General features: G+C 54.1%; 53 protein-coding genes and 1 tRNA gene (1 of these 54 running past the window's edge). 24 read left to right on the forward strand and 30 right to left on the reverse strand.

Annotated elements, in window-relative coordinates:
* Positions 1-208 precede the first annotated feature (208 nt).
* From mglC to IAE30_RS24720, 7 genes are all read right to left on the reverse strand, one after another.
* On the reverse strand, positions 209-1,219 hold the full coding sequence (gene mglC / locus IAE30_RS24690) for a galactose/methyl galactoside ABC transporter permease MglC (RefSeq protein ID WP_038645867.1): 1,011 nt from the start codon (positions 1,217-1,219) through the stop codon (positions 209-211).
* Positions 1,220-1,237: 18 nt separating this feature from the next.
* Complete coding sequence (gene mglA / locus IAE30_RS24695) at positions 1,238-2,758, reverse strand: galactose/methyl galactoside ABC transporter ATP-binding protein MglA (RefSeq protein ID WP_034824907.1); 1,521 nt, start codon at positions 2,756-2,758, stop codon at positions 1,238-1,240.
* 70 nt (positions 2,759-2,828) lie between these two features.
* The gene (gene mglB, locus IAE30_RS24700) at positions 2,829-3,824 is read right to left on the reverse strand and encodes a galactose/glucose ABC transporter substrate-binding protein MglB (RefSeq protein WP_045813605.1); all 996 of its coding nucleotides are present in this window, start codon (positions 3,822-3,824) and stop codon (positions 2,829-2,831) included.
* Positions 3,825-4,128: 304 nt separating this feature from the next.
* Positions 4,129-5,169 carry an HTH-type transcriptional regulator GalS gene (galS, locus tag IAE30_RS24705; RefSeq protein WP_038645861.1) on the reverse strand — a complete coding sequence of 347 codons (1,041 nt, stop codon included), beginning with the start codon at positions 5,167-5,169 and terminating at the stop codon, positions 4,129-4,131.
* A gap of 141 nt (positions 5,170-5,310) precedes the next feature.
* The gene (gene yeiB, locus IAE30_RS24710; RefSeq protein WP_038645858.1) at positions 5,311-6,471 is read right to left on the reverse strand and encodes a DUF418 domain-containing protein YeiB; all 1,161 of its coding nucleotides are present in this window, start codon (positions 6,469-6,471) and stop codon (positions 5,311-5,313) included.
* A gap of 49 nt (positions 6,472-6,520) precedes the next feature.
* The gene (gene folE, locus IAE30_RS24715) at positions 6,521-7,186 is read right to left on the reverse strand and encodes a GTP cyclohydrolase I FolE (protein WP_038645856.1); all 666 of its coding nucleotides are present in this window, start codon (positions 7,184-7,186) and stop codon (positions 6,521-6,523) included.
* 125 nt (positions 7,187-7,311) lie between these two features.
* Positions 7,312-8,442, reverse strand: coding sequence for a YbfB/YjiJ family MFS transporter (locus tag IAE30_RS24720; RefSeq protein WP_038645853.1), 1,131 nt, complete (start codon positions 8,440-8,442; stop codon positions 7,312-7,314).
* Between the two features lie 104 nt (positions 8,443-8,546).
* Here IAE30_RS24720 and IAE30_RS24725 point away from each other — a divergent pair, with 104 nt between their 5' ends.
* From IAE30_RS24725 to fghA, 3 genes are read left to right on the forward strand one after another with little or no spacing between them, the layout of a single operon-like run.
* Positions 8,547-9,458, forward strand: coding sequence for a LysR family transcriptional regulator (locus IAE30_RS24725; protein WP_038645851.1), 912 nt, complete (start codon positions 8,547-8,549; stop codon positions 9,456-9,458).
* Positions 9,459-9,504: 46 nt separating this feature from the next.
* Entirely contained in the window at positions 9,505-10,629 is a 1,125-nt protein-coding gene (locus IAE30_RS24730; RefSeq protein ID WP_038645848.1) for an S-(hydroxymethyl)glutathione dehydrogenase/class III alcohol dehydrogenase, read from the forward strand.
* A gap of 12 nt (positions 10,630-10,641) precedes the next feature.
* Entirely contained in the window at positions 10,642-11,484 is an 843-nt protein-coding gene (gene fghA, locus IAE30_RS24735) for an S-formylglutathione hydrolase (protein WP_045832827.1), read from the forward strand.
* A gap of 141 nt (positions 11,485-11,625) precedes the next feature.
* Here the strand turns inward: fghA and IAE30_RS24740 are convergent, their stop codons facing one another.
* The 6 genes from IAE30_RS24740 to IAE30_RS24765 form a co-directional block, all read right to left on the reverse strand.
* A complete protein-coding gene (locus tag IAE30_RS24740; protein WP_045813610.1) occupies positions 11,626-12,414 on the reverse strand; it encodes an ABC transporter ATP-binding protein in 789 nt (262 codons plus the stop codon).
* Positions 12,414-13,493: an iron ABC transporter permease gene (locus IAE30_RS24745; protein ID WP_038645841.1), complete on the reverse strand. Its 1,080-nt coding sequence runs from the start codon at positions 13,491-13,493 to the stop codon at positions 12,414-12,416. The genes IAE30_RS24740 and IAE30_RS24745 overlap by 1 nt, the downstream gene beginning before the upstream one ends.
* Before the next feature lie 173 nt (positions 13,494-13,666).
* On the reverse strand, positions 13,667-15,133 hold the full coding sequence (locus IAE30_RS24750) for an amino acid permease (protein WP_200681157.1): 1,467 nt from the start codon (positions 15,131-15,133) through the stop codon (positions 13,667-13,669).
* A 137-nt stretch (positions 15,134-15,270) separates the two neighbouring features.
* Positions 15,271-16,137, reverse strand: coding sequence for a DNA-binding transcriptional regulator YeiE (yieE, locus tag IAE30_RS24755; RefSeq protein WP_200681158.1), 867 nt, complete (start codon positions 16,135-16,137; stop codon positions 15,271-15,273).
* A gap of 9 nt (positions 16,138-16,146) precedes the next feature.
* Positions 16,147-16,524: a YkvA family protein gene (locus IAE30_RS24760; RefSeq protein WP_200681159.1), complete on the reverse strand. Its 378-nt coding sequence runs from the start codon at positions 16,522-16,524 to the stop codon at positions 16,147-16,149.
* Positions 16,525-16,644: 120 nt separating this feature from the next.
* Positions 16,645-16,962, reverse strand: a complete 318-nt coding sequence (locus IAE30_RS24765) for a hypothetical protein (protein ID WP_038645835.1) — start codon at positions 16,960-16,962, stop codon at positions 16,645-16,647.
* 230 nt (positions 16,963-17,192) lie between these two features.
* Here IAE30_RS24765 and nfo point away from each other — a divergent pair, with 230 nt between their 5' ends.
* Positions 17,193-18,038, forward strand: coding sequence for a deoxyribonuclease IV (gene nfo / locus IAE30_RS24770; RefSeq protein ID WP_038649994.1), 846 nt, complete (start codon positions 17,193-17,195; stop codon positions 18,036-18,038).
* A gap of 51 nt (positions 18,039-18,089) precedes the next feature.
* Here the strand turns inward: nfo and fruA are convergent, their stop codons facing one another.
* From fruA to IAE30_RS24790, 4 genes are all read right to left on the reverse strand, one after another.
* Positions 18,090-19,784 carry a PTS fructose transporter subunit IIBC gene (gene fruA, locus IAE30_RS24775; RefSeq protein ID WP_200681160.1) on the reverse strand — a complete coding sequence of 565 codons (1,695 nt, stop codon included), beginning with the start codon at positions 19,782-19,784 and terminating at the stop codon, positions 18,090-18,092.
* Between the two features lie 16 nt (positions 19,785-19,800).
* Positions 19,801-20,739, reverse strand: a complete 939-nt coding sequence (gene fruK / locus IAE30_RS24780; RefSeq protein WP_038645831.1) for a 1-phosphofructokinase — start codon at positions 20,737-20,739, stop codon at positions 19,801-19,803.
* Entirely contained in the window at positions 20,736-21,866 is a 1,131-nt protein-coding gene (gene fruB / locus IAE30_RS24785; protein ID WP_200681161.1) for a fused PTS fructose transporter subunit IIA/HPr protein, read from the reverse strand. Before fruB ends, fruK begins: the two co-directional genes overlap by 4 nt.
* A gap of 276 nt (positions 21,867-22,142) precedes the next feature.
* The gene (locus tag IAE30_RS24790; RefSeq protein WP_038645825.1) at positions 22,143-22,397 is read right to left on the reverse strand and encodes a YkgJ family cysteine cluster protein; all 255 of its coding nucleotides are present in this window, start codon (positions 22,395-22,397) and stop codon (positions 22,143-22,145) included.
* 149 nt (positions 22,398-22,546) lie between these two features.
* Between IAE30_RS24790 and yeiP the strand changes: the two genes are divergently transcribed.
* The 9 genes from yeiP (at position 22,547) to yejF (ending at position 33,480) form a co-directional block, all read left to right on the forward strand.
* Positions 22,547-23,119: an elongation factor P-like protein YeiP gene (gene yeiP, locus IAE30_RS24795; protein ID WP_034824964.1), complete on the forward strand. Its 573-nt coding sequence runs from the start codon at positions 22,547-22,549 to the stop codon at positions 23,117-23,119.
* Between the two features lie 95 nt (positions 23,120-23,214).
* Positions 23,215-24,189: a GTP-binding protein gene (locus IAE30_RS24800; RefSeq protein ID WP_200681162.1), complete on the forward strand. Its 975-nt coding sequence runs from the start codon at positions 23,215-23,217 to the stop codon at positions 24,187-24,189.
* Positions 24,190-24,232: 43 nt separating this feature from the next.
* On the forward strand, positions 24,233-24,940 hold the full coding sequence (locus tag IAE30_RS24805) for a phosphatase PAP2 family protein (RefSeq protein ID WP_200681163.1): 708 nt from the start codon (positions 24,233-24,235) through the stop codon (positions 24,938-24,940).
* Positions 24,941-25,456: 516 nt separating this feature from the next.
* On the forward strand, positions 25,457-26,032 hold the full coding sequence (gene mepS, locus IAE30_RS24810) for a bifunctional murein DD-endopeptidase/murein LD-carboxypeptidase (RefSeq protein ID WP_034824970.1): 576 nt from the start codon (positions 25,457-25,459) through the stop codon (positions 26,030-26,032).
* 298 nt (positions 26,033-26,330) lie between these two features.
* Entirely contained in the window at positions 26,331-27,896 is a 1,566-nt protein-coding gene (locus tag IAE30_RS24815) for a cyclic di-GMP phosphodiesterase (protein WP_038645819.1), read from the forward strand.
* Positions 27,897-27,961: 65 nt separating this feature from the next.
* The gene (locus IAE30_RS24820; protein ID WP_200538160.1) at positions 27,962-29,770 is read left to right on the forward strand and encodes an extracellular solute-binding protein; all 1,809 of its coding nucleotides are present in this window, start codon (positions 27,962-27,964) and stop codon (positions 29,768-29,770) included.
* A 10-nt stretch (positions 29,771-29,780) separates the two neighbouring features.
* Positions 29,781-30,872 carry a microcin C ABC transporter permease YejB gene (locus IAE30_RS24825; RefSeq protein WP_034824974.1) on the forward strand — a complete coding sequence of 364 codons (1,092 nt, stop codon included), beginning with the start codon at positions 29,781-29,783 and terminating at the stop codon, positions 30,870-30,872.
* On the forward strand, positions 30,872-31,897 hold the full coding sequence (locus IAE30_RS24830) for an ABC transporter permease (RefSeq protein ID WP_038645813.1): 1,026 nt from the start codon (positions 30,872-30,874) through the stop codon (positions 31,895-31,897). Before IAE30_RS24825 ends, IAE30_RS24830 begins: the two co-directional genes overlap by 1 nt.
* The gene (gene yejF / locus IAE30_RS24835; protein WP_200681164.1) at positions 31,894-33,480 is read left to right on the forward strand and encodes a microcin C ABC transporter ATP-binding protein YejF; all 1,587 of its coding nucleotides are present in this window, start codon (positions 31,894-31,896) and stop codon (positions 33,478-33,480) included. The genes IAE30_RS24830 and yejF overlap by 4 nt, the downstream gene beginning before the upstream one ends.
* Here yejF and IAE30_RS24840 read toward each other — a convergent pair.
* The 3 genes from IAE30_RS24840 to rsuA all read right to left on the reverse strand — a co-directional run bounded on the left by IAE30_RS24840 (position 33,477) and on the right by rsuA (position 36,143).
* Entirely contained in the window at positions 33,477-33,803 is a 327-nt protein-coding gene (locus IAE30_RS24840) for a hypothetical protein (protein ID WP_034824977.1), read from the reverse strand. The two genes, yejF and IAE30_RS24840, sit on opposite strands and share 4 nt — an antisense overlap.
* A gap of 414 nt (positions 33,804-34,217) precedes the next feature.
* Complete coding sequence (locus tag IAE30_RS24845) at positions 34,218-35,408, reverse strand: Bcr/CflA family multidrug efflux MFS transporter (RefSeq protein ID WP_038645809.1); 1,191 nt, start codon at positions 35,406-35,408, stop codon at positions 34,218-34,220.
* A gap of 12 nt (positions 35,409-35,420) precedes the next feature.
* On the reverse strand, positions 35,421-36,143 hold the full coding sequence (gene rsuA / locus IAE30_RS24850; RefSeq protein ID WP_045813619.1) for a 16S rRNA pseudouridine(516) synthase RsuA: 723 nt from the start codon (positions 36,141-36,143) through the stop codon (positions 35,421-35,423).
* A 169-nt stretch (positions 36,144-36,312) separates the two neighbouring features.
* On the opposite strand from rsuA, the gene IAE30_RS24855 reads away from it, so the two are divergent.
* Entirely contained in the window at positions 36,313-38,067 is a 1,755-nt protein-coding gene (locus IAE30_RS24855; RefSeq protein ID WP_097116598.1) for a DEAD/DEAH box helicase, read from the forward strand.
* A 128-nt stretch (positions 38,068-38,195) separates the two neighbouring features.
* The gene (gene rplY, locus IAE30_RS24860; protein WP_034824983.1) at positions 38,196-38,480 is read left to right on the forward strand and encodes a 50S ribosomal protein L25; all 285 of its coding nucleotides are present in this window, start codon (positions 38,196-38,198) and stop codon (positions 38,478-38,480) included.
* A 57-nt stretch (positions 38,481-38,537) separates the two neighbouring features.
* Here rplY and yejK read toward each other — a convergent pair whose 3' ends face one another.
* Positions 38,538-39,542: a nucleoid-associated protein YejK gene (gene yejK / locus IAE30_RS24865; protein WP_200681165.1), complete on the reverse strand. Its 1,005-nt coding sequence runs from the start codon at positions 39,540-39,542 to the stop codon at positions 38,538-38,540.
* A 158-nt stretch (positions 39,543-39,700) separates the two neighbouring features.
* Between yejK and IAE30_RS24870 the strand changes: the two genes are divergently transcribed.
* The 3 genes from IAE30_RS24870 (at position 39,701) to IAE30_RS24880 (ending at position 41,852) form a co-directional block, all read left to right on the forward strand.
* On the forward strand, positions 39,701-39,928 hold the full coding sequence (locus IAE30_RS24870; RefSeq protein WP_034824987.1) for a YejL family protein: 228 nt from the start codon (positions 39,701-39,703) through the stop codon (positions 39,926-39,928).
* 23 nt (positions 39,929-39,951) lie between these two features.
* Positions 39,952-41,703, forward strand: coding sequence for an LPS biosynthesis-modulating metalloenzyme YejM (gene yejM, locus IAE30_RS24875; protein WP_038645804.1), 1,752 nt, complete (start codon positions 39,952-39,954; stop codon positions 41,701-41,703).
* Between the two features lie 72 nt (positions 41,704-41,775).
* A tRNA-Pro gene (locus tag IAE30_RS24880) sits at positions 41,776-41,852 on the forward strand.
* 53 nt (positions 41,853-41,905) lie between these two features.
* On the opposite strand, the gene IAE30_RS24885 is transcribed toward IAE30_RS24880, so the two are convergent.
* Complete coding sequence (locus tag IAE30_RS24885) at positions 41,906-42,457, reverse strand: GNAT family N-acetyltransferase (RefSeq protein WP_200681166.1); 552 nt, start codon at positions 42,455-42,457, stop codon at positions 41,906-41,908.
* A 210-nt stretch (positions 42,458-42,667) separates the two neighbouring features.
* On the opposite strand from IAE30_RS24885, the gene IAE30_RS24890 reads away from it, so the two are divergent.
* Together IAE30_RS24890 and IAE30_RS24895 are read left to right on the forward strand one after the other, a co-directional pair.
* Positions 42,668-42,871, forward strand: a complete 204-nt coding sequence (locus IAE30_RS24890; protein ID WP_034824993.1) for a hypothetical protein — start codon at positions 42,668-42,670, stop codon at positions 42,869-42,871.
* Positions 42,872-42,951: 80 nt separating this feature from the next.
* Positions 42,952-43,677, forward strand: coding sequence for a 4'-phosphopantetheinyl transferase (locus IAE30_RS24895; protein WP_200681167.1), 726 nt, complete (start codon positions 42,952-42,954; stop codon positions 43,675-43,677).
* A 155-nt stretch (positions 43,678-43,832) separates the two neighbouring features.
* Here IAE30_RS24895 and IAE30_RS24900 read toward each other — a convergent pair whose 3' ends face one another.
* From IAE30_RS24900 to apbE, 3 genes are all read right to left on the reverse strand, one after another.
* Positions 43,833-45,485, reverse strand: a complete 1,653-nt coding sequence (locus tag IAE30_RS24900) for a multidrug ABC transporter permease/ATP-binding protein (protein ID WP_038645798.1) — start codon at positions 45,483-45,485, stop codon at positions 43,833-43,835.
* Between the two features lie 85 nt (positions 45,486-45,570).
* Positions 45,571-46,212, reverse strand: coding sequence for a DNA oxidative demethylase AlkB (gene alkB, locus IAE30_RS24905; protein ID WP_200681168.1), 642 nt, complete (start codon positions 46,210-46,212; stop codon positions 45,571-45,573).
* A 15-nt stretch (positions 46,213-46,227) separates the two neighbouring features.
* Positions 46,228-47,265 (reverse strand): FAD:protein FMN transferase ApbE, encoded by a 1,038-nt coding sequence (gene apbE, locus IAE30_RS24910; RefSeq protein WP_200681169.1) that lies wholly within the window; start codon positions 47,263-47,265, stop codon positions 46,228-46,230.
* A 399-nt stretch (positions 47,266-47,664) separates the two neighbouring features.
* Between apbE and IAE30_RS24920 the strand changes: the two genes are divergently transcribed.
* The gene (locus tag IAE30_RS24920; protein WP_200539281.1) at positions 47,665-47,817 is read left to right on the forward strand and encodes a hypothetical protein; all 153 of its coding nucleotides are present in this window, start codon (positions 47,665-47,667) and stop codon (positions 47,815-47,817) included.
* 2 nt (positions 47,818-47,819) lie between these two features.
* Here the strand turns inward: IAE30_RS24920 and IAE30_RS24925 are convergent, their stop codons facing one another.
* Positions 47,820-48,275, reverse strand: coding sequence for a nuclear transport factor 2 family protein (locus tag IAE30_RS24925; RefSeq protein WP_200681170.1), 456 nt, complete (start codon positions 48,273-48,275; stop codon positions 47,820-47,822).
* 95 nt (positions 48,276-48,370) lie between these two features.
* Here IAE30_RS24925 and IAE30_RS24930 point away from each other — a divergent pair, with 95 nt between their 5' ends.
* Positions 48,371-48,925 (forward strand): TetR/AcrR family transcriptional regulator, encoded by a 555-nt coding sequence (locus tag IAE30_RS24930; RefSeq protein ID WP_200681171.1) that lies wholly within the window; start codon positions 48,371-48,373, stop codon positions 48,923-48,925.
* Positions 48,926-48,981: 56 nt separating this feature from the next.
* Here IAE30_RS24930 and ompC read toward each other — a convergent pair whose 3' ends face one another.
* The 4 genes from ompC to IAE30_RS24950 form a co-directional block, all read right to left on the reverse strand.
* Positions 48,982-50,082, reverse strand: a complete 1,101-nt coding sequence (gene ompC, locus IAE30_RS24935) for a porin OmpC (protein ID WP_200681172.1) — start codon at positions 50,080-50,082, stop codon at positions 48,982-48,984.
* Between the two features lie 598 nt (positions 50,083-50,680).
* A complete protein-coding gene (locus IAE30_RS24940; RefSeq protein WP_200681173.1) occupies positions 50,681-51,850 on the reverse strand; it encodes an HlyD family efflux transporter periplasmic adaptor subunit in 1,170 nt (389 codons plus the stop codon).
* Complete coding sequence (locus IAE30_RS24945) at positions 51,847-53,979, reverse strand: type I secretion system permease/ATPase (protein WP_200681174.1); 2,133 nt, start codon at positions 53,977-53,979, stop codon at positions 51,847-51,849. The genes IAE30_RS24940 and IAE30_RS24945 overlap by 4 nt, the downstream gene beginning before the upstream one ends.
* A gap of 62 nt (positions 53,980-54,041) precedes the next feature.
* Positions 54,042-55,847, reverse strand: coding sequence for an Ig-like domain-containing protein (locus IAE30_RS24950; RefSeq protein WP_200681175.1), 1,806 nt, complete (start codon positions 55,845-55,847; stop codon positions 54,042-54,044).
* A 563-nt stretch (positions 55,848-56,410) separates the two neighbouring features.
* Here IAE30_RS24950 and IAE30_RS24955 point away from each other — a divergent pair.
* On the forward strand, positions 56,411-57,565 hold the full coding sequence (locus IAE30_RS24955; RefSeq protein WP_200681176.1) for an MFS transporter: 1,155 nt from the start codon (positions 56,411-56,413) through the stop codon (positions 57,563-57,565).
* 23 nt (positions 57,566-57,588) lie between these two features.
* Positions 57,589-57,671, forward strand: the 5' portion of a protein-coding gene (gene rcsD / locus IAE30_RS24960) for a phosphotransferase RcsD (protein ID WP_038649987.1). It continues 2,575 nt past the right edge of the window; only the first 83 of its 2,658 coding nucleotides appear in the window; its start codon is at positions 57,589-57,591; the stop codon falls past the right edge of the window.

The following is a 57,671-nucleotide window of genomic DNA, read 5'->3' on the forward strand; positions in this document are numbered from 1 at the left end:
CCACCCCGCACCCGCCCTTCACACACCACACCAAGGCCTCAATACTCAGCCACTCAGCCACTCAGCCACTCAGCCACTCAGCCATGCTGACATAAACAAAAAAGGCTGCCTTATCTGAAATGGCAGCCTTAACTGTACTTAGCCCTAATTGACATTCATCCCGCTATCAATAAGGCCCTTTGCTGTGATGTGTTGCTGTGTGTCAGTCTTATTTTTTACGTGCGTACTTCAGTGAATCCAATGCGACGGCGAAGATGATGATGCCGCCCTTGATGATGTATTGCCAGTAAGGGTTCACGCCGATATAAGTCAGACCGTAGTTGATAACGGTGAAGATAATCACACCGGTCACCACGCCTGCCACGGTACCCACGCCACCTGCAAATGACACGCCGCCAACCACGCAAGCCGCAATCGCATCCAGCTCATACATAAAGCCGAGGTTGTTAGTGGCACTGCCGATACGGCCCGCTTCCAGCATACCGCCGAAGGCGTAAAACACACCTGACAGCGCATAGACCAGAATCAGGTTCAGCGGCACGTTAACACCTGAAACACGTGCAGCCTCAGGGTTGCCACCGATAGCGAAAATGTTCTTACCGAAGCGCGTCTTATTCCACAGAATCCAGACGAAGATAATGGCGATAAACGCGTAGAAGGTGATGAATGACAGCTTAAAATCACCGAAACGCAAGAAGCCCTGGGCAAAGGTGGAGAAGCCAGAGTCAAAACCAGCAACCGGTGAAGCACCAACGAAGTCGTAATACAGCGAGTTGATGCCGTACACGATAATCATGGTGCCCAACGTGGTGATAAACGGTGTCACCTTCAGATAGGCAATGATCACGCCGTTCACCAGGCCAATCACTCCACCGATGATGCACACGGTCAGAATCACCAACGGAATCGGAACCGTGTCCAGATGTGGGAACACCTTGTTGGCATTATCCATCGATTGCAGCAAGGTAGCCGCCACCACCGCGGCCAGACCGACCTGGCGTCCGGCTGACAGGTCAGTACCCTGCGTCACGATCAATCCGGCCACGCCCAGTGCAATAATAATACGCACCGAAGATTGGGTCAGAATGTTACTCAGGTTCATCAAACTTAAAAACGTCGGATCCTGGAAAATAATAATTGCCAGCAGTACCAACAGGACAACGTAAATGCCGCCCTCTTTTAACCAGGTTAGCGCATTCTTTTTAGTAGTCGCTTTCATGTTAATGCCCTTGCTTCATTAAAGGTGTAATGACGCTAAACGCAGGATTTCATTCTGCGAGGTCGTTTTGGTCTCGACAATGCCCGCTACCAGGCCATTACTCATCACTAAAATACGATCGGTAATTCCCAGCAATTCTGGCATTTCAGAAGAGATAATAATGATCCCCTTCTCTTTCTTCGCCAACTCAGAAATCAACTGATAAATTTCGAACTTAGCACCGACGTCAATACCGCGTGTCGGTTCATCCAGCATCAGAATTTCCGGCTGAGTTAATAACCAACGACCAATAATAACTTTCTGCTGGTTACCACCGGAAAGCGAACCAATTTGCGTATGATGACCCGGCGTTTTCACGCGCATTGAATCAATCACCCACTGGGTATCACTCTTCATGCGCTTATTATCAAGCAAACCCATGCTGGATTTATATTTCTTAATATTGGAAATAAGCGAGTTAAAACCAATATCCAGATAGGCATAAATCCCGGTTGAACGACGCTCTTCCGTCACCAGCGCAAAACCGTGGTTAATGGCTTCATTCGCGCTGTGGTTATTGATCGCTTTACCGTGCAATTTGATGGTACCGCCCGACTTCTCACGAATCCCAAACAGGGTTTCAACGATGTCAGTACGCTTCGCACCCACCAGGCCGGCAATGCCCAGAATCTCCCCTTTGCGCAGGTCAAAAGAGATATCGCGGATCGACGGTTGACGCAGCGAAGTTAAATGGCGCACCTCAAGAATGGTCTCACCCGGCACGTTGGTTTTGTCCGGGAAGCGCTGATTCAATGAACGACCGACCATCATGGCGATGATCTTATCCATATCCAGCCCTTCCAGCGGCTGGGTGGCAATCCATTGTCCATCACGTAAAATCGTAATCTCATCACACAGCTGGAAAATCTCTTCCATTTTGTGCGAGATATACACAATACCGCAGCCACGATCTTTCAGCTTACGGATAATAGTGAACAAGTGATTCACTTCTTTTTCGGTCAACGATGACGTCGGCTCATCCATAATGACGATTTTCGCGTCATAGGAAAATGCCTTGGCAATTTCAATCATCTGCATCTGCGAAACAGAAAGATTGGCCACTTTATCACGTGGATCGATATCAATATCTAATTCATCAAAGATCGCTTTGGTATCGCGATACATTTTATCCTGATCAACAAACACACCTTTGCGTGGATAGCGGCCAAGCCACATGTTATCCATCACGTTGCGCTGTAATACCAGGTTTAATTCCTGATGCACCATTGAAACGCCATTCTCTAGCGCTTCCTTGGAACTTTTATAATCAATCTCTTCACCCTGAAACAGGATGCTCCCCGTATCCTTTTTATAAATACCAAACAGGCATTTTAATAATGTGGATTTTCCGGCGCCGTTTTCGCCCATTAAGGCATGGACTGAGTGCGGCCGCACTTTCAAATTCACATTATCTAAGGCTTTCACCCCTGGAAATGATTTCGAGACATTCGTCATCTCCAGCAGATATTCACGCTGTGCGGTCGGATTCTCACTGGCCATAATTTACCTGGCTAAATAAAACGTGGGTCAGATGCAATAAGGCGCGGCGTTATGCCGCGCCCGGTACGTATTACTTCACAAACTGAGACAGGTTTTCTTTATCGACTGGTACGTAAGGAACACGTACGATTTTGTTTTCCATCTTGAAGGTCGTACCCGCAGTTGGCTCTTTGCCATCGGCCAGGTTCTTCGCGATATCAATGGTGGCTTTCGCCTGGTTTTCCGCATCGTTCAGCACGGTACCGGCCATCGCACCGGATTTCACCAGCGCCAGCGCTTCTGGCAGCGCATCCACACCAAACACCGGAATGCTGGTTTTGTTGTGTGCTTTCAGGGCTTCGACTGCGCCCATTGCCATCGCATCGTTGTTAGCAATGATCACTTCAATTTTGTTGCCGTTCGGGCCAGACAGCCAGGCATCAACTTTATCTTTTGCCTGCGCGGTATCCCACATCGCGGTATCCATCGCCAGCTGCTGAGTTTTGAAACCGTCGGTGTTCAGGGTTTCGATCACGTATTTGGTACGCGCTTCAGCATCCGGGTGGCCTGGCTCGCCTTTCAGCAGAGCAAACTGAATCTGACCATCTTTGTTCAGATCCCAGGCTGGAGTCGCTTTCCAGTGCTTCTCAATCAGTTTGGCCTGGATGATGCCTGACTCTTTAGAGTCGGTACCCACGTAGTAGGCTTTTGGGTAGCTGGCCAGCACTTTGGCATTCGGCTCTTTGTTGAAGAACACGACTGGCACATCATTCGCTTTCGCTTTGTCGATCACCACTGCCGCAGCAGCAGGGTCAACGAGGTTGATTGCCAGCGCTTTCACGCCTTTGGCCATCAGTACGTCAATCTGGTCGTTCTGGGTAGACTGGCTGTTCTGCGAGTCATTCATCAGCAACTGGATGCCGCCCAGTTTTTTGGCTTCGCTATCTATGTCTTTGCGAACCATAGACATAAAGTTGTCGTCGTATTTATAAATTGTCACGCCAATGCGGGTATCGGCGGCGTGCGCAGTTGCACCAAACATCATGCTGGCAACCAGTGCTGTGAGCGTGAAAACCTTCTTATTCATGGTATCTCCGGTTTTTTATGTAGGGCATATCATCGCGCTGTGCTGCCTGCGGGCAACCAGCGCAGTCGGTTCAAACTCATTTATGGGGCGGACGCGTAACGCAAAGCCGGGCCACCATCGCTATCCTGACTTCCCTGTACGTAAACGCTTCCTGAAGAGTGTTGTGAACTATTTCAATCGGCTACTGAAACCTGACCGGGGAAGGAGAACCCGGCGTTACATGATGTTTCAGTCCGGTAAGACGCTGCCATCATAGTGAGCGCCATGTTAATTAACTGTGAATGTAATCACAGATTGGAAACGGTTACACAGCGCTATCGCCCGAATTAGTGACCGACTCCACAATTTGCCGCTGAGCGACCGAATGGCGGCGTACCAGGGTCGGCATAAAGCAGTGGGTGGCATCAGGATCGAGTTCTCCGGCTGCGCCCTTCAGCGCCAGCTCCGTGGCCAGTTTTGCCATGGAAACAATAGGATAGCGTACGGTTGTCAGCTGTGGATCGGTGTAACGTGAGATGGGAATATCATCAAAGCCGATGACGGAGAAGTGCTGTGGCACCTGAATACCATTGTCTTTCAATGCGGTTAGGGCACCGGCGGCCATGCCGTCACAGTAGGAGAAGATGGCGGTTAAATGCAGGTTACGACCCAATAACTCCACCATCGCTGCTTCACCGCCCTGCATATCCGGTTCACCATGGGCAATCCAGGACTCCTGCGGGCGAATCCCCTGCTCTGACAGGGCCTGCAGCCAGCCTTCGCGGCGTTGTGTGACATCTTCAATCGGGTGGCTGGAGCTAAGATAGCCAATGCGTTGATGACCCTGTTGTAACAACATGCGCGTAGCCATCAGAGATCCCGTTACATTATCGAGGCAGACACAGCGATGCTCATAACCCGGAATAGTGCGGTTTATCAACACCATACCTGGAACCTGGTCCATAAAATGAGTCAGTTCAGCGTCTGAAAGCGTTTTCGCGTGGACCACTAAAGCGTTACATCGTTGGCGGATCAGCACCTCAATGGCATGGCGCTCTTTCTCTTCCTGGTGCCAGGAGTTGCTGATCAATACGTGTTTGTGAACACGCTGTGCCACGGTATCTACCGCTTTCACTAATGCGCCAAAGAAGGGATCGGATACGTCCATCACCACCACGCCGATGGTGTCACTGACCTGGGTGGCCAGTGCCTGCGCATTGGCGTTAGGGCGATAACCCAACGCTTCCACCGCCTGTAGCACGGCTTCGCGGGTATCAGGGGTAACTGCACTGCTGTTATTGAGCACACGCGACACGGTGGCTACTGATACACCGGCCTGACGGGCGACATCTCGAATCGTTATCATGCAGCTGTTCCACAGAGGAGAAAATGCGCGACAAGCGCGTAACGGCGCTATTTTGTCAGGGCATTTTGTTCAGCTGCGTGAATCACGTCACACGGATGAAAACGGTTACATACAAATCTGCAACCTTTGTGATGAACATCATTATCTGATGCGGGAGGAAGGCTCCGTCTTACCAGCGGCGAGACGCGTGAGTTTGCGCCAAATCCACTCCATCGGCCCCTGCGGGAAAAAGCGCAGCCAGAGCACTGAAAACAGGATATTAACCAACCAGATAACCGGGACCAGTGCCAGCAAATGCAGGCGATCAAACTTGAGGAACAGATTGAAACGGTAGAACAGCGTGGTACAGATCAAGGTCTGCAGCAGATAGTTACTGAGCGCCATGCGGCCAACGCATTGCAGCGCATAGCTGAAACGCGTGACACCAATTTGCGGCCAGAAGCCAAAGCAGAGCGCCGCATAACCGAGGCTGATAAACGGGCTGGCAAGATCGCGCGGCACCTGCAACAAAAAGCCGCTCCAGCGGAATTCCCAGCCCAGCAACCACTGCGCCACAATGCCGGGGATGGCAATCAGCCAGCCGATCGTCAGCAGCAGCGCGGCCGAGCGGCGATAGTGCTGCACGCTGAACTCCCCTTTCAGCCAGCCGCTGCGCATCAACGCCGCGCCAATCAGCATCAGTCCCGCCAGCTGCCAGCCGTACTGCGCGGCGAGTGCCATCAGGCTGGAGGAAAGATGATCAAGACGGTTCTGAATCGCCTCCCAGCCGCCGACCAGTTTCCAGTAGCTTTCATACTCGATATCGGCGGCACCCGGCAGCCACGATCGCCCCGGTTCAGGACTGGAAATGCTCCAGAACACCAACAGCACGCCGCAACCAATCAGGTAGAGCAACACGCCAGTTTGCAGCAAAGCTTTGTCGGAGGGCACTTCACGCAGCATCCGCCAGATAATCAGCCCGGTCAGACCATAATCCAGCAGGATATCCCCTTCCCAGAAGAAGATGCTGTGAATGAAACCCAGCAGCACCAGTAACGTCAGGCGCGCCGACATCCAGCGACTGCCGCGTGGGATTTGCAAATACAGCCCGCCGCCGAACAGCAGCGCAAACAGCGTGAGGAATTTCAGCTGCGCCAGGCCATCCATCATCGCCCAGGTCCAGGCATCGGAAAATGAAACAGCGCCCTGCCACGCCGGGTTGAGATAGGCTGCCGAAGGCAAGCCAAACCCTACGATATTGAGCAACAGAATGCCGAGAATGGCGCAACCACGAATGAAATCCAGCGCAAGATAGCGTTGCATCGAGTGACCTGAAGGAGAGAAAACGGGCGGCAATAAGCCGCCCAAAGGATTAGCTGTGACGCACCGCGCGTAAGAACTCCTGGCGCGTATTCTGGCTGGACTTGAACAACCCACCCAGCGATGTGGTGGTGGTGGCACTGGTGGCATCTTGCACGCCACGCGCTTTCACACAGTAGTGCACCGCATCAATCGACACCGCCACGTTGTTGGTGCCAAGCAACGTTTGCAGCGCCACCAGCACTTGCTGGGTCAGACGCTCTTGCACCTGTGGCCGCTGGGCAAAGAACTGCACAATGCGGTTGATCTTCGACAGACCAATCACTTTCTCTTTCGGGATGTAAGCGACGGTGGCTTTTCCGTCGATAATCACGAAATGGTGCTCACAGGTGCTGGTCAGGGTGATATCACGCACGGTGACCATCTCATCGACCTTCATCTTGTTCTCGATGACGGTGATTTTCGGGAAGTTGGCGTAATCAAGGCCAGAGAAGATCTCGTCCACGTACATCTTGGCGATGCGATGTGGCGTCTCCATCAGGCTGTCATCTTCCAGATCCAGATTCAGCAGCTGCATGATTTGGGTCATATGACCGGCGATTTCACGCTTGCGGGTTTCGTCATCCATTTCGCGCACCGGGGCGCGTAACGGCGTTTCCAGGCCACGCGCCAGCAGCGCTTCGTGAACCAGGGCGGCTTCCTGACTTAAGGTGCTCATCGTACTCTTTCTCCGGCAGGTGATGCGCCCGCAGATCGTCGCCTGCGGGGGAAATTCTGAGCGCGTATTGTGAAACACAACGCGCGCGTAATCCAGCAATCAATCCAATCGGAGATGAAAGCTTTTCATGGTGCCGAACGGCGCAGCACCAGTAAGCCTGCCAGAATCAGCGCGCCACCGGCGACCCACAAGGCCGGATCGAGGCGGTGCCACAGCAAGCTGGAGATCCATGACAGCAGCGGCCCGCCTAATTGCCCAACCGCGTAGCCGGTAGTCAGCAGCCCGGCCAGATAGCGCGCGTGATGCGGCGCCAGCTCACGGCCGTATTGCAGCGTCAGTTGCACCACGCATAAGAACCCGCCGCCGACTAACAGCGCGCTAATTAACAGTCCATCCAACCCTGGCAGGACAATCGCGGAGATGACGCCCAAAGCCTGCGCCCAGAGCACCACTGCCAGTCGCAGATGGCTGCTGCCCCAGCGCCGCGTCAAAATGCCGAGCACGATGCCAATCACCGCCGCGCCGCCAAACACCGGCCAGACAAACTGCGCCAGCGCACTGTCCGGGAAACGCGCGGCGGTCATCTGCGACAAGAAGGTTGCGGGCAGAATGTAGCCGAAGCCCGCCAGGCTGTAGCTCAGCACCAGGCGTTTCAGATTACCATTGAGCACCAGCGGCGCAGGTGCCTGATCGGGTCGATGTAACTGCCCGCTGCGCGGTAAAAAGCGCGCAATGGCAGCGATAAACAGCAACGCCAGCAGGCCATAAGCCGCCCAGCCTAATGCCGCGCTGGCACCACTGGCATGCAGCGCCACCGCCAGCATACCGCTGAGGAATATGCCGGTGCCCGGTCCGGCAAACACCGCCGCCGACAAGCCCGGTCGCCCATGATGCAGCAGCTGCTCGTTGCTCCACGCGGCGATCAGTACCATCGCCCAGCCGCTGGCACCGCCAATCACGAAGCGGATCAAGCCGTGCAGCCACGGCCCGCTGACGCAGGCAGACAGCAGCGTCAGGATCACCGCGCCCCAGACACCCAGTTGCAAACGCCACTCCACACGCTGGTGAGCACGCATGGCATCGAAGGAGCCACACAGGTAACCAAGATAGTTGAGCGCCGCCACCAGACTGGCGCTGGTCAGGGTAAGCTGATGGTCCTGAATCATCAGCGGCACCTGCGGGGTGAAAGCAAATCGCCCAATCCCCATGGCAACCACTAAACTTAAAAACGCGCTCAGCGCGACACGAAACGCCATTCCCACTCCCGTTCAGATTCTTTTAGCACTTGTTATTAGCATGCATGACGATTACACTCACGAAAAGTGAATAATATTAACCAAGTTGTTTACGGAAAGAGAATATGGATTTAGTACAACTCCGCATGTTCTGTTCTGTGGCCGAAACCGGTTCGCTGGCGCGCGCCGCGGAGCTATTGCATCGCGTGCCCTCCAATCTCACCACCCGTTTGCGCCAGCTGGAAGAAGAGATTGGCGTCGACCTGTTTATCCGTGAGAAGCAGCGTATTCGACTGTCGCCAATGGGCCACAATTTCCTGAATTATGCTCAGCGCATCCTCAGCCTGAGCGATGAGGCGCTGAATATGGCCCGTGCCGGGGAACCGGGCGGGAACTTTGCCTTCGGTTCGATGGAGAGCACCGCCGCGACCCGTCTGCCCGGCCTGCTGGCGGCTTATCATCAACGATTTCCCAACGTGGCGCTATCGCTGGTCACCGGCACCTCGGGCGACATCATCGATAAAGTGCGCGCCGGTACGCTGGCGGCCGCGCTGGTGGATGGCCCTGCCACCCATGACGATCTCAATGGCTGCATCGCCTTTCGTGAGGAAATGGTGCTGATCACCAGTCTCGATCACGACCCGATTACCAGCGCCCGCGACACGCAGCATGACACTTTGTTTGCCTTTGGTAACAGCTGTTCGTATCGCACCAAACTGGAGTCCTGGTATCGCGAAAGCCAGACCTCACCGAAAAGCGTGATGGAGATTCAGTCTTATCACGCCATGGTGGCGTGTGTGGCAGGCGGCGCGGGTGTGGCGATGATTCCGGCGTCGGTGCTGACGCAAATGCCCGGCCGCGCCCGCGTGCAGGAACATGCTCTGCCACCCGCTTATCGCGATACCGCCACCTGGCTGATGTGGCGACGCGACGCCTTCACGCCCAACGTGGAAGCGCTGAAATATTTGATTATTGAAATGTTTGACGACCGCCCACTTAACGATGAGTTGCTGCACCCGCTGCAAACCGCTGAGTGAGTTTTTAATTTTAAGTAAATCACGACATCTGAAGAAGAGGGATTGCATGAACATGATTAAAACCCGCGCTGCCGTTGCCTGGGCAGCGGGCGAACCGCTGAAAATCGAAGAAGTGGATCTGATGCCACCGCAGAAAGGTGAAGTGTTAGTGCGCATCGTCGCCACCGGCGTATGCCACACCGATGCTTATACCCTGTCAGGTAAAGATCCTGAAGGCGTGTTCCCGGCAATCCTCGGTCACGAAGGCGGTGGCGTGGTGGAAGCCGTGGGCGAAGGCGTGACCAGTGTGGCGGTGGGCGATCACGTGATCCCGCTTTACACCCCAGAGTGCGGCAAATGTAAGTTCTGTCTGTCAGGTAAAACCAACCTGTGTCAGGCCATCCGCTCCACTCAGGGTAAAGGTTTAATGCCAGACGGCACCACCCGTTTCTTCAAAGACGGTCAGCCGATCTTCCACTACATGGGCACCTCAACCTTCTCTGAGTACACCGTGGTACCGGAAATCTCACTGGCAGTGATCAGCAAAGAAGCGCCTCTGGAAGAAGTGTGCCTGCTGGGCTGCGGCGTGACCACCGGTATGGGCGCTGTGATGAATACCGCCAAGGTGAAAGAAGGCGATACCGTGGCGATCTTCGGCCTCGGCGGCATTGGTTTGTCGGCGATCATTGGCGCGAAGATGGCAAAAGCCGGTCGCATCATCGGTATCGATCTCAACACCAGCAAGTTCGACCTGGCGCGCAAACTGGGTGCAACCGATCTGATCAACCCGAAAGATTACGACAAGCCGATTCAGGATGTGATTGTTGAACTGACCGACGGCGGCGTGGACTTCTCCTTTGAATGCATCGGTAACGTCAACGTGATGCGTTCCGCGCTTGAGTGCTGCCATAAAGGCTGGGGCGAGTCTGTGATTATCGGCGTGGCCGGTGCGGGTGAAGAGATCGCCACGCGTCCGTTCCAGCTGGTGACCGGACGCGTTTGGCGCGGTTCAGCGTTTGGTGGCGTGAAAGGTCGCACCCAGCTGCCGGGCATCGTGCAGGATTATCTGGACGGCAAGTTCGCGCTGAACGATTTCATCACCCACACCATGCCGCTGGAAGAGATTAACGACGCCTTTGATCTGATGCACGAAGGGAAATCTATTCGTTCGGTTGTGCATTTTAACAAGTAAAAAGGAGGCGTTATGGCATCCACTCTGGAACTGCTGGAAGAACATCGTATCTTCGGCGGCTGGCAGCAGCGCTGGCGTCATCAGTCGGCGGTGCTGAACTGCCCGATGACCTTCAGCATTTTCCTGCCGCCACCGCAGGATGACACGCCGCCGCCGGTGGTGTGGTTTCTGGCCGGACTGACCTGTAGCGACGAGAATTTCACCACCAAAGCCGGTGCACAGCGTGTTGCCGCTGAGCTGGGTCTGGTGCTGATAATGCCGGACACCAGTCCGCGCGGTGACGAAGTGGCCAATGACAGTGGTTACGATCTCGGTCAGGGCGCAGGTTTCTACCTCAACGCCACGCAGCAACCCTGGGCGGCGCACTATCGTATGTTCGATTATCTCAGTGAAGAGTTGCCAGCCCTGGTGGCGGGCAACTTCAAGGTGAGCGATCGTCAGTCGGTAATGGGCCATTCGATGGGCGGCCATGGCGCGCTGGTGCTGGCGTTGCGTCAGGGTGGCCGTTTTGCTTCGGCTTCCGCGTTCGCACCGATTGTGAATCCAACTGAAGTACCGTGGGGACAAAAAGCGTTCAGCGCCTATCTGGGTGAAGATCGCCAGACGTGGCGCGAATGGGACAGTTGTTTGCTGATGCGCGAAGTGGAACAGCGTTTGCCGATTCTGATCGATCAGGGGGATAGCGATCAGTTCCTCGCCGATCAGTTACGTCCGGAGCGCCTTGAAGCAGTAGCGCGTGAGCAGGGTTTCCCGCTGGAGCTGCGTGTACAGCCGGGTTACGACCACAGCTACTTCTTTATCGCCAGCTTTGTCGAGGACCATCTGCGGTTCCACGCGAAGCATCTGTTGGTATAAATCACGCCAGTTGATGTAGATAACAGTAAGGGCGCACCCGGTGCGCCCTTTTTGGCTATGGCTGACGGCGATTGGCTAAAGCCGCACCGACATTTATCTTCAGCCTTTCCTGATGTTGAGCTTTAGCGTCTTTTGCGAGGTTTAAGCCAGCGATTCCGCCACTAAACCATCGATCATCACCTGCGGCATGCCCTGCGAGCAGTGTTCAATACGCCCACGCACGCCATACACCTGCGCCAGCGTGTCCGGCGTGATCACCTGCGACGGCTCGCCGTCAGCCAGCAGAGTGCCCTCTTTCAGCATCAACGCATGATCGGCATGACGCAGCGCGATGTTGATATCATGCACCACCACTACCGTGACGATATTGCGCAGGCGGGTTTCGCGGCGCACCAAATCCATTACATGGAACTGGTAATTAAGATCGAGCGCACTCAGCGGCTCATCCAGCAGCAGCAATTCAGGACGGCGAATCAGCGATTGCGCCAGGCCCACCAGCTGTTTCTGACCACCGGATAGCTGATCGAGATAACGCATCGCCAGATGAGCAATACCCAACTGCTCCAGCAAGTGCATGATCTCGGCTTCACTCGACGCGCTGTGCAAGCCACCGGACGCACGCTGCGCCACGATAATCGATTCCAGCACATGCAGATGCACGCCCGCCGGTAAGCTTTGCGGCAGATACACCACGCGCTGCGCACGGCGTGCAAACGGCTGGGTCATTAACTCTTCGCCGTTCAGCCACAGCTCGCCCTGCCCTTTGTTCAGGCCTGCCAGCGCACGCAACAGCGTCGATTTACCGCAGCCGTTCGGGCCCAGCAGCACGGTGATTTTGCCGCGCGGCAGTGCCGGGACGTTGAGATCTTCAATGACTTTACGCTTCGGATAACCGGCGTAGAAATGGCTGAGACGTAAACCCTGTTCCATTACACCGTCCCCCGATGACGCAGAATGATACTCAGGAAGAACGGTACACCGACCAGCGAGGTCACAATCCCGACGGGGATGATCACCCCTGGAATCAGGTTCTTCGACGCCACCGAGGCCAGTGACAGCACCAGCGCACCGACCAGCGCACTGGCTGGCAGATAGTAGCGATGATCTTCACCAAACATCATGCGGGCGATATGCGGTGCCACCAGGCCAATAAAGCCAATCGGGCCGACAAAGGCCACCGCCAGTGCAGAGAGAATACTGATGCGCAGCAGCGTGGCCAGACGCAAGCGACGCACATCGATGCCGAAACTCACGGCACGATCTTCGCCGAGGCGCAGCGCGGTCAGTTTCCAGCTGCTGAGCATCGAGAACGGGATCAGGATGGCGAAAGCCGCCGTGAGCACGCCGAGTTTTTCCCACGAGGCGCGCGCCAGGCTGCCCATGGTCCAGAACACCAGACCCTGCAAGGTATCTTCACTGGCGATGAACTGCATCATCGAGACCAGGGCGTTAAAGGTGAACACCAGTGCGATGCCGAACAGCACCACGCCCGACGTCGACACTTTGGTCCAGCGCGTCACGCCATCCAGCATTAACGCCGCAAACAGCGCAAACACAAAAGCGTTCGCCGAGATAAACCATTGGTCCGGCACGCCGGGAATACCGATGCCGAGAATAATCGCCAGCGCCGCGCCAAAAGCGGCCGCAGAAGAGACGCCAAGCGTAAACGGACTCGCCAATGGGTTATTGAGGATGGTTTGCATCTCAGCCCCGGCCAGACCGAGCGAGAAGCCGACCACCACCGCCATCAGCGCATACGGCAGACGAATATCCCAGACGATCACACGCGTGCCCGCATCCACCGCATCAGGATGAGTGAGCGTTTGCCACAGGGTGTCGAGGGAGAGCCCCGCCGGGCCGAGGGTGAAATCAAGAATCACTGACGCCAGAATCGCCAGTACCAGTACGCCAATCAGCATCAGTCGCTGACGTAATACCTGACGATAGCGCGTCATGGTATCGGCTTCGCGGTGATTTTCCGCCAGCAGCGCGGAATCCGTGGTCTGCATTGTTCTACCTGTTTCTTATCGAAATCATAACGGCAGCCACAATAGTGCAGGTGATAATAATTATCAATTATATCTGTATGACAAAGCCCAAAACGTTGTAACGCGGTTCATCTTTGGCAAAAAAAACGCCGCTAGCCAAAGGCTGCGGCGTGATGTCATACGCGTTTGACGCATTACTCTTTAAAGGTCGGGAATTCCATCTCGCTGTACTTCACGAAGCGCGAGCCACGTGTCAGCTTGTAACCCAGCCAAATCAGCAGGAACAGCGGAATGCCGATGTAGGTCGCCGCCACGCCATACCAGTCAATACGATCTGCCAGAAATGCCTGATAGTTTTGCCCCAGCGTAATGATCAAACAGAGTACGAAGGCGAAAATCGGACCGAGCGGGAAGAAGCCGGAACGGTAAGGAAGCGCCGCTAAATCATGCCCCTGCGCCACGTAACCGCGACGGAAGCGGTAGTGGCTAATCGCAATACCGAGCCAGGCGATAAAGCCGGTCATGCCTGAGGTGTTGAGCAGCCACAGATAGACTTCCTGGTTGCCGAACTTAGAACTCAGGAAACAGAGGCCTGCCACCACGGTGGTCGCAATCAGTGCATTACGCGGCACACCGCCTTTCGACAGTTTGGCAAAAATACGCGGTGCTTTACCTTCCTGCGCCAGGTTGAACAGCATGCGCGTTGAAGCGTACATGCCGGAGTTACCCGCTGACAGCACAGCCGTCAGGATCACCGCATTCATGACCGCCGCAGCTGACAGTAATCCGGCATTCTGGAACACCAGCGTGAACGGGCTGATGGCGATATCGGTAACATCGTTATGCAGCAGTTTCGGATCGGTATACGGCAGAATCAGGCTGATAATCAGAATCGCAAAGATATAGAACAGCAGGATACGCCAGAACACCTGACGCACTGCGCGTGGAATATTTTTCGCAGGGTCCTGTGATTCACCGGCCGCAATGCCGATCAATTCCGTGCCCTGGAACGAGAAGCCGACAATCATCGCCACACCAATCATCGCGGCAAAACCGCCGGCAAAAGGTGCGTCGCCCACGGTCCAGTTATGCCAGCCGGCATTTTCTGCGCCGCGCATAATACCCGCGATCATCAGCACGCCCACCACGATAAAGATGATGACGGTGGCAACTTTGATCAGCGAGAACCAGTATTCGGCTTCGCCGAAGCCTTTGACGGAGATGTAGTTAAGCAGGAACATCAGACCGAGGAACAGCGCGCTCCAGATCCAACCCGGCGTATCCGGGAACCAGTAGTTCATCACAAGCTGTGAAGCCACCAGATCAACGGCGATGGTGACCGCCCAGTTGTACCAGTAGTTCCAGCCCAGCGCGAAGCCGAAACCTTCTTCAACGTATTTAGAGCCGTAGGTGGCGAAGGAGCCGGAGACCGGCATAAAGGCCGCCAGTTCGCCGAGGCTGGTCATCAGGAAGTAAACCATCAGGCCAATTAGCGCGTATGAGAGTAATGCGCCGCCGGGACCTGCCTGAGAAATGGTGGCACCCGAGGCGACAAACAGGCCGGTGCCGATGGAACCGCCAATGGCGATCATGGTGAGATGGCGCGCTTTTAATTCACGGCGCAGCCCAGGTTGTTGTGTTGTTTTTGAGTCATTATGCATGTGTAAACGCTATGCTGGATAAAAATAAGGCGCGATTGTAGCAGCTAACCCCTGGCTGTATAGCATTCACGTCGGGTTATTAGTTACCTTCATAATCAGCGCGAAATTATTAGCCGCTCACGTCTTCACAGCCGCGATTACTCGCGGCAATAGGAGAGGAATCGGCTTAGCGCTTTCGACAAATTCTTCTGCCGATGATGGATGCGATACAGCGTGCGCGTCAGGCGTGGTAACGGCACAGCCACTTCCACCAGCGTGCCCGCCTCCAGCAGATCGCTGATCACTCGGCGCGATAAACAGCTTATGCCCATGCCGTGGCGCACCGCATGTTTGATTGCCTCAGAATTGCCCAGCTCCATGCCGAGTTGAAACTGCGGCAGATGAGACAACAGCAGGTAATCGACAATTTCACGCGTGCCCGAACCGCGCTCTCGCAATATCCAGGGCGCGGCCGCCAGTGATGTTAGCGTGATCGGCTGTTTCAGGATGTCGGCATCGGGTGCAGCAAACACCACCAGCTCATCCTCCAGCCACGCTTCGCTGACGATGTCCGGTTCATGGCAAGGCCCTTCAATCAAACCGATATCCACGCGAAAATCGGCCACCGCGTTAATCGCATCCTGGCTGTTGCCAACGCTGAGTTCGAGCGGCAGCGAGGGGAAATCGCGACGATAGGCGGCGATCATCCCCGGCAGCAGATAGTTGCCGATGGTGCTGCTGGCAAACAAACGAATGGCACCATTATCCTCTTTAAACAGCTGTTCGATCTCGCCTGCCTGTTCCAGCAATCCGACCGCGCGTGGATAGAGCAAACGACCATGCTCGTTCAGGGCCAGTCGTTTGCCGACACGATCAAACAATTGCACCCCGAGCTGGTTTTCCAGATCGGCCAGCGCCGCACTGACGGCAGACTGCGACAGTGCCAGTACCTGCGAGGCCAGAGTGGTTGAACCACTTTTCAGCACTTCGGTAAAGACTTCAATCTGACGCAGCGTGATATGCATGCGCCCTCCTCACATTGCGTAACGCTTCACAAGATAAGCCACCACTGCTAACCAGACGATCACCGTCAGGAAGAATCCTGCCCAGCTGACAATCTTCTTGCCGCGTGCCCGCTGGACATCAGCCCGTTCTGCGCTGCTGATCCGAATTTCACGCGGGAGCAAACGCAGCAGGATGATCACACCCAGAGGGACGATAATGGCGTCGTCGAGCAAGCCGATAATGGGAATGAAATCAGGAATGAGATCGATGGGGCTGAGTGCATAGGCAACAATGCCAAATGCCAGCAGCTTAAACCACAAGGGGGTACGCGGATCGCGGCAAGCAAACCACAGCGTGAGCACATCACGTTTAATTAAGCGTGCCCAGCGGCGCAAGCGCTTCAACATCCCGACTCTTCCTTATTAGTTATACTGGTCAATGTACAATATATTACCAATTTAACTTTTAAACCAGTCAGGTGTCTGCGCAGGCAAGATGCCGCCCTGTGAATGGCGGCCCACTCAGGGTCAGGCTTTCATGCCAATCAGTTCTTCCAACTCGGTGTCACAGGCCGTGAACTCATCAGTAATCGTGCGAATCAGCCAGTCCTGATAACCAAAGTTTTCCCGGCGGGAATAGAGGCATTCAGAGCGGTACAACTTTTTCGGGTCGCTGTTATTGACCCCATAACGATAGAAATGGACCAGCGAGTTGTCGGTATCGGGCACGGCGAGCGTGAAACCGACTGCGCCATGACCATTATAAAAAAGGGTCACTGCGTTGGTTTTACCTAAAGTTAATTTATGGATTACGTTGAATTTTTCATGCTGAAAAGCGGTATCCAAAGTACTTCTATAAGCTGTTTTCATGGTTATAGTTAAAAGTTTCTAATTTGTTAAACTATAGTTAACCAGAAAAAAAGCGCACCTGCCAACTTTGGTAGGTGTCCTGTCGTGCTGGATAAGTGTCTGACCGTGCCCTTTTTCTCCCCGCAGGCAATGCGACATTTCATGGGCGTAGCGCATCCGCTATGATGTGCGCTTTGCAGCAGCAATCGCCCAATCAGGAGAGCGGCATGAAATATATCGGCGCACACGTCAGTGCATCAGGCGGCGTAGACCAGGCAGTTATCCGTGCTCACGAACTCGAAGCCACAGCCTTTGCGCTGTTCACTAAAAATCAGCGCCAGTGGAAAGCCGCCCCGCTTTCAGGTGAAGTGATTGATGCCTTCAAAACCGCCTGTGAGAAATACAACTTCACTTCCGCGCAGATTTTGCCGCATGACAGCTACCTGATTAACCTTGGCCATCCGGTGATGGATGCGCTGGAAAAATCCCGTGAGGCGTTTCTTGATGAGATGCAGCGTGCTGAACAGCTTGGGCTGACACTGCTGAATTTCCACCCTGGCAGCCACCTGAAGCAGATTGAAGAAGAGGCATGCCTGAAGCGCATCGCCGAGTCGATTAATATCGCGCTGGATCAGACCCACAACGTCGTGGCAGTGATTGAGAACACCGCGGGTCAGGGTAGCAATCTCGGTTTTCGTTTCGAACACCTCGCCACGATTATTGAGCACGTCGAAGATAAATCACGCGTCGGCGTGTGTATCGATACCTGCCATGCCTTTGCCGGCGGTTACGATCTGCGTACTGAAGAAGCCTGCGTGGAGACCTTTGCGGAATTTGAACGCATTGTCGGTTTCCAGTTCCTGCGCGGCATGCACCTGAATGACGCCAAAAGCACGCTCGGCAGCCGTGTGGATCGCCACCATAGCTTAGGTGAAGGCAACATTGGCAAGACGGTGTTTAGCTGGCTGATGAAGGATAAGCGCTTCGATGGCATCCCGATGATTCTGGAAACCATCAATCCGGATATCTGGAAAGATGAGATTGCGTGGTTGAAGTCGGAACAACAGGCTTAAAGCAGACAGCAAAAAGGGAGCCGCAGCTCCCTTTTTCTTACCCCGTGAAGATTACGCGGCTTTCGCCAGCTCTTCTTCCGGACGTTTCAGAATCGCGTAACCGAGACCAGCCACTGCGGTACCAATCACAATCGCCATCAGGTAACCCAGCACCGGAGTGATTGCGCCTGGAATCAGCAGCACAAACAGACCACCGTGCGGTGCCATCAGTTTCGCGCCAACCAACATTGAGACCGCACCCGTTATCGCACCGCCGACGATGCAGCAAGGCAGCACACGCATTGGGTCACGCGCTGCAAACGGAATCGCACCTTCAGAGATAAAGCACAAACCGAGCACCAGTGCCGCTTTGCCACCTTCCTGCTGACCTTTGTTGAACTTACGACGCGCAACAATCGTCGCCAGACCCATTGCTAGCGGCGGTACCATACCCGCTGCCATAATGGCCGCCATCGGCGCATAGGTTTGTGAGCTCAGCAGACCGACACCGAAGGCGTAGGCCACTTTGTTCACCGGACCACCCATGTCGGTACACATCATGCCACCGAGGATTGCGCCCAGCAGTACCGCATTGGCGGTGCCCATGTTCGCCAGCCAGTGCGTCAGACCGCTCATGATGCCCGCAACAGGTTTACCCACCACGTAAATCATCAGCAGGCCGGTAATCAAACTCGCCACCAGCGGAATAATCAGGATCGGTTTTAGCGCTTCCATACTTTGCGGCAGTTTGACTTTGCTGCTCAGCAGCTTCGCTGCGTAACCGGCAATGAAACCGGCGATGATACCGCCAAGGAAACCGGCGTTAATGCTGGTGGCGATCATACCGCCAATCAGACCCGGGGTCAGACCCGGACGGTCCGCAATCGAGAAGGCAATAAAGCCCGCCAGCACCGGTACCATCAGCGCAAAGGCACTGCCGCCACCAATCTGCATCAGCGCCGCCGCCAGGGTGCCCTGCTCTTTAAATGCGGTGATACCAAAGGCGAAGGAGAGCGCGATGCTCAAACCACCCGCGACGACCATCGGCAGCATGTAGGACACACCGGTCAGCAGGTGACGATAAGCACCGGCTTTCTCTTTGCTGTCACTTTGCGTGCTGGCCGTCTGGCTGCCGCTCGGCTGATAGGTTTTGGCTTCCGCCTGCGCTTTATCCAGTTCCTGAGCTGTTTTCTTCAGCGCCAGGCTGGTTGAGGTGCGGTACATCGGCTTACCGGCGAACTTCGCCAGGTCCACATCGATATCCGCCGCCACGATCACCAGATCGGCCGCCGCCACTTCTTCTGGCGTGATGGCATTGCCAGCACCCACAGAACCGCGGGTTTCCACTTTCACCCACCAGCCACGTTTGGTCGCTTCTGCCTGAATCGCCTCTGCCGCCATGAAGGTGTGCGCTACGCCAGTTGGGCAAGCGGTGACCGCGACAATGCGTTTCTGACCGGTGCTCTGTGCAGCAACCGGTGCGGCAACCGCCGTAGCGGCCTGCCAGACTTTGGCACTGGCTTTACCCTGATTAATGGCCGCCAGCGGATCGCGCAGCGTCTGCTGCACATCGACCAGTGCCACAGATTTACCTGCCAGCTGTGCATCGTTCGGCACGGCATGGCCAGCTACCAGCACCAGCTCCGCATCGGCCGCGTTGTCGGTCAGCGTCAGGCCAGCCTGTGCGGCAGTCGCGCGCAGACGATCTAAAGCCAGATGTCCTGATGCCAGTCCCAGTGAAGAATCTTTTATCAGCAGCGTTTTCATTATCGCTCTCCTGCTGTTAGTTAACGGGTTGTAAGTCGACACGCGCCATCATCGCGGCCAACTGGGTACGATCGGTCACACCAACGTTGCTCTGGCTCACCGCCATAGCAGCCACTGCCGTTGCCAGACGCAGGGTATGCTCGCTGGATTCACGCATCAGCAGCCCGTAAATCAGGCCTCCGACCATCGAATCTCCCGCGCCTACGGTGCTGACGACTTCACAGGCGGGTGGTTTGGCGATCCATTCGCCAGAGGCGTTGACCCACAGTGCGCCTTCCGCACCAAGGGAAATCACCACATGGGCAATGCCCTGCTCACGCAGTTCATGCGCGGCTTCGATCACATCCTGCAAGGTTGGCAGTTTGCGGTCGGCCCAGATTTCCAGTTCACGACGGTTCGGCTTCACCAGCCACGGCGCTGCTTTTAAACCAGCCACCAGCGCTTCACGACTGCTGTCAAAAATGATGCACGGGCACAGGGTGCGCAGATCGCTCATCCATTTGGTGAACGCTTCGGGTGCCACGCCCGCTGGCAAGCTGCCGCTGACGCACACCATGTCAAATTGTCCCAGCCAGGTCAGTGAATCGGCAGTGAAGCGATCCCAGTCCTGCGCGGTGACGTTAAAGCCAGAGAAATTCAGGTCGGTAACTTCACCGTCCTTTTCTGTCAGCTTTACGTTAATGCGGGTACGGCCCTGCACCACCTGAAAACGGTTGGCGATGCCCAGTTCGCTGAACAGCTGCTGGAAACCGTCCTGATTTTCTTTCCCGAGGAATCCGCCTACGGTGACGTCAATACCGAGATCTTTCAGTACTTTGGCGACGTTAATGCCTTTACCCGCTGCGTGCAGACCGGTGGTTTTCACCAGGTTAACTTCGCCACGTTCGATTTCTGGCGTATAGCCCACCAGATCGTAAGCGGGATTCAGAGTGATTGTGGCAACGCGGCGGCTCATGCGACCCCCTCGCCCAGGCCAGAATTGATGGCCTCTTCGATGGCATTCAGCGCCTGCTGTGCATCTTCACCACTGGCGGTAAAGCGCAGGCGATGGCCTTTTTTCACGCCCAGCGCGACGACTTTCATCAGGCTGCGTCCGTTGGCCGGTTTGCCGCTACCGTCAAGGTTGGTGACGGTGATGTCACTGTTAAACTGTTTAATGACCGTCACCAGCGCGGTGCCCGGACGTGCGTGCAGTCCGTGCTCGTTGCGGATAGTAAATTCAGCCACCAGTTGATCCGCGCTTTCGTCCACTTCACTGGTCAGCAACGCGAGGATGCCTGCTGCATCGGCTTTCAGCAGACGTTCAGCTTTGTTGCTCAGCAGCAGATTGCTCAGGTAGCCCAGCACTTCCAGCGGACGATCGTCGGTGGCTGCCACGGTCAACAACAGCGCCACATTTTCGCCCTGGTGCACAAATGGCGTGGCGGTACGGCTGACGGCGATGGCGCTGTTGAGGTTGCCGTTGGCGCTGTCGCTCAGCCAGATGCTCTGACCGAGGCTCAGTGGGGTACGCGATACGGCATCCGCCACAAACGTCGCTTCAACAGCCCCCGCAGCCTGTAAACGGCCAGCATTCAGCGCCTGTAAGGTGATGAGATCGCTGGCGGCAACATCAATCGCAATCAGCGAGGTATCGAATTTGAATTCCGCGGCCTGCTTTTCACCCATCAGGATGGCACGAAGATCTTCGGCTGAGGCGGTTTTCAACTGCTCTGCGATGCTGTCATCGCTCAATACGTGAGTCAGCTGGCGCAGCAGCGCAAGATGTTCATCTGATTTCGCCGCGATACCGATGGCGACATAAGCCGTTTGCCCATCACCCCACTCCACGCCCTGTGGGAACTGATAAACCTGTACGCCGGTTTTCAGCACCATATCGCGCGTATCGGTGGTGCCATGCGGAATGGCAATACCATTACCCAGGAAAGTGGTGGTCTGCTGTTCGCGCGCCAGCATGCCGTTAACATAGCCTTCCGACACATTACCGGCTGCGGTTAACGCAGCGGCAACCTGACGGATAGCCTCTTCTTTATTTTGTGCACTGGCACCGGTATGGATGGCCTGAACGTCGAGCTGGAACATATTTCTCCTCGCTTGCTGAAATTGAATCGTTTCAGCTTAATGGCGAAAAATTACGCTGCACTTCTCGGGGGTTGCCGAGAGGACAACGCTGAAACGTTTCAGGGAATATGGTACAGCATGAGAAAGCAGGCAAGAAAATGCGCGATCGGCGTAGCAGATTTTTGACGTTCCGCACACTTCAGATCGGATTTAAGATTTTTCAGGCCTGCACGGCTGACGTTTTTGCTGTAACGCAGGGATCATAGAAAGCAAATATTTCAGCACCGCGTCAGCAAGTTAAGGCGCGGTGTCCGCTTCCAGTTGCAGCAGGAAGATCATCGCCGCTTCGCGACTGCTGCCGCACATCTCTGCGCTGGGCTGTAAACCCGCACAGACTGCGGGACGCAGCGGAGAACCAAAGATTTTGCAGCGCTGATTATCGTCAAGCTGAACGCAGCGGGTATTCGCCGGTTTGCCCTGGGGCATGCCGGGAATCGGGGAAGAGATTGAGGGGGCTGTGCAACAGGCACCGCACTGGTCACGACAATACATCATGCGCTCCTGAGGATTTCGTCGCGACAATAGCAGGCTGATGACGGTAATGCCATGCGCGGGCAACAATTTTACGCCGCCTCCCTTGCCTGTTTTTCACGGCGCGAGTAACGTGGCGCGCATTAACCTTTTCACAGCGAGTAATCCCCATGCCAAAGGCAAATGAAATCAAAAAAGGAATGGCTGTTACCTGGAACGGCAAACTGTTGCTGGTAAAGGACATTGATGTCCAGAGCCCAAGCGCACGCGGTGCTGCCACCCTCTATAAGATGCGTTTTACCGACGTGCGCACTGGCCTGAAAGTGGAAGAGCGCTTTAAGGGTGACGATATTATCGATGCCATTCAGCTTAGCCGTCGCGCCGTGACCTTCTCTTATATAGACGGTGACGAGTACGTGTTTATGGATGATGAAGATTACACGCCCTATAGCTTCAAGAAAGATCAGATTGAAGAAGAGCTGCTGTTCATCCCTGAAGGCGGCATTCCTGGGATCCAGGTGTTGACGATGGAAGGCCAGGTGCTGGCGCTGGAACTGCCGCAGACCGTGGATATGGAAATTGTCGATACTTCACCGGGCATTAAAGGCGCTTCCGCCAGCGCACGCACCAAACCCGCGGGCATGAGCACCGGCTTGTCGATCCAGGTACCGGAATACCTGAGCAATGGCGATCGCATTCGCATTCACGTAGCTGAACGTCGCTATATGAGTCGCGCGGACTAACCGCACGATTTTATCCGGCCGCCGAAGGTTGTTATAGTATAACAATGTCGTGCGCGCCGGGTATGTTGTCCGCGCGCCTGAAAATGGAGCCTGTAATGACGCGCGTTAATGTAATCACCGGATTTCTCGGCAGCGGTAAAACCACCACCCTGCTGCATCTGTTAGCCCATAAATCCGCCAATGAGAATTGGGCGATTCTGGTTAACGAGTTTGGCGAAGTGGGTATTGACGGCGCACTGCTTGCCGATCGCGGTGCCACGCTGAAGGAAATTCCTGGCGGTTGCATGTGTTGCGTTAACGGCCTGCCGCTGCAAGTCGGGCTCAATATGCTGCTTAAGCAAAATAAGCCCGATCGTCTGATCATTGAACCCACCGGTCTTGGCCACCCTAAACAACTGCTGGATATGTTGCGCGCCGCCGTGTATCAACCCTGGATCCAGGTTGATGCCACCCTCACGCTGCTCGATCCCCGTCAGTTAGCCGATGCGCGCGTTGTCGAGAATGAAAACTTCCGCGATCAGCTCACCGCCGCCGATATTATCGTCGCCAATAAAAGCGATCGCTGGAGCGAGGAAGATCGTCAGCGTTTGCAGCAATGGCAGCAGCATAATCTGGGCGATCGCCAACTGGTCGAATCTGCATGGGGTAAAGTTGATCCCGCGTTACTGTGCCAATCCGCATTGGCGGATCGTGCGGTTCCTGAAGCGGCACATCATCATCATACTTCACGGCCAAAAGGGTTGGCGGCACTCAAACTTGAGGGCTCAGCTCGCTGGCGCCGTGCATTAAATGAAGGCCAGGGCTACGCATCCTGTGGCTGGATTTTTGATGGTGATACGGTGTTCGATACCATCCCGGCGCTTGAGTGGGCGCGGCTTGCACCGGTGGATCGCGTCAAAGGCGTACTTCGCACGCCAGACGGTCTGGTGAACATCAATCGCCAGGGTGATGACTTCTTTATGGAAACGCGCACCACTACGCCGCCGGACAGTCGTATCGAGTTAATCCACCATCAATCCGTTGACTGGAACGTTTTGCAAACAACCTTGTTGAGGATTCGTTTAGATTAGCTGCGTTAGGTTGCCCCGTTATTTTACTTTTTGAGTCTTTTTTATGCGCGCGTCTCGTTTAATCACCATCCTGCTGCTCAATGCACTGGGGATCATGCTGTTTTTTTCGTGGTACCTGCCGCCGGATCATGGCTTCTGGTTTGGTATCGACAAAGCCATCTTCTATAGCTTCAACGACCGGATGGTGGATCATCACGGCTTCGCCTTACTGGTGGCGATCACCAATTTCCGTGGTTTTGACGCGGTATCGCTGCTGGCGATGGGTCTGCTGTATCTGTGGTTCTGGCGTCGTGAAACACCGCAGGGCCGCCGCCGCATGCTGGCCATTGGCATCACCATGTTGCTCACCGCCGTGGTGCTGAATCAACTCGGTCATTTGATCCCTGTGCAACACGCCAGCCCTACGCTGTTCTTTGACAACGTGCATCGCGTGAGTGAACTGACCGGGATTCCGGCGAAAGATGCTTCCAGTAATAGCTTCCCTGGCGATCACGGCATGATGCTGATTATTTTCGCCTGCTTTATGTGGCGTTATTTCGGCTTCCGCGCCTTCCTGGTCGGTTTGGTGATTGTGGTGGTGTTTGCTCTGCCGCGTGTGATGGCCGGTGCGCACTGGTTTACCGATATAGCCGTGGGATCGATGTCGGTGATTCTGGTGGGTTTAAGCTGGTGCTTATTAACACCGCTCAGTGACACATTGGTTAATTGGCTCAATCGCGCCCTGCCAGGGAAATATAAGCCACGCACATAATTGTTAAGCGCGGATGACAATACGCAGAAAAGTCGATCATCCGCGCTTATCGAATCCAGAAATACATTATTAGCAGACTAACGTTTTTCTATTAAAAGAAAACATTATGATGCAAAACGCGTAACAATAGCCTTTTTCCTGGCTTGTCCAGCCAGAAGCCTCTCAAAATCGGCCTTAGCGCCGGAATTAGCCCCTGAAAACCCGCCTTATTGGCTATTAAATCGCTACCAATCGTTGATAAAGTAACCATTGTGTTACGGATTGATTTCACATCAATAAAAGCGATAAAAATTTATATAAAAGCACTCGCCACGCGGTCTGTAATCGGTTAACCTCAAACGCGATTACTTAGAGTGCAGCATAAAATTCGGTGCCTTATGCAACAAAAATGTGTTCATTAACACATTTTAGTAATTAAGGAATTGTCTTAAGCGTTTGCTCTTATTAATCTCAAACCCGTTTTGTCATCTGGCTGGCGACATTGTGTCGTAAGGACTTCAAAGGAACACACGTATAATGGTCAAGTCTCAACCAATACTGAGATACCTCAGGCGGATCCTTCCCGCAGTAGCATTAGCAACACTCTTATCGGCATGTAGCAGTACGCATAACGGTCAGAACGCGAATAACGAGAATCATGAAGTTAACAACCAGAATGGTTTTTTACTTCAAGCGTCTCAGGACGAATTTGAACAGATGGTGCAGAATGTGGACGTTAAGTCCCGCATCATGGAACAGTACAGTGACTGGAAAGGTGTCCGTTATCGCTTAGGCGGTGACACCAAACGCGGCATTGATTGTTCTGCTTTTGTTCAGCGCACCTTTCGCGAGCAGTTCGGTTTAGATTTGCCACGTTCAACGTCAGAACAGCAGGATACAGGCAAAGAGATTTCTCGCGGCAAACTGCGCCCGGGTGATTTAGTGCTGTTCCGTGCCGGTTCTACCGGACGACACGTTGGCATCTATCTCGGTAACGATAACTTCGTGCATGCATCCACCAGCAGTGGTGTGATGATCTCCAGTTTAAACGACAGTTACTGGAAAACACGTTACCGTGAAGCCCGCAGGGTTTTAGCTAAAAATCCTAGCTAACGTATCCTTTTGAAGATCCTCTCAGCCAGAGAATCAGAAAACGCTGCCCAGGCAGCGTTTTTTTTCGCCTGCTATTTCTTAACGCAAATCCGATAGATAAAAAGTAATTGAGAATCAGAAATATAACGAGACTTTTCGCGCGTCCTCGTTATATTCTCGTTTGCTTACTGGCAGCAAATTGTTGTGTCTCCGGCGGTTAAAAAAACCCACCCTGATGCAATATTTCACGCCAGACACCAGCGAGCAGTAGTGCACGATTTACATAATAATAATGGCGCCATAAAGGGGAATGCACTCCATGCCACTGTCGGGGACGTTAAAACGTCATGCAACTTATTCGCGCCGTATCGCCTGGAGTAGTGCGATCATCGGCGGTGTGTTCTTTCTGTTGTTTGTCATCGTACTGCTGACGCTAACCTGGCAAAAACGAGTACAACAACATGAACAGTTGCTGATCCATAGCCGCGACGATCTTCAACAGGTGATGTCGACCCTGGTGGATACCCTTTATCCATTGCAACAATACACCCAGCTTGAATGCAGTAGCGTAAGCCGCGAACTCACTTCACGTGCCGCCTTTGCCGGCAATATCCGCGCGATTTTGCTGGTACGTAACAGTAATGCCTATTGTTCGTCCGCCACCGGCGCCTTTCTGCTGCCTGCGAATGATATTTCGCCACAATCGGAGCTGGAGCGCGATCGCGATTTACGCTTACTGGAAGGTACGCCCCTGTTGCCGACCAAACCGGCGCTGGCGTTGTGGATGAAGAATCCAGGCTCAGCTGAGACCGGCATTCTCGCCACCATGAATATCAGCCTGACGCCTTATCAGCTGCTGGCTTCTTATCATCCCGAAATCACCGGTATGGCGTTGGTGATTGGCGATAAAGCCCTGCTGAGTGGCAAGAATCAGGTGGTGAACATCCACGATTTACCACCAGCCTTGAAAGAAATGAGTTTTAAAGATAATGACATGCGCTTCGTGCTGTACGGTACGACACTGGCGCAACGCGATTATCATCTGATCCTGCTGACCGGCCTCCTCTCAGCCCTGTTTATGAGTGCGGCCAGTTGGCTGCTGCTGACGCTGTATCAGCGTCCTGGCAAAGAGATTATGCAGGGCATTAAACGTGGTCAGTTTCATGTTGAGTATCAGCCCCTGGTCACCGCTCACGATGGGCAACCGTACGGCGTTGAAGCACTACTGCGCTGGACACATCCCACCGAGGGAATGATTCCCCCCGATGCCTTTATTAGCAACGCTGAAGCGCAAAATCTGATTATTCCCCTGACTCAGCATTTGTTTAAGCTGGTGGCGCGCGATGCGAAGTTCCTCTGCCAGCAACTGCCGCGCGGCACGCGTATGAGTCTGAACCTTTCCCCACTGCATCTCGCATCAGAAAGTTTTCGTCAGCATGTGCAGGAGTGGATTGCTGACATGCCAAAAGACCACTTCAACTATGTTTTCGAAATCACCGAACGCACCATGGTGGGCGAAAGAAATGCTGGCGAGATTTTTGCCTGGCTGCATGAGCAGGATATTAAAATTGCCATCGATGATTTCGGCACTGGCCACAGTGCATTAATCTATCTTGAACGCTATCCATTTGATTACCTCAAAATTGATCGCGGCTTTGTACAGAGTATTGGTACCGAAACGGTGACCTCACCGGTACTGGACGCAGTATTGCTACTGGCGAAGAAGCTCAATCTCAAAACCGTTGCAGAAGGCGTTGAAACCGGTGACCAGGCTGCGTGGCTGGTGAACCGTGGGGTGACGCATCTGCAGGGATATTTATTCAGTCGCCCGCTGCGTCCGGAAAACCTGATCAGTTATTACCAACGTCAGGCAGCGCTCGGTTAACGTCACGCTATCGTCACGAAACTGCTACCATTCAGTGCGGATTATTTAAGGAGAGCGCCCCACTTATGCTGCTGCGTCTTGTCACCGCGTTGTTGGTTAGTAGCGCCATCGCGCCACTGCATGCGGAAACCATCAATGAGAGTTATGCCTTTGCCAAGCTGGGCGAACCGAAGTATGTGGTGAATTTCACCCATTACGATTACGCGAATCCCGCTGCGCCTAAAGGCGGCAAGATGACCATCGCGGTGGTGGGCACTTACGATAACTTCAATCGCTTTGCTTCACGCGGTAATCCTGGCGTCGGCACCGATACGCTGTATGACGGACTGTTCACCACCTCCGATGATGAGCCTGGCAGCTACTATCCCTTGATTGCTGAATCCGCCCGCTATCCATCCGACTATCACTGGATGGAAGTGTCCATCAATCCCCATGCGCGCTTCCAGGATGGCAGCCCGATAACCGCGAAAGATGTTGCCTTCACCTTCCAGAAATTTATGACCGAAGGGGTGCCACAATTTCGCGTGGCGTTTCGTAGTGTTGAAGTGAAAGCGCTCAACAATCTCACCGTCCGCATCGACATGCCGAAACCAGACAAGGACATGATCCTGAGCTGGTTAACGCTGCCAGTTTTGCCGCAAGCCTTCTGGCAGAATAAAAAATTTAATGAGCCTATCGGTTATCCTCCGCTCTCCAGCGGCCCCTATCGCGTCACGTCTTATAAGCCAGGCCAGTTCATTCAATACAGTCGGGTGAAAAATTACTGGGCGGCAAATCTGCCGGTTAATCGGGGACGCTTCAACTTCGATACGCTGCGCTACGATTACTACCTTGACGATAACGTCGCCTTCGAGGCCTTCAAAGCCGGTGCGTCCGATCTGCGCGAAGAGGGATCGGCCAAGAAGTGGGCCACACAATACCGTGGGCGCAACTTTGATAGCCACGCCATCGTGAAATCGACCACGCCAAATACCGTCTCTACCGATACTCGCTGGCTGGCCTTTAACAATGAAAAACCGCTGTTTGCAGACCGTAGAGTGCGTGAGGCACTGACGCTGGCATTTGATTTCGAGTGGATGAACAAGGCGCTGTTTTACGGGGCCTACAAACGCACTGACAGCTATTTCCAGAACACGGCTTACGCTGCCAGGGGCTATCCGAAAGCCGACCAGCTCATTCTGCTGGCACCGTACAAAGCGCAGTTGCCTGCGGAAGTGTTCAACAACGAATACGCACCGCCGCGTTCAGAGGGTAGCGGCTTCGATCGCGGTAATCTGCTAAAAGCCATGACGCTGCTGAAAGAAGCGGGCTGGCAGATTAAAAATCAGCAACTGGTGAACGATAAAACCGGGCAGCCCTTCCGCTTTGAACTGCTGATGCGCAGTGGCACGCAGAACGATTGGGCGCTGCCGTTCCAGCACAGCCTGCAGCGTCTGGGGATTCAGGTAGCGTTGCGGCAAATTGATAGCTCGCAGTATCTGCGCCGTTTGCGTGAAGGCGATTACGATATGATCCCCTCGCTTTACTACGCGATGCCCTCGCCTTCCACCAGCCTGCGCACCATTTGGCAATCGCCATACATTGATTCCTCGTGGAACACCCCTCGGGTGAAAGATCCCATCGTGGACCACTTCGTGCAGGAGATCGTCGACCATCAGGGGGATGAAAAAGCGCTGTTACCGCTGGGTCAGGCGCTGGATCGTATCCTGTTATGGAATGCCTATATGATCCCGATGTGGTACAACGCCGAACAGAGGCTGGCATACTGGGATAAATTTTCCCGCCCTGAAATCAAACCCGCGTACGCAACCGGGTTAGAGAACTGGTGGTATGACGTGAACAAAGCCGCACAATTGCCGGCCGATAGACGCTGAGGAGAGCGGTTTGGGTTCCTATTTCCTGCGCAGGTTGCTGCTGATTATTCCCACGCTGTGGGCGATCATCACCCTGAACTTTTTTATCGTGCAGATTGCGCCCGGTGGACCGGTGGATCAGGCGCTGGCGAATGCGCAATTTGGTCATAGCTCCGGTTTTTCCTCGGGCAGTGCTGGAGATGTCGGCGGGCGCGGTGCGCTGGCGCATGATAATCCGGGCGACAGCCAATATCGCGGCGCGCGTGGCCTTGATCCTGAGGTGATTGCAGAGATCAAACACCGCTACGGCTTTGATAAACCGCTGCTGCAGCGCTATGGCGAAATGCTGTGGAACTATATCCGTTTTGATTTTGGCGACAGCCTGTTCCGCAGCGCCTCGGTGCTTCAGCTCATCAAAGAGAGCTTGCCGGTTTCCATCAGCCTGGGCTTGTGGAGTACGTTGATCATTTATCTGGTCTCGATTCCGTTAGGGATTAAAAAGGCGGTGCGCAATGGCAGCGCTTTCGATATCTGGAGCAGTACCTTTATCATCATTGGATACTCCATCCCGGCATTTCTGTTCGGCATCATGCTGATTGTGTTGTTTGCCGGTGGCAGCTATTTCGACTGGTTCCCGCTACGCGGTCTCACCTCGCCGCAGTTTGATACGCTGCCGTGGTACAGCAAGATAGGCGATTATCTCTGGCACATTACGCTACCGGTGCTGGCCACCGTCATTGGCGGGTTTGCCACCCTCACCATGTTGACCAAAAACTCATTCCTCGATGAGATCCGCAAACAATACGTGGTGACGGCTCGCGCCAAAGGACTGGATGAAAAACGTATTTTGTATGGCCACGTGTTTCGCAACGCCATGCTGCTGGTGATCGCCGGTTTCCCTGCCACCTTTATCAGCATGTTCTTTACCAGTTCGGTCTTAATTGAGGTGATGTTCTCCCTCAACGGACTCGGCTTGCTGGGTTACGATGCCACCATTCAGCGCGACTATCCGGTGATGTTTGGCACGCTCTATATCTTCACGCTGATTGGCTTGCTGATGAATATTCTCAGCGATCTGACCTATACGCTGGTCGATCCGCGCATCGATTTTGAGGGGCGCTAATGGGTTTATCGCTAATTAACCAGCAGCGCTGGCAACGCTTTCGCCATAACCGCCGTGGTTTTTGGTCGCTGTGGATTTTTTTGCTTATTTTTGTGCTTTCACTCGGTGCGGAGTTACTGGCCAATGACAAGCCACTGCTGGTGCACTACCAGCAGCGCTGGTACATGCCGCTGCTGTTCAATTACAGCGAGAGTGATTTTGGCGGCGACTTTGCCACCCCGGCCGATTACCAGGACCCCTGGCTAAAACAGAGGATCGATCAGCAGGGCTGGGCGCTGTGGGCACCTATTCGTTTCAGTGACAGCACCATCAATTTCGCCACCGATGTGCCCTTCCCTTCTCCGCCCTCGAAGCAGAACTGGCTGGGTACTGACGCCAATGGTGGCGATGTGCTGGCGCGTTTGCTGTACGGCACACGCATCTCGCTGCTGTTCGGCATCTTGCTGACGCTATTTTCCAGCGTGATCGGCATCGTGATCGGTGCCGTGCAGGGCTATTTTGGCGGCCGTGTCGATCTGGTTGGCCAGCGTCTGATTGAAGTGTGGTCTGGTATGCCGTCGCTGTTTTTATTGATTTTGCTCTCCAGTGTGATTCAACCCGGCTTCTGGTGGCTATTGCTGGTCACCGTGGTGTTTGGCTGGATGAGCCTGGTGAGCGTTGTGCGAGCCGAGTTTCTGCGCACGCGTAACTTTGATTATGTGCGTGCGGCGCGCGCGCTCGGCGTGAGTGACGGGCGCATTATGCTGCGTCACATGCTGCCGAACGCCATGGTGGCCACGCTGACCTTCCTGCCCTTTATTTTATGCGGTTCGATTACCACCCTGACCTCACTGGATTTCCTTGGCTTCGGCTTGCCGGTGGGATCTCCTTCTCTGGGTGAACTGCTGTTGCAGGGCAAGAACAACTTACAGGCGCCGTGGCTGGGACTTTCCGGCTTCTTCGCCCTCGCGCTGCTACTCTCGCTGTTGATCTTTATCGGTGAAGCGGTACGTGATGCCTTTGATCCAAGCCGGGGGGTGAAATGAGCCTGTTAAGCGTCAATCATCTCGCCGTGGCCTTCAATCAGCGCCGCGTGGTGGAAGATATCTCTCTGCAGATTGAGGCAGGTGAAACTCTGGCGCTGGTCGGTGAATCCGGTTCAGGCAAAAGTGTCACCGCGCTCTCCATTATGCGCCTGCTGCCGCAACCGCCTGTGACGTATCCGCAAGGTGAGATCCTGTTCAATGGCCAAAATATCTTGCAGGCCAGTGAGCGTGAAATGCGCGGCCTGCGTGGCAACCAGATGGCGATGATTTTCCAGGAACCGATGGTGTCGCTCAACCCGCTGCATAACGTTGAAAAGCAGCTGTATGAGGTGCTGTCTCTGCATCGCGGGATGCGCAAAGAAGCGGCGCGCGGCGAAATTCTCAGCTGTCTCGATCGCGTTGGCATCCGCAATGCAGCATCACGCCTCGGCGATTTCCCGCATCAGCTTTCCGGCGGAGAGCGTCAGCGCGTGATGATTGCCATGGCGTTACTGACACAACCAAAACTGCTGATTGCCGATGAGCCCACCACCGCGCTGGATGTCACGGTTCAGGCACAGATTCTGCGCTTGCTGCGTGAACTGCAGCGTGAACTGAATATGGGCATGCTGTTCATTACCCACAACCTCAATATCGTCCGCCAGCTGGCGCATCGCGTAACGGTGATGCGCAATGGCCGGGAAGTGGAGCACAATCTTTGCAAGCCGCTGTTCAGCCAGCCACAGCATCCCTATACACGTGAATTACTCGCCGCAGAGCCGGATGGCCAACCGGTGCCGCTTATCAATACCCAACCGCTGCTGCAGGTCAAAAACCTGCACGTGGGCTTTCCGATTAAACGCGGATTGTTCAAGCGCAGCGTGGCGGAAAAAACCGTACTCAGCGATCTCAACTTCACACTGCGCCGGGGTGAGAGCCTTGGGTTGGTGGGGGAATCCGGTTCAGGTAAAAGCACCACTGGATTGGCACTGCTGCGTTTGATTGCCGCGCGCGGTGAGATTTGGTTTGACGGTCAGCCGCTGCATAACCTATCGCGTAAACAGCTTTTGCCGCTGCGTCCGCATATTCAGGTGGTGTTTCAGGATCCCAATTCATCACTCAATCCGCGCATGACGGTACAGCAGGTGATTGCGGAAGGACTGGCAGTGCATCGTCCTGAATTAAGTGCTGCCGAGCAGGAAGCGAAAGTGATTGCCGTGATGCAGGAAGTAGGACTGGATGCAGAGAGCCGTTCACGCTATCCCGCCGAGTTTTCCGGTGGACAGCGCCAGCGTATCGCCATTGCCAGGGCGCTGATTCTGGAGCCGCAATTAATCGTGCTGGATGAACCGACCTCTTCGCTGGATCGCTCAGTGCAGAAGCAAATTCTCACCCTGCTGCGCCGTTTACAGCAGGAGCACCAGTTAGCGTATCTGTTTATTAGCCATGATTTGCAGGTGGTGCGCGCACTCTGCCATCAGCTGATTGTGCTACGCCAGGGTGAAGTGGTGGAACAGGGAGAATGCGAAGCGTTGTTTAATGCACCAGCCAGCGATTATACGCGTCAGCTTTTGGCCTCCGCGCAGGGTGAATCGTTAACTTAATGACCTTCAAAGGTTTCTGCGATGGCAACGCCCTGATTTTTCAGGCAACAATTGGTCGTGCTTTCATCACCGCGCTGAATCAGTAAACAGGGTTGCCCTTCGCACAGCGCAATTTTGCATTCGACCTGAATCTGCGCCAGCGTCTCTTGCAGCTGGTGCAAAATTTCCAGTGCGGGATGCCCATCGTGGCTTAACAGACGCAATGCGACGAGATCTTCATCGTGCACACCATTTACCGCTTCCTGACGCTCAATTTCACCAACATGATCGGCTGACCAGCGATAATGTTGCGGTAAGCGATGCATAACCGAAAGTTGCAGCATAGTTACAGTCCCCAGAGACGTTAACGCTTATTCACGACGACGGCGATTACGCAGTGAATCCCTACCTGGTAAACTCAGAATACGGACGTCAAGGTTTGCCTTCTCGTTTTAAACACAAAGCATGTAGCAAAGTTATTATTTGCGAGCTTTCTCGCATTTATGCCTATGTGTACCTTGTTCGGCGGCAGTTAACAATCATTTTAGACGCAATGTCGTTACTTTTTTACCCCTTAATTTTCACATTATGGAAACATTAAGCATAACGAATATGTGGGGATTCGCGAGTGGGGCTGAGGAATAGAACGCTTGCAGCAAGTGGGAATGTGATTGCGGCGCGGTTTTAACCACGAAGTCATTGGCTCTAAAGCTCAGCGAACTCCGCGATAAACCGCGCCGTCAGAGGGATGTGCAGAATTACGTGTGGCGTGGACGTGCGGCGTAGCTAAACAACACAATGGAGACGGTTGCGCACAGGGCAATGGTCGCCACCATCGGCCAGGCGCTGTTAATACTCACCAGTGACAGCAATGCGCCCACCAGCGCCCCCACGCCAAAGCGTAAGGTTCCGGCCAGCGACGATGCGGTGCCTGCCATATGCGGAAACTCATCGAGAATCACCGCCATCGCGTTCGAAGAGACCGTCGAGACGCAGCCAATAAACATCGCTACGCCAAACACCAGCGACAGGAAACCCAAATCCAGCGCACTGGCAATCAGCAGCCAGATACCCATTGCGAACTGAATAATCAGCCCGATACGGAACATCGCCAGCGGCCCAAAGCGGCGTACCGCACGACTGTTAATCAGCGTCATGACAAACAGGAACACCACGTTAAGGCCAAAGTAGTAACCAAAGTTTTGCGGTGAAACGTGATTGACTTCGATGTAAACAAATGGCCCGGCGTTGAGGAAGGTAAACAGCCCCGCAAATGAGAAGCCGCTCGCCAGCATATAACTGAACGCGCGTTTGTGGCGCACCAGCGCCACAAAGTTACTGATTGTGGTACGCAGATGGAATCGCTGCCGCTGTTCAGGCTTCAGCGTTTCACGGATCTGTGTCACCACCAGTACAGTGGTGATCAATGCGGCCACGGCCAGCGTCCAGAATATCGCGTGCCAGTTCCACAGCAGCAACAGCCAACCGCCGATAATCGGGGCCAGTAACGGCGCAATCGTCGTGACCAGCATGACAAACGACATCATGCGCGAGAAATCCTCTTTCGAGTAACTGTCTCGCATCAACGCATTAATCACCACGCTGGCCGCTGCCGCCGACAAACCGTGCAGGAAGCGCATAAAGATCAGTTGATCAATGGACTGTGACAAGGCGCATGCCGCCGCGGCGCAGGCAAAGATTAGCGTGCCCAGCACAATCACCGGTTTACGTCCGTAGCTGTCCGCCAGCGGGCCATACACCAACTGCCCGATAGCAAACCCCAGGATGTAAAGGTTAAGCGTCATCTGCACGCTGCCTGCCGAAACGGCAAATTCGCGAGCAATTTGCGGCATAGCCGGCAAATACATATCAATGGAGAGCGGCATCAGCATCGCCAGCAATCCCAGAATCACGACTAAACCTACCGGTGAATTCTTTTCCTTACGCACCGCTCTCTCCCGCTATTTGCGTTTTTTCAACTCTTCTGGCAGGCCGATGCTGTCGACCTCTTCTTCCGTGAGTTCACGGTATTCACCTTCAGCCAGATCGTCATCCAGCACAATCTCACCAATGCTTTCGCGATGCAGCGCAGAGACATGGTTTCCCATCGCGGCAAACATGCGTTTGACCTGATGATAGCGGCCTTCCGTGATGGTTAATCGCGCGGCCTTTTCATCCAGGATCTCCAGCACCGCCGGTTTGGTCAGCTCTTTCTCATTGTGCAGTTGAATCCCCGCCGCAAACTTCTCCACCAACGCAGGGTCAATCGGCTCTTCGACCTCAACCAGATAGGTTTTTTCGAGGTGATGGCGCGGAGAGGTTATACGGTGTGACCATTGACCATCGTCCGTCAGCAGAACCAGACCGGTGGTATCGATATCCAGACGCCCTGCCGCATGCAGCTTAAAGGCAGCGGGTTCTTCCATGAAGAACAACACGGTAGGATGATCGGGATCGTCAGTGGAGCAGACATAGCCCTGCGGTTTATTCAGCATGAAGTAGCGAGGACCGGTTTGCACCACCAGTGGATTGCCGTCGTATTCGATTTCGTCGTCTGGCAACACTTTGTAGCCCGCATCGCGCACCACTTCGCCGTTAATAGTGACTTTCCTGGCGCGGATTTCGCGGCCGGCGATAGCACGGCTGACTTCCAGCTGCTGAGATATGAATTTTTCGAGTCGCATGAATTCGCTTTTGCCTGTTACTACGGAGGGAACTGAAACGGCGTTTTTAAACCGTTAAAAAAGTGTGGGCAGTATAGCTTGATCCTTCGCCTGCTAACAGTACCGCGCCTGCGTTTCAGCTGTTTTCATGGCATAATGCGTGCCCGTTTGAAAAAAAAAGTTTGTCCTGATGTCCTTCACCCTGCGCCCGTACCAGCAAGAGGCGGTTGACGCCACGCTCCAGCATTTTCGCCGCCACGATGCGCCCGCCGTGATCGTGTTGCCGACGGGCGCCGGTAAAAGTCTGGTGATCGCTGAACTGGCGCGGATTGCCAGAGGCCGTGTGCTGGTGCTGGCGCATGTGAAAGAGCTGGTCGAGCAGAATCACAGTAAATATCAGGCGTATGGTCTGGAGGCCGATATTTTTGCCGCCGGTTTGCAGCGCAAACAGAGCGAAAGCAAAGTAGTTTTTGGCAGCGTGCAGTCGGTGGCGCGCAATCTGGATCGCTTCGACAGTGCCTTCTCCCTGGTGATCGTTGATGAGTGTCACCGCATCAGCGACAACGAAGAGAGCCAGTATCAACAGCTGTTCGCCCATCTGCGACAGCACAATCCGCAGCTGCGGCTGCTTGGGCTAACCGCCACCCCTTTCCGCCTCGGTAAAGGCTGGATTTATCAGTTTCACTATCACGGCATGGTGCGCGGCGATCAGCACGCGCTATTCCGTGACTGTATTTATGAATTGCCGCTGCGCTACATGATCAAGCACGGTTTCCTTGTGCCGCCCGAACGGCTGGATATGCCGGTAGTACAGTACGATTTCAGCCGTCTGATCCCGCAAAACAACGGCTTATTCAGCGAAGCCGATCTCAATCGCGAATTGAAGCAGCAGAATCGCGTAACGCCGCACATCATCAGACAGATCGTGGAGTTCGCGGAAGATCGCCGTGGTGTGATGGTGTTCGCCGCCACGGTAGAACATGCGCGTGAAATTTTATCTCTGTTGCCCGAGAACAGCGCGTTGGTATCTGCGGAAACCGTGGTGAAAGAACGCGACCGTTTAATCAGCGAATTTAAAGCGCAGCAGTTAAAGTTTTTAGTGAACGTCGCGGTACTGACCACCGGTTTTGACGCGCCACACGTCGATCTCATCGCCATTCTGCGCCCCACTGAATCTGTCAGCCTGTATCAGCAAATCGTCGGGCGCGGCCTGCGTTTGTCACCGGGCAAAACCGATTGCCTGATCCTCGATTACGCCGGCAATCCGCACGATCTCTTTACCCCGGAAGTCGGTACGCCAAAAGGCGCCAGTGACAACCAGCCGGTGCAGGTGTTCTGCCCCGCCTGTGGTTTCGCCAATACCTTCTGGGGAAAAACCACCGAAGACGGCCACATCATTGAACATTTTGGTCGTCGCTGTCAGGGCGTGATGGAGGATGATGAGGGCAATCGTGAACAGTGTGACTATCGCTTCCGCTTTAAAAGTTGTCCCGACTGCGGTGCAGAAAACGATATTGCGGCCCGCCGCTGCCATCAGTGCGATCGTATTATGGTCGACCCGGATGATATGTTGAAAGCCGCGCTAAAACTTAAAGATGCACGCGTGCTGCGCTGCGGCGGTATGACGCTGGAACAAGGACGTGACGAGAAAGGGGAATGGCTAAAAGCGACCTACTTTGATGAAGATGGCACCAGCGTCAGTGAACGTTTCCGTCTGCAAACGCCTGCACAACGTAAAGCCTTTGAGCAGCTGTTTATGCGCCCACACCAGCGCGCACCCGGCGTGGAACTCGGTTGGCAAACGGCTGCGGATGTTATCGCTTTGCAGCCACTGCTGCGCCATCCCGATTTTGTGGTGGCTCGCGCGAAAGGTCATTTCTGGCAAATTCGCGAGAAGATGTTCGATTATCAGGGACGTTATCGGCGCGCGAATGAGCTGCGTTAAGCGACGGAATCATTTGCCCGCGTCTTCTATTGCGGCTATAATGCCGCCCGCTTTTGCATCCGTAAAAGCATATGAATAACCGTCTGTTGCTGGGTCGCCTGTAGCAGAAATGATTGAAGAGAAATCAAATGACCACTTTCAACGCTGAAGTACGTAAAGAGCAGGGTAAGGGTGCGAGCCGCCGTCTGCGTGTAGCAAATAAATTCCCAGCCATCATCTATGGCGGAAACGAAGCGCCAGTTGCTATCGAACTGGACCACGACGTTGTAATGAACCTGCAGGCTAAGCCTGAGTTCTACACCGACGTGCTGACCATCGTTGTTGATGGTAAAGAAGTTAAAGTTAAAGCTCAGGCGGTACAGCGTCATCCGTTCAAGCCAAAACTGCACCACATCGACTTCGTTCGCGCTTAATCGCCAACGAGTTGAAAAGAGAACGCCGCTTACGCGGCGTTTTTTTTTACCTGGAAATCAGTTTCCGCCTGTTCGGCGCTGTAACTGATCGCGCAGATTAGGTGGTGTCCCTTTGATGGTCAGGGTATCGGTCGCGGGATCCCAAAAGATGCGCTCACCCAGCAGCATGGCATCAAAATTCAGCGTCAAGCCGCCACCGCTGCCAGCAAACCTGGTCAGTTGGCGCAATGTGCTACGGTCAGCCGGGAAATGCTCTTCCAACTCGTAACCCTGCTCCTGGGTAAAGGCCTGGAATGTTTTCTCTCCCAGCGGCGGCAGTTCACTGGACAAATCTTCCAGCGCAATCTCCTCACCTGCCTGCAGTTGGTCGTTGCAGTAGCTGTAGACCTGCTGACGGTAGTTCTGGCGCTCGTTCTTATCGAGATTCGATTCCGCGCAGTAATCATCTACCGCCTGCAGCAAACCCCGGTTCTGTGCTTTCGTATCCAGGCCTACGCTGGCACCGAGGAAATCCATAAAGAAATCGGCCACCTTGCGCCCGACACGTCCGCGCAGGAAGGTCAGATAACGGGTGGATTCTGGATTGGTTTCCCACTCAGTGAGATCAATACGCGCCACAATATCCGCATGATTGATGTCGAGATAATGGGTGCTGCTGATATCCAATTCCTCATTGACGCGCATGCTCGACTGGCTGCTCAGCATCGCCACCAGCAAGTACTCAACCGCCAGATAGCGATAGTGCAGGAACAGCACCACACCACTTTCCGCAAACGGGTATTTGCCCAGCTCATCACGCAGACGGCCGGTCGCCGCACGGCTGAAAGCCAGAAAGTCATCTTGCCCTTTGCGGCAGTTACGCAGCGCATCGGCCAGTTCGCTCTCTTCATTGAACAAACCGTAAGCCTTACTTTTGGCGCTGTACACCCGATGCAACTCTTCCGCCATCTCTTCTACCGCACGGGTCGTCGGCAGTAATGTGTCACGCAGGACCAGCTCAAGCTGATTTTCATCACGTTTAACTAACTGATGCAGGGCAATCTGGTCGATATCCAGACTCATGGTAGACTCTCCTTTAGGCTCAGGCGCGTATTCAAACACCGCCCGCCGCTGCTTTCAACTCTACGCACAAACTGATCGCTCTGCTTGCGATTTAATTGCGGAAAAAAGCGCGTTGTTACGGTAATATACCGCCTTTTCACACTTGATTAGTCGACGATATGCCACAATCATCCCGTTATAGCGACGAGCGCGTAGAGAAGCTTCTCGCGCAGATGGCGCAGATTCTTGAAAAAGACAAAGCGCCAACCGACCTTTCCCTGATGGTATTAGGGAACATGGTAACCAATTTGATTAACACCAGTGTCTCGCCGGCCCAGCGCCGCAGCCTGGCGAAATCTTTCGCGGAAGCGTTGCAGTCTTCCGTTCGCGATGACAACGCCCACTAAATTGCAGATCTGACCTCATAAATATGGTAACCAACCGGCAGCGCTATCGCGAAAAAGTCTCCCAGATGATCAGCTGGGGGCACTGGTTTGCTCTGTTTAATATCATCTTCGCGCTGATTTTAGGTAGCCGCTATCTGTTGGTCGCCGATTGGCCTGCGTCACTCGCGGGCCGTATTTATGCCTATACCAGCTGGATTGGCCACTTTAGTTTTATCGTGTTCGCCGGTTATCTGCTGGTGATTTTTCCGCTCACGTTTGTGGTGATGTCACAGCGATTGCTTAGGGTGCTGTCGGCGATTATCGCCACTGCCGGGCTGACGCTGATTATGGTCGATAGCGCGGTGTTCAACCGCTTCCACCTCCATCTGAACCCGGTGGTGTGGGAGTTAGTGATCAACCCGGACCAAAGCGAAATGGCACGTGACTGGCAGCTGATGTTTATTAGCGTACCGGTCATCTTCCTCGTGGAGATGTTGTTTGCCACCTGGAGCTGGCAGAAGCTGCGCAGCCTGAATCGACGCTCATTTGGTAAGCCGCTGGCCGCGCTGTTTATCTGTGCTTTCTTTGCCAGCCATCTGATGTATATCTGGGCGGATGCCAATTTCTATCGCCCGATTACCATGCAACGCGCCAATCTGCCGCTCTCCTATCCGATGACCGCACGACGGTTTCTTGAACGCCATGGCTTGCTGGATGCGCAGGAGTATCAGCGCCGTCTGGTGCAACAGGGCGATCCTGAGGCGCTGTCAGTGCAGTATCCGCTGAGCGATATCACCTTCCGCGATGGCGGCACGCGCCACAACCTGCTACTGCTGACCGTTGATGGTTTGAGCCATGACAATCTGGATAAGGCACTGCCGTCGCTGAATCAGTTTGCCAGCGACAACGTACGCTTTACCCAACACTACAGTGCCGGGATTGCGCCGGAGAAAGGCGTGTTCGGGCTGTTTTACGGCATCTCCTCCAGCTATATGGATGGCGTACTTGCCGCGCGGATGCCTTCGGCGTTACTCGGTGCGCTAAATTCGCAGGGATACCAGTTTGGTCTGTTCTCCTCCGATGGTTTCAGCCAACCCCTGTATCGCCAGGCACTGTTAGCGGATTACAGCTTGCCTGAAGCTGATTCTCAGCCAAACAGCACGACGGTGAACCAATGGCAAAACTGGCTCAACGGCCAGAAAGCCGAGGGTGCGCCCTGGTTCTCATGGATTTCACTTGATGGCGTCAACGTGACTGGCGAAAGCATTAAAGCGCGTCAGCGCAGCTATTTGCGCCAGGCTAACAGTGTTGATGAGCAAATTGCGGCCGTACTACAGGCGCTAAAACAACGCGACTTACTCAAAAATACCGTGGTGGTGATTACCGCTCAGCGTGCAGTGACGCCGGAGAATGATGACAATCCTGGTAATCGAGCCACGCTGCAAGTGCCGCTGGTGGTGCATTGGCCGAATACGCCGGCGCAGACCATCGATCGTCTAACCGACCAGCAGGATGTGATGACAACGTTGATGCAACGTCTGCTGCATGTGCGCACCAATCCAGCCAACTATTCACAGGGTGAGGACCTGTTTGCTGCTCAGCGCAGCCACAACTGGGTGGCCAGCAGTGAAGAGGGCAAACTGGTGGTGACTACGCCAACCGTGACGCTGGTGCTGAATAACAACGGTAGTTACAGCGCCTACGATGCACAGGGCCATAAGCTGAAGGATCATAAACCGCAGCTGGCGTTACTGCTTCAGGTGTTGACAGAGGAGAAGCGCTTTACCGCAAACTGATTAATAATGAGGCAGTTAAAACCTGCACATATTGCAATCGCGAGCGGAACCAGTAGACTACTTCTCCACGTTCGGCACGTAGCGCAGCCTGGTAGCGCACGGTCATGGGGTGTCCGGGGTCGGAGGTTCAAATCCTCTCGTGCCGACCAAAATCCTATAAAAAAGCAGCCCTTAAGGCTGCTTTTTTGCTTTATGAAGGCCGCTATCCTTTATCACGCTGCGCCAGCCACTCGTCACGCGTCAGCTCCCAGGTGCCCGCCGGTAACTCGCCCTCAACAAAAGTTTTGCTATAGGTATCCACTAACCGCATGCCGGTGCGTTCCGAGATGCGACGAGAAGCCAGATTATCCATCGCCTTGGGCACACGCAGACGCGTCTGGTCGAGATGGATAAACCAGAATTCGGTGACTGCTGCGCAGGCTTCACTCATCAATCCCTGCTTCTGCCATTCAGGCACCAGCCAGAATCCCCGGTTATCTTCCGGCCCCAGACGTAGTGAGATTAAACCAATCAGACTGTTGGGATCAGATCGATGGCGAAGGCTCCAGTGCCACGCCTGCCCTGCTTTCATTGCGGGCAGCGCCATGCCCTCAATATATTGACGGGCACCATCAGCGGGATAAGGCCAGGGCACAGAACCTATCAGATGCCGCACGATCTCCCAGCGCGGGAAAACCTGCTGTACCTGAATCGCATCTTCGCTTCGCAGCGGTTGCAGCAGTAAACGGGGCGTTTCCAGACGGGGTATTTCCATGACAACCTCCTTGGTTAACCCATTCAGTATTATCGTAAAACGGCCGGAGTGGGAATGCTTCTGGCAAATAATCAGTCAGTTACCGGAAGCAATCAAAGCGGAGCGGGATCACATTTTTCGTCAAATATGACAGCATTTCATCTGATTGAAACAAAACTGTCATACAGTTTAATTACTCTTATCCTTCCTGTTTTTCGATGGACACTTGTTATGGTCATCAAAGCTAAAAACCTGCAGGACGCGGAAGAACTCCTGCATTCAGGTATCAGTAAAGTTGAACTGGCTTACGATATCGGCAGCGACGATTTTTTCCGCCTGGCTTCGCGGTGGTGTGACCGCGGTGCACGTATAACCAAAGGCAACGAGCACTTTGTGGTACAGATCAAAGGCATGTCGATTCCGCCTAATCACTAAACGTGGGTGAGCCGCTTTGGCTTGCTCTTTTCACGGCTGACGGGTAAAAATAGCGTTTTAACCGTCAGCCGTGATGCTTAATGTTTGCTTCTGAAATTCCCCTGGCACTGCCCCCCTCCCCGTTTATCACCGCTGCGGCTATGACAAGCTCTCCGCTCCCTATTGCGTGGTGTGAATTTAATCAGCAGGCCTGGCACAGCGATCTGCATCAACACTGGCAACTCCCGCTACCACTGGCGCTACACAGTGCCGTCACTAAGCGTAAAGCTGAGCATTTAGCCAGTCGCTGGCTGGCACAGCAGATGCTGGCACGCTTTGCGATGCCTGACTTTATCCTGCGAAATGCGCCCGATCGCTCGCCGGTATGGCCAGTGGGGATTCAGGCCTCACTCTCGCATTCGCAGCAAATGGCCGTCATCGCGGCAACGCAGGCGCCCCTCTGTATCGGCGTTGATGTCGAGCAAGTGATGGCAGAACAGACCGCAGAGGAAACGGCGGAGATGCTGATGAGCCGTGCAGAACGTCAACGGTTAGCCGCCGCTGCGTTGCCGTTTGCAGCAGCGGCCACTCTGCTGTTTTCGCTGAAAGAGAGTGTCTATAAAGCGTTGTGGCCACAGTTGCATCAGCCGATGGATTTTCTGCAAGCGGAGTTGCTGGAGTGGGATTTGGCGCAAGGCCGCGCCAAGGTCACTTTGACGCAGGACTTTTCACGCGAGTTTAACGCCAACACACGGCTGCAGGCGCATTTCTGGCAACGTGGCGACCGCGTTATCACACTGATCGCTCATCCACTGAGCACCCCATAAAAAAACCGGCTCAGAATCAATCTAAGCCGGTGACAACACAAGACGACAGAAGTGTTCCAGGGAGACAGAGACGAGGAATCTCTGTTGAAACTTACCTTACCTGCCTGACAACACCTTGCCCAATAAGGGTTTTTGCTAAGCTATCCCAGTTGACGTTAATGACCCGTTTCAGTGCGCTTTACCGCATCCAGCGTGGCCATGTCACGTTCATTGCCCGTCAGTTCACTCAACTGGCCTTCGCGCATCTCCAGCAAGCGGTCAGCATGGATGAAGTAGTGATCATCATGGCTGATGGCGAATATTGTTTTGCCCGATGCCTGTAGCCAGGGCAGCAATTCACGGTAAAAGATACGACGGAAATGCGGGTCCTGATCGGCAGCCCACTCGTCCAGCAGCAGGATGTCACGTTCCTCTACCGCCGCCAGAAGCAGTGCCAGTCGCTTGCTTTGCCCTTTAGAGAGTTGCAGATTCAGCACCTTATTGCCTTGCAGCTTCAGTTTGTCCTGCATCTTCAGGCGTTCCAGCCACTGCTGCACCAGTCCAGGATTCGCTGGCTGACCGCCGTGACTGATCAGGCGATCAAACAAATGCACATCGGTAAACACCGCTGAGAAGTGTTTGCGGTAAGCATCGAGGTTATGCCAGTCAACCACTTTGCCGTCCAACAGCAAACTGCCTGATTGTGGCTGGTACAGGCCCGTGAGCAGCATCGCCAACGTGGATTTACCGCTGCCGTTGCCACCAATCAGGAACACTAACTCACCACGATGCAGCGTCAGATTAATCGGGCCAACCTGGAAACCGTGATCGCCATAATGGAAGCAGACATCGCGCAGTTCCAGTGTTTGCCAGTCACTCACCTGTGGCAGCGCTTTGAACTGTGCATCGTAAGGCGCGAGATCGAAGGTGTTGATTTTACGGAAGGCGACCTGAGCGCTCAGTAAGGTCGGCAAGGCACCCACCGCAGCCAGCAACGGCGTACGCAGGAACAACAGCGTCAGTGAGTAAGTCGCGGCCACCGCCGTGTTCGCCCAACCCAGCCCATTGGCCATAAAGAACACAATGCCAATTGCACCCAGCATCATGATATTTGACCAGTTAACCGCGCTGAGGTGGAAGGTGTCGGCACGAACGATATGATGACGATAGCTTTTGGCGTTTTCCTGATACACGGTGTCGTAAATCAGTTGAGCACGCTCGCGGTTAAGCTGTAGCTCTTTACGCCCTTCAATGATGGTCTGGAAATCACGGTAAAGGTCGTCTTCGATTTCACGCAGTTTCGCCATGTGTTGATACACACGTGATACCAGCAACCAGCCGCCCACCAGAGTGATGACTAACCACAGCGAGGTCAGCAGCAACATTTTAGGTGACAGCCACGCCAGATAGAGCGCGGAACCCAGGGTAATAATGATGCCCTGAATCAGTTCCGGCAGGCGGACAAAGGCGATGGTGATCGCACGCACATCACTGGTGAGTCCCGCCAGCAGTTGCGCGTTACCTATCTGCTCAATGCGCTCGACGCGCGTATCCAGAATACGCTTGATGAACTCGCCGCGCAGGCGCCAGACAAAGTGATGGCCAAGCTGAGTTAACGCCAGTTGCGAACCTAGCGTCACGGCCATCAGCAGAAACAGCTGCCCCAGAAAACTCGGCAGCACAGAAATCGAGGTATTCACCGCGACGATCAGCTCGTTATTGATATAGGCGATTAAGCCGATGCCGAGCGCGGCGCTTAACAACGTCAGCAGAATGACGCCAATAAAAGGCCAGCGATACTGGCGATAAACCACATGCAGCAATGCCATTAACAGATTCCGGAGGTCGTCCAAGCAGCCTGCAGTTTAATGGTGCTCCGGATGATAGCAAGATTAATTCTCATTCACTACGCCGTTAATGGGCGCGGCGGAAAGTGAGGTTAAAGCGAAAGGCGCCCGCTGCCGGGTGAATACCGGGTTTGAGCGGCAGAATGCCGTGATAACGCAGGCGTGAGGGGCCGCCCCACACCACGATATCACCGTGCTCCAGCAGCACCCGTTGCGTGGCATCACTGCGCTCAAAACCACCAAACTGGAACACCGCGGGCAGGCCTAATGACACTGAAACAATCGGCTGACGCAAATCCTTCTCGTCCTTATCCTGATGCAAGGTGAGTTTGGCTCCGGGTTCATAGCGGTTGATTAAGCAGGCATCCGGGTTAAAGCCGGAAAAACCCGCTTCCTGTGCGGTTTGTTGCGCCAGCGTGCGGAACAGCGCAGGCATCGGCGGCCATTTGTGCCCACTGGCGTTATCCTGCTCCGTGTATTGGTAGCCGCGCGAATCCGTTGACCAGCCTAAATCGCCACAGTTGGTCATCGCCACCGACATGCGATGTCCACCTGGTGTAATGCGGTGAGCAAATGGATTCTGCCCGGCAATCTCCTGTATCGCCGCCAGCAATGCATCCGCATCATCGCGTGCACGGCGCCGTAAAATAACCGCGCCTTCCGCTAACGGTTCCTGCCATGGTGCTTCGTCACTAAACAGATCCAGCATCTGCGCCTCCTGCCGTTATTTGCTTTCCTGATCGATCAGGAAGGATTTGAACTGGGGCGACATCCAGTGCGTAAAGCCGTCCCCCTGCTTGCTGATCAGATAAACCGCCAAATGCTCCTTGAGTGCCAACGCTTGTGCCCGCTCGCTGCCCAGCACCATCAGCCCGGTGTCCCAGCCATCGGCTTCCAGCGCCGTGGTGGCGATCACGGTGGCCGACACCAGCTTATGTTCGATGGGGCGTCCGGTCACGGGGTCGATCACATGTGAAATGCGTTTACCATCCAGTTCATAATAGTTGCGATAGCTGCCTGAGGTGCTGATACCGTGACCTTGCAGATCAACGCGCGCCTCGACGGCGTTTTCACGATCGGTGGGTTTCTGGATCGCCACACGCCAGGGTTGATTGTTGGCATTCTGCCCACGGGTTAGCACTGCGCCCCCCACCGACACCAGATAGTCGGTAATACCCTGCTGCTCCATCAGTCGTGCCAGATGATCGGTGGCGTATCCCTCCCCCATAGTCGAAAGATCGACATCCAGCGCGGGCAGATCTTTCTGCAACCACTGTCCATCCACACTCTGGATCACATGCAAATGTTGTAAGCCAGTTTGCGCTTTCGCTGCATCAATTTGCGCCTGGCTCGGGGTGTGCACAGGCTGTTTCGTGGGTCCGAACCCCCACAAATTGACCAGCGGGCCGACGGTGATATCCATCGCGCCACCGGTTTTATTGCCGATGCGCAAGGCTTCAACCACGATATCGGCCATATCCGCGCTCACCGGCTGTGGCTGATTACCTTGATATTGATTGAAGCGCGACAGCACCGAATCCTTTTTCCAGGTAGAGAGTTCATGATCATCGCGATCAAGCTGCTGCTGAATAGCCTGCTGCAAAGCGGCCTGGCGCTGAGGATCTACGCCCGCCAGACTGACGCGCCACTGGGTGCCCATGGTTTTCCCCTCTAACACCAGTGCGCTGCGGGATGCTTGCTGATCGCAACCGGTTAACGCACCGGCCAGCGCACCAATTAGCAGAATATTCTTAATACTCATCACTTCCTCATCTGTAACCCATTAATTCATCCTGTTTCAAAGCATAAATCGCTTGTAAAACAGGCTAAAGCTGCTTGATGTCCATACCAGAGTGGCAGAGGATTAAGCCTTCAAGCCCCTAACCGCACAGGAGCGACTGATGATTTTTATGATTCTCGCTGTATCCGCCGTTCTGTTCATCTTCGGGACTTTCCGCTGCTGGCAGCACTATCGCCATCGACTGATTCAGCATTACCCCTCGCGCAAACGTTAAATTTTTGCACCATGGAATCATGATATGCACCGCTTCAGCGCTGCCGGAGTGTAGCAAATTAGATTGAGGCCGCGTGGCGCTGAGAGCGGTGACCTGGCATGAATTCTGCACCGTTGAGACTGAGTTGAATATCAGCGAGGTGCAAAATGGACAAGACAAAAACACAACAAACCTGGCAACACTGGCTGCGCTTCTCAGCGTTTACGCTGGCAGGCGTCGCGATGGAAGGCGGCGTACCGACGCAGAATACGTCGGCGCCACCTACGCCAAAAGCCAAAAAATGGCGCACAATTTCGTAACGTTACAAACCCAGCTCGCTCAGGCCCGGATGGTCATCCGGGCGTCTTCCTGCCGGCCAGTGAAACAGTCGCTGCTGCGCCGTTATCGGTAAATCGTTGATACAGGCAAAGCGTTGAATCATCAACCCATCTGCCCCAAAGTGCCAGTTTTCGTTGCCATAGCTGCGAAACCAGTTGCCGCTATCATCCTGCCATTCATAAGCAAATCGAACAGCGAGCTTATCTTCGTGCCACGCCCAAAGTTCTTTGATCAGACGATAGCTCAACTCTTTTGCCCACTTGCGCTGTAAAAATGCCACGACGTCAGCGCGCCCATTGACGAATTCACTCCGATTACGCCAGCGCGTATCTTCACTGTAAACCTGAGATACCCGCTGTGGATCGCAGCTGTTCCAGGCATCTTCCGCCATGCGCACTTTCTCTAAAGCCGTCTGGTAATTAAACGGGGGAACCAGCATAATTTCTCTCCTGAGCATGTAGACAAATCTGTCTACTTGATTCATCCTGCCGTATGTAGACAATTCTGTCTACCCCAAATTTCAGGAATGTATTGATGCTGGAACCTCTGGTTTTTGACGCAAGTGCCGCCGCGCGCGATCGCATCCTGCTCAGCGCACAGCAACTGTTTTACCAACAAGGCATTCGTGCCACAGGCATAGACAAGATCATCGCTGCGGCTGGCGTCACGAAAGTGACCTTCTATCGCCACTTTCCGGCGAAAAACGCGCTCATTCTGGCTTTTTTGCAAACGCGTCATCAGCGCTGGATGACCGCCTTTCGCAGCGCGTTGGCGCAGCACGAGGATCTGGTCGATGCCCTGCCCGCCGCGCTGCTGAGCTGGTTTAACAATGACGACTATCGCGGCTGTGCGTTTATTAATACGGCAGCAGAATTGGGCAATACCTTGCCGGAAGCCAGCCTGCTGATTAGCCAGCATAAACAGGACATGGCCCAGGCCATCGCTGATAAATTGCCAACCGAAATCCAGGACAAAACCGCACCGATTGTGCTGTTGGTCGATGGGGCTATTGTGCAGGTACAGATTGGGGAAGAGGCAGAGGAGATCGTGCAGGTATTACGAAGTGCGCTAACGTCATTGCTGCAGTAGCGGCGGCCCGAAGGCCGCCGAAGGGCGAACAGTGGTACGCCCTACCAGGCTGCAACTTAGAACTGGTAAACCAGACCCAGTGCCACAATGTCGTCGGTGTTGATGCCGGCTGCATCGGTGAAGTTGTTGTCGTCCAGCAGGTTGATCTGGTAATCAACATAGGTCGACATGTTTTTGTTGAAGTAGTAAGTCGCACCCACATCAACATATTTTTTCAGGTTCTGATCGCCGTAGTTCTGCACGTTGCCACGAGAAGAGACGAACGCCAGGGAAGGACGCAGACCGAAGTCGAACTGGTACTGTGCCACCAATTCCCAGTTATCCGCTGTATCTGCGTAACCATAAGAGGTCGCATCGCTTGAACCAAAGCGCGTCGCGTTGTACGAACGGGTGTACATCGCGGCCAGATACACGTTGTTGGCGTCATATTTCAGGCCGCCAGTGTAAGCAGAAGCTTTGTCACCACGACCAAGGATAGCGCCGGTGTTCTGATTATTAGTACGGTCAGACTGGAACATCGCTGCACCAATGCCGAAACCGGAACCGATGTCATAAGTGGTGCTCAGGCCGTAACCATCACCGTTCTCACCCAGCACATCACGGCCGCTAGAGGATTCAGTTGGGTTATCGTTTTTGCCCTGATACTGGACCGCAAAGTCCCAGCCATCCACCAGGCCAAAGAAATTGGTGTTGCGGTAGGTCGCCATGCCGTTACCGCGCTGGAACAGGTAGTTGTCCGCGCCGTAGGTATCGCCACCGAACTCTGGCAATACGTCAGTCCAGCCAGAAACATCATAGATCACGCCATAGTTACGACCGTAATCGAATGAACCGGCATCACCGAATTTCACACCGGCAAAACCGACACGCGTAAAGCTGTTGGCGGTGCCTTCGTTTTCAGAGGTGTTCAGTGCAGCCTGGTATTCCCACTGGCCATAACCGGTCAGTTGGTCTGTGACCTGAGTTTCACCTTTGAAGCCGAAACGCAGGTAAGACTGATCACCGTCAGAACCTGAGTTGTCGGAGAAATAGTGCAGACCATCGACTTTACCGTAGAGGTCTAATTTGTTGCCATCTTTGTTGTAAATTTCAGCTGCGCTTGCTGAACCTGCAACCAGCAATGCAGGGATCATCAGGGAGAGAACGCGACGTTTCATTTTATTACCCTCTTTAATGTGCCTTTATTTATGCCACTGCAAACTGAACGATTAAAAATTCAGCCGGCAAGCCATTGTTATTTTATACGGGGCAATAATCTATCACGAAAATGATACTAAATTTCCAAAAGTGTTTCATAGTATTTAATAGTTATTTCTAAATGTAAATATCGTGGAACTTATAACCAGCACAGATCAACAAAAAATATAGCACACATTGATAAACCATTTTTTTAATGTTTAATTTCAATTATTTAAATACAATGCAATGCCGCACTGAATGACAAAACTTAAATCCACTCAGCGCATACAATTACTCCCGCTATCATCATTTATTTCATTATTACCTTCATTCACCCCGAATGAGTTGTTTTACCCTAATTCCCGCCGGACATGTTTGTCCGGCATTTTTTTGCCTGCGATTCGCACCTTCCCTTCTTATACCAAGTAAAGTTAGTTTTACGGGTTAAATTAACACCACCTTATTTTCACATTATTTGTTTATTTTCGCACTTTTTGTTCATTGCTTAGCCATAAAAGGGCAATGTTAATTTCCGCCAGTAACAAAGATCGCTGAAATATTATCCGGCCCGTATATTTAACGCTCTCTGAGAGATTCTCTAGCTTTATTCAGCGGCTTAAGAAGATAATCCATCACGGTTTTCTGACCGGTTTTTATCTCAACATCAGCCACCATACCGGGCATGATGGCAAATTTCTGACCTTGAGGGCTGAAGAGTTCAGCTTTTTGCGTTCTGACATACACCCGGTAATAGTATTGCTCGTGTTTAACCTCGTCCTGTAAGGTATCCGGTGACACGTTTTCCACTTCGCCTTTCAAAACCCCATAGATAGCCGCATCATAAGCCGTCACCTTGACCACTGCCGGCAAACCAGGCCGAATGTAGCCGATATCACGTGGACTAATGCGGGTTTCGATCAGCAACTGATCCTCCAGCGGGACGATTTCCATCAACTTGCTACCTGGCTCCAACACACCACCGACGGTCGTCACGCGAATGTCTTTTACAATGCCATACACCGGTGAAAGCAACGCGGTGCGCGCTAACTGATCCTGTTTACCCGCTGCGACCTGTTGCTGGGCATCCAGTTCACCGTCATTCTTGACCTGTTCCTCGTGGGCCCGGACATAATAGTCATTACGCACTTCATCAATTTTGCCCTGCAAATCACTGACCTGACGGCGTAAACGAATAAGGTCCACTTTGCCCGCCGCCCCGCGCAACACCAGCGGTTGCGTGATATTGAGCTCATCCTGCACCAGCTTTAATGACTGCTGCAGATTGCGAAGACTTTCGGTGAGATTCTGCCGTCGTGACTGGTAAAGCTGAGTTTCACGCGCCACTAGCTGAGGATGTTGTAGGATATCCGCACTAAAAGTCAGCGGCTTATCGTTCAGTTCGGCTTGCAGCCGCTGCGCGGAGGCGCGCAACATGCGCACACGAGCAATGGCTTCGCCGAAGCTGGAAGCAAAGCGAGTTGCGTCTAATGTCGCCAGCACCTGCCCACGCTCAACAATACTGCCTTCATGCACATTGAGCTGTTTGATAATGCCCCCGTCGAGGCTGTCGATCACTTGGGCTCGGCTTGAAGGGATCACTTTGCCAGAGCCCACAGTGACCTCATCAAGCACGGCGAAGTGGGCCCACACCAGAAACAACAGCAGCGTGAGTGTACACACCCAGATAATCGCGGAGGTTTTACGCTCACGCTGAGCCAGGGTTTGATTCACCATCGCCCGATTCATGCCGCACCGCCTTTCATGCTCACAGCATGGCGCAATATCTCCTCACGAGCACCATCGGCCACAATACGCCCGTTATCCATCACCACAATCCGCTCCACCATCCGCAGCAGCGCTGGGCGATGGGTGACCAACACCAGCGTGCGGTCCGTCATCCACTGAGACAACTGACGAATCACCTGCGCTTCCAGCGCCTCATCCATCGCCGCGGTGGGTTCGTCCAGCAGCACCACCTGAGGCTGTCGCAAGATTAATCGACTGAGCAGTATCATTTGCCGTTGCCCACCCGATAAGCCGCGCCCACCTTCCTGAATCACCCGATCAAGACTCGCGGCATCTTGTTGCACCATCGCCAGCGCCCCGCTGATGCGCAACGCTTGCAGCATCTCCTGTTCACTCGCATGGGGATTACCGAGTAGCAAATTCTGACGTAGCGTCCCAAAAAACAAACGCGCATCCTGGGACAACCAACCCAGTTGGCGGCGCAGATCGATGGGATCAATCCCCGCCATATCCACACCATCTACCCAGACCCTACCCTGCGTCGCTCGCGCCTGACCGGCCAACATTTTCAGCAGCGTCGATTTTCCCGCCCCCACTTTGCCGAGAATCGCCACCCGCTCACCGGGATGAATCTCCAACTGCGCAATATTCAGGACGCTCTGGTGACTTTCTTCTTCATAGCGATAGCGCACATCTTGCAACTGGAAGTGGCCTCTCAATAAGGGGCAGTGCGCAAGGCTTGGGTGCTCCGGGCGGTCGAGTGGTTTTTGCAGCAGTGCATCGAGCCCTTTCATGGCTGATTTAGCATGCTGCCAGCGGGAAAACACCATGGTGAGTTGCATGAGTGGAGCGAGAGTGCGTGAAGAGAGCAAACTACTGGCCACCAGCGTACCCGTTGTAATCTGGTTGTTTAAAATCAGGTAGACACCGAAGACCAGCATGCTGGCATAGGTAAGTTGTTGCACGCTGGCCGCCCACCCGGTTAAGCGCGCACCCCAGAGCCGTTGCTGATTGCTCACGGCGGCACTGACTTCGTGCGTTTGCTCCCACTGGCGCTGAAAATAGGGTTCCGCTTGCAGCGCTTTAATATCTTCTACACCTTCCAACGTTTCCACCAATACCGCCTGACGCAACGCCCCCTCACGGAGACCTTGCTGTGCCAGGCGTGCCATCGGAATTTGTATCAGTAAACCGGGGATCACAATCAGCGGGATAGCCAGCAGTGGAATGATCACCAGCCAACTCCCGATTGACGCCATGATGAATAAAAACAGCAGCACAAAAGGAAGATCGGCGGCCGCCCCCACGGTGGTAGAGGTCAGCAGTTCTCGAACCTGATCGATTTCACGCAGTTGCGCAATAAATGCGCCAGTGGATCGGGGGCGCGCCTCATTACGGATGTTCATGGCGCGCGCGAACAGCATCGAAGAAAGCTTTAAGTCGATACGCTTCCCCATGAGATCCGCTACCTGAGTTCGCATTAAGCGAATCAGATACTCGATGCCTACCGCCAGCAGCACCCCCGAGAAGAGCACCCACAAAGTGGATTGCGATTGCGCCGGGATAACCCGGTCATAGACCTGCATTGAAAACAGAATCCCGGCCAGTGCCAGCACATTCCCGACCACGGAAGCCAGGCTGATTTCGACGATACGCCGCTGCATGCCTCGAAAATGTTGCCAGAACCAATGCGGCTGATAGGGCTGCATAAACTCATCGATGCGTTGGTCACGCCCGCGGGCCGCCACACCGATGACACCGACTTCCGGTAGGCTCTGCGCCAGTAACTCGCTGAGTTGACCTTCGCGTATGACATTACCGCCTTCACTTAACCAGTAACGCACCTCTCCCGCGTGATTGATCTCTTCCAGCAACGCAATCCCACCGTTATTTAGCATCAATAATATGGGCGTGACGTCGGGTCCCCAGCGCAGTTGCTGCTGTGTCGCAGAGGTACAGTGCAGGCCAAGCAACTCGGCCATGCGCGCTAATTGTTGCAGCGGCGCCAGATGCGCAAACCAGCGCATCTGCTGCTGTAACCTAAGGTGGTCAGCGGTTTTACCCAAATGCGCGGCGGCACGCAGCATGGCAGCGATAAGATTGTCGCTGAGATTCGGTTGTGAGTTCATCCCTGGAATTTCCTTGAAAGGAATAAAGAAAGCGCCCGCTGTTGCCACGGGCGACGAATGCCTTACACCATGGTTTGTGCGGTGTGCTGCTGTTGCAGATGATCGGCGAGGGTATATCCGCTATCGCTGGCACTGTAGTGGGTGTCCAATGTCCGACTGACCGCCGCATCGCTTGGCTGGCTACTGTGGCTGGCGCCACTCTCACTAAGATTGACCAGCAAGGCATCCACCTGCTCACTGCTCAGGCTGGCGTTGCTGTCGTGGCTTTCCACCGCCACAGGCTGACTCGCACTGGCCACATTGCCGGCTTTATCCTGCGCGCTGGCTTTCATCTGATAACTGCCGTCATCCAGCGTCGCCAACTGGCCCGCCAGAACAGTGAATGACCAACTGCCATCCGCTTTCACCGTGGCGCTGTAGCTTTGGTCACCTAAGCTGACGGTCACTATACTTCCCTGATCAAGATGCGTACTGGTGCCCTGAATCAGGTGCCATGTATTCACGTCTGCGGCATCAATCACACCATCATCGAAAGGTTGATTGAGCGTCAGGGTCGGCAACTGATGGGTTGCAACAGTGAAAAGCGTGTCGATGGTTTGCGTATCATGATTGCCATACTGATCGGCTTGCGCGGCAATAGCAGAGACGGCCCCGTCTGGCAGCGCCTGCAAATCGGCTGCGCTGAGCGTCACCATGCCATCGACAGGCGTGTAGGTTTTGCCGTTAATGGTGAGTTGATTAATATTTTCGGTATAGAAACTCAGATCGTGCTGCGCTTCGGCAAAATTCAGTGTGGTATCGCCACCGATGTCGATCTCGTAATAGATATCGGGCAACTGGGTGACCACATGGAGTTCCAGCAGGGCATCGGTACTGTTATTCGCGGCATCGCTGGCATATACACGCACTTCACCTGGTGCGATGAAACTGGCGACCTCAGCAGCGGGGATAGTGACCTGCCAATGACCATCACTCCCTACCTGTGCCTGATAGACGGCATCGCCGCTGCATACGCTCACTTGCTGTCCCGGAGCCAGCACCGATAAGCTGCCGCTCAACGTCAGATCGCTTTGGCTTTCCTCTTTATTGATCACGTTGTCATCGGTGACGCTATCGAAGCTGATCTCCGGCAAGCTACTGGCGTGCGTGATTAAGGTGAGATCGTGCTGCGTGGAGGTGGTTTTGCCATTTGGATCGATTGCGCTGACCTTCAGTGTGTACACGCCATCCTGGAAATCGTGTAAATCATCCGCACTGATAGAGGCACGCCAGTTACCGTTCGCGCTGACATCACCAAGATACGTTTTGTCACCTAATGTCAGCGTGACATGGCTGCCAGTCGGCATATGCGTAGACGTACCGCGGATCACCAGATCGTAAACCCCTTCAGAGACACTCACCGCGTTATCTTCGCTTACTGGGTTCAGCGTCAACGTGGGTTTGATACTTTTATCGACATAAACGCCAAAACCGACCTGGGTATCGGTGCTGTTACCCGCTTTATCGGTGATGGTCAGCGTCAGGCTGTAGTTCCCGTCGGCCAGCCCACTTAATACCGATGGCGGCATGGAAGCGTTCCAGTATCCCCACTGATTCACCGTACTGGTCCAGCTCTGATCGTTGAAGGTTAAGGTGACGGTTGCGCCAGGCTCTGATTCGGCTCGACCACGCAGATGGATGTTGTTGTTCGCCTCCCAGGCCGCTATGACACCATCCTGTGCGACGGGCTCATAGGGACGCAGTGCTGCGGGTGGCGTGGTATCGACGCTGAGCGTTTGCAAAGCGACTGATTCGTCAGCGACCGGAAAAAGCGTCGCGGCTGACTGAAGAATCGCAGTCAGTGGTAAATCATTTTGAGATGAAGACATGGGTAACCTCATTGCAGGAAAACTTTCGCGCCAGTGATTAAACCCACTAATGGTTTAAGCGTACCGGCACGCCTTGTAGGCCACATTAAAGTGGCCCGTTTCGCCTGATGAAAACGGGTTACCCGCAGGTAACAAGGAGTGAATTAAGGCACAGCAAAAAGTCCCCCCTGAGGGAGAAATAAAAACGATCTCGCTTTAATCCGCTTAATTAGCCGGGATGGTGCTTAACATATCGGTTTTATCTGGTCGCTGCCTACTGGCGAAAATCTGGAAACAATAACTTTGCGGGCGCGCCAGAAAATCAGTGTGGAGGCCGCCTGCGAAGCGGCTTGTATCATCAGTATACTGCAACTATCAGAAGAGGAAATTTTAGTTAAGTCACTCCAGAAATGATTGGCCGCTGCCAGGAAAGTTCTGGAAAAGCGCAACGCCAGATAAAATATCGGTAATATGCCTGTTTCTGGCGATCATCACAGGCGAACCGATCGGTTCCCGGCAGCGGTGCGATGCCAGCTTTGATGCTAAACTTCGTCGCTTTAATAGCTAATGAAAAAATAACTTTTATGACAGCACTGGACGCCGCACAGCACAACAACTTACCTCAGCGTGTCAATATGGGGACGCGTATCGTTTTCCTGATTGCCGGACTTTGCATGTCAGCATGGGCGCCATTGGTTCCCTTTGCCAGCCAGCGTCTGGCACTGAGCGGCGCATCCTTAGGTGGGCTGCTGCTGTGTCTCGGTGTGGGGTCACTGGCGGCGATGCCGATCACCGGTGCGTTAATCGCCCGAGTGGGCGGTCGTCGTGTGATGTTATGTTCCACGTTAGTGGTGCTGGCGATCCTGCCACTGCTCACTCTGTTAAATGTGATGTGGTTGATGGCTGCGGCACTGATGATCTTCGGTGCCGGGTTAGGCATGCTGGATGTCGCCATGAATGTGCAGGCCGTTGAAGTGGAGAAAGCTGCACGCAAGCCGATGATGTCGGGTTTCCATGGCTTCTTCAGCCTTGGCGGGATTATTGGTGCCGGTAGCGTCAGTTTGTTGCTGGCCAGTGGTCTCTCTCCCCTGCATGCCGTCGCGGTGGTGATGGTGTTAATCGTGGTGCTGCTGGTGATCAGCCTGCCAACGTTAATGACTGAACGGTTGCATCAGCCGGATCAACCCTGGCTGGTGATCCCACGCGGTTGGGTCGCCTTCCTGGGGTTACTGTGCTTCATTCTGTTTTTGGCAGAAGGCGCGGTGCTCGACTGGAGCGCACTGCTGTTACTGCAAAACACAGAGATGGACGTAGCACATGCGGGATTGGGCTATGCCATCTTCTCCGTGGCGATGACAATCGGCCGTCTCACCGGTGATAAAGTGATTCAACGTTTTGGCCGTTACCCCGTGATGGTTACCGGTGCGTTAGCGGCGGCGGCGGGCATGACGCTGGCAGTGTTGCTGCCCTGGCCTCAGATTGCATTGCTGGCTTTCTTGCTGGTGGGATTCGGCTTAGCCAATACCGTGCCCATGCTGTTTAATGCGGCAGGGAATCAACACGATATGCCGTCGAATCTGGCGATTTCTGCCATGACAACATTAGGCTATGCAGGTATTCTTTCAGGTCCGGCTTTAATCGGATTTATTTCCCAGTGGCTCAGTTTGAGTGGCGCATTTTTATTGATCGCCCTACTGCTGCTGGCCGTTGCCGCCAGTGCTCGCCTGGTGGCGCGCTAATCGCAGGATCCTGAGACACTATGCTGCCTTACAAATTTCCGCTGACCTCGGGTAACGTTACCCGTTTCTTCGTGGTGTTCAACCTGGTGCTGTTTCTGGCGCTGGG

It is taken from the genome of Pantoea sp. S61, assembly GCF_016625145.1.
Taxonomy (GTDB): domain Bacteria; phylum Pseudomonadota; class Gammaproteobacteria; order Enterobacterales; family Enterobacteriaceae; genus Pantoea; species Pantoea rwandensis_B.

Bases quoted from the DNA above. Each gene is read 5' to 3' on its own strand.
- rplY (WP_034824983.1), top strand. From the start codon at position 38,196: ATGACCACTTTCAACGCTGAAGTACGTAAAGAGCAGGGTAAGGGTGCG.
- IAE30_RS24920 (WP_200539281.1), top strand. From the start codon at position 47,665: ATGGACAAGACAAAAACACAACAAACCTGGCAACACTGGCTGCGCTTC.
- IAE30_RS24745 (WP_038645841.1), bottom strand. From the start codon at position 13,493: ATGCAGACCACGGATTCCGCGCTGCTGGCGGAAAATCACCGCGAAGCC.
- IAE30_RS24820 (WP_200538160.1), top strand. From the start codon at position 27,962: ATGCTGCTGCGTCTTGTCACCGCGTTGTTGGTTAGTAGCGCCATCGCG.
- IAE30_RS24900 (WP_038645798.1), bottom strand. From the start codon at position 45,485: ATGGCATTGCTGCATGTGGTTTATCGCCAGTATCGCTGGCCTTTTATT.
- fghA (WP_045832827.1), top strand. From the start codon at position 10,642: ATGGCATCCACTCTGGAACTGCTGGAAGAACATCGTATCTTCGGCGGC.
- IAE30_RS24955 (WP_200681176.1), top strand. From the start codon at position 56,411: ATGACAGCACTGGACGCCGCACAGCACAACAACTTACCTCAGCGTGTC.
- IAE30_RS24890 (WP_034824993.1), top strand. From the start codon at position 42,668: ATGGTCATCAAAGCTAAAAACCTGCAGGACGCGGAAGAACTCCTGCAT.
- IAE30_RS24790 (WP_038645825.1), bottom strand. From the start codon at position 22,397: ATGTATTGTCGTGACCAGTGCGGTGCCTGTTGCACAGCCCCCTCAATC.
- IAE30_RS24950 (WP_200681175.1), bottom strand. From the start codon at position 55,847: ATGTCTTCATCTCAAAATGATTTACCACTGACTGCGATTCTTCAGTCA.
- yeiP (WP_034824964.1), top strand. From the start codon at position 22,547: ATGCCAAAGGCAAATGAAATCAAAAAAGGAATGGCTGTTACCTGGAAC.
- IAE30_RS24740 (WP_045813610.1), bottom strand. From the start codon at position 12,414: ATGGAACAGGGTTTACGTCTCAGCCATTTCTACGCCGGTTATCCGAAG.
- fruK (WP_038645831.1), bottom strand. From the start codon at position 20,739: ATGAGCCGCCGCGTTGCCACAATCACTCTGAATCCCGCTTACGATCTG.
- IAE30_RS24945 (WP_200681174.1), bottom strand. From the start codon at position 53,979: ATGAACTCACAACCGAATCTCAGCGACAATCTTATCGCTGCCATGCTG.
- IAE30_RS24730 (WP_038645848.1), top strand. From the start codon at position 9,505: ATGAACATGATTAAAACCCGCGCTGCCGTTGCCTGGGCAGCGGGCGAA.
- alkB (WP_200681168.1), bottom strand. From the start codon at position 46,212: ATGCTGGATCTGTTTAGTGACGAAGCACCATGGCAGGAACCGTTAGCG.
- IAE30_RS24800 (WP_200681162.1), top strand. From the start codon at position 23,215: ATGACGCGCGTTAATGTAATCACCGGATTTCTCGGCAGCGGTAAAACC.
- IAE30_RS24725 (WP_038645851.1), top strand. From the start codon at position 8,547: ATGGATTTAGTACAACTCCGCATGTTCTGTTCTGTGGCCGAAACCGGT.
- IAE30_RS24830 (WP_038645813.1), top strand. From the start codon at position 30,872: ATGGGTTTATCGCTAATTAACCAGCAGCGCTGGCAACGCTTTCGCCAT.
- mepS (WP_034824970.1), top strand. From the start codon at position 25,457: ATGGTCAAGTCTCAACCAATACTGAGATACCTCAGGCGGATCCTTCCC.
- IAE30_RS24870 (WP_034824987.1), top strand. From the start codon at position 39,701: ATGCCACAATCATCCCGTTATAGCGACGAGCGCGTAGAGAAGCTTCTC.
- IAE30_RS24855 (WP_097116598.1), top strand. From the start codon at position 36,313: ATGTCCTTCACCCTGCGCCCGTACCAGCAAGAGGCGGTTGACGCCACG.
- IAE30_RS24805 (WP_200681163.1), top strand. From the start codon at position 24,233: ATGCGCGCGTCTCGTTTAATCACCATCCTGCTGCTCAATGCACTGGGG.
- nfo (WP_038649994.1), top strand. From the start codon at position 17,193: ATGAAATATATCGGCGCACACGTCAGTGCATCAGGCGGCGTAGACCAG.
- galS (WP_038645861.1), bottom strand. From the start codon at position 5,169: ATGATAACGATTCGAGATGTCGCCCGTCAGGCCGGTGTATCAGTAGCC.
- fruA (WP_200681160.1), bottom strand. From the start codon at position 19,784: ATGAAAACGCTGCTGATAAAAGATTCTTCACTGGGACTGGCATCAGGA.
- IAE30_RS24750 (WP_200681157.1), bottom strand. From the start codon at position 15,133: ATGCATAATGACTCAAAAACAACACAACAACCTGGGCTGCGCCGTGAA.
- yejF (WP_200681164.1), top strand. From the start codon at position 31,894: ATGAGCCTGTTAAGCGTCAATCATCTCGCCGTGGCCTTCAATCAGCGC.
- yeiB (WP_038645858.1), bottom strand. From the start codon at position 6,471: ATGCAACGCTATCTTGCGCTGGATTTCATTCGTGGTTGCGCCATTCTC.
- IAE30_RS24925 (WP_200681170.1), bottom strand. From the start codon at position 48,275: ATGCTGGTTCCCCCGTTTAATTACCAGACGGCTTTAGAGAAAGTGCGC.
- rsuA (WP_045813619.1), bottom strand. From the start codon at position 36,143: ATGCGACTCGAAAAATTCATATCTCAGCAGCTGGAAGTCAGCCGTGCT.
- IAE30_RS24895 (WP_200681167.1), top strand. From the start codon at position 42,952: ATGTTTGCTTCTGAAATTCCCCTGGCACTGCCCCCCTCCCCGTTTATC.
- IAE30_RS24720 (WP_038645853.1), bottom strand. From the start codon at position 8,442: ATGGCGTTTCGTGTCGCGCTGAGCGCGTTTTTAAGTTTAGTGGTTGCC.
- mglB (WP_045813605.1), bottom strand. From the start codon at position 3,824: ATGAATAAGAAGGTTTTCACGCTCACAGCACTGGTTGCCAGCATGATG.
- ompC (WP_200681172.1), bottom strand. From the start codon at position 50,082: ATGAAACGTCGCGTTCTCTCCCTGATGATCCCTGCATTGCTGGTTGCA.
- mglA (WP_034824907.1), bottom strand. From the start codon at position 2,758: ATGGCCAGTGAGAATCCGACCGCACAGCGTGAATATCTGCTGGAGATG.
- IAE30_RS24760 (WP_200681159.1), bottom strand. From the start codon at position 16,524: ATGTTGAAGCGCTTGCGCCGCTGGGCACGCTTAATTAAACGTGATGTG.
- apbE (WP_200681169.1), bottom strand. From the start codon at position 47,265: ATGAGTATTAAGAATATTCTGCTAATTGGTGCGCTGGCCGGTGCGTTA.
- IAE30_RS24840 (WP_034824977.1), bottom strand. From the start codon at position 33,803: ATGCTGCAACTTTCGGTTATGCATCGCTTACCGCAACATTATCGCTGG.
- yejK (WP_200681165.1), bottom strand. From the start codon at position 39,542: ATGAGTCTGGATATCGACCAGATTGCCCTGCATCAGTTAGTTAAACGT.
- fruB (WP_200681161.1), bottom strand. From the start codon at position 21,866: ATGTTCCAGCTCGACGTTCAGGCCATCCATACCGGTGCCAGTGCACAA.
- yieE (WP_200681158.1), bottom strand. From the start codon at position 16,137: ATGCATATCACGCTGCGTCAGATTGAAGTCTTTACCGAAGTGCTGAAA.
- mglC (WP_038645867.1), bottom strand. From the start codon at position 1,219: ATGAAAGCGACTACTAAAAAGAATGCGCTAACCTGGTTAAAAGAGGGC.
- IAE30_RS24940 (WP_200681173.1), bottom strand. From the start codon at position 51,850: ATGAATCGGGCGATGGTGAATCAAACCCTGGCTCAGCGTGAGCGTAAA.
- IAE30_RS24930 (WP_200681171.1), top strand. From the start codon at position 48,371: ATGCTGGAACCTCTGGTTTTTGACGCAAGTGCCGCCGCGCGCGATCGC.
- IAE30_RS24885 (WP_200681166.1), bottom strand. From the start codon at position 42,457: ATGGAAATACCCCGTCTGGAAACGCCCCGTTTACTGCTGCAACCGCTG.
- IAE30_RS24815 (WP_038645819.1), top strand. From the start codon at position 26,331: ATGCCACTGTCGGGGACGTTAAAACGTCATGCAACTTATTCGCGCCGT.
- yejM (WP_038645804.1), top strand. From the start codon at position 39,952: ATGGTAACCAACCGGCAGCGCTATCGCGAAAAAGTCTCCCAGATGATC.
- folE (WP_038645856.1), bottom strand. From the start codon at position 7,186: ATGAGCACCTTAAGTCAGGAAGCCGCCCTGGTTCACGAAGCGCTGCTG.